Genomic DNA, 56726 nt, shown 5'->3' on the forward strand with positions numbered 1-56726 from the left:
CCCCGCGAAGGCGAAGACCGCAACCAGCAGTCCAACCGCCAGAAGTTCAACGCCCTGGTCCGCGTCACCTCCGTCAACGGCAAGACCGCCGAAGAACTCAAGGACCGCGTCGAGTTCGCCAAGCTGGTGCCGCTCTACCCGTCCGAGCGACTGCGCCTCGAGACCGACCCCAAGAAGATCGGTCCCCGCGTCATCGACCTCGTGGCCCCGATCGGTAAGGGCCAGCGCGGCCTGATCGTCTCCCCGCCCAAGGCCGGAAAGACGCTCATCCTGCAGTCCATCGCCAACGCCATCACCACCAACAACCCTGAGGTCCACCTCATGATGGTGCTCGTTGACGAACGTCCTGAAGAAGTGACGGATATGCAGCGCACCGTCAAGGGCGAGGTCATCGCCTCCACCTTCGACCGTCCCGCCGACGACCACACCACCGTGGCCGAACTCTCCATCGAACGCGCCAAGCGCCTCGTGGAAATGGGCATGGACGTGGTGGTCCTCCTGGACTCCATGACCCGCCTGGGCCGCGCCTACAACCTGGCAGCACCGGCCTCCGGCCGCATCCTGTCCGGTGGCGTCGACTCTGCCGCCCTCTACCCGCCCAAGCGCTTCTTCGGTGCCGCCCGCAACATCGAAAACGGCGGCTCGCTCACCATCCTGGCCACCGCGCTCGTCGAGACCGGCTCCAAGATGGACGAGGTCATCTTCGAAGAGTTCAAGGGCACCGGCAACATGGAACTGCGCCTGTCCCGCCAGTTGGCAGACAAGCGCATCTTCCCCGCCGTTGACGTGAACGCCTCCGGCACGCGGCGCGAGGAGAACCTGCTCTCGCCCGAAGAAGTCAAGATCATGTGGAAGCTGCGCCGCGTCCTCTCCGGACTCGAGACCCAGCAGAGCCTTGAACTGCTCACCAACAAGATCCGGGAAACCCAGAGCAACGTTGAGTTCCTCATGCAGGTCCAGAAGACGACGCTTGGTGCGAAGTCGGATAACGACAAGTAGCTGAGTTAGGGGCGGGTGCTGGTGCGTTCGTGCGGTGGTTGCCGCGCGGATGTTCCGCCCCCGCCCCTTCGCGTTGCAGTTGACGTACTGCGTACGTCAGCTACAACGCTCCGACAGCGGGCAGGGGCCTTCCCAACGCTCGCAAGCTCGCGTCGGGTCCCTCGGCCCGGCCCTTACGGGCCACTCCCGGGGCGGAAAACCCGCGCGTCGGGTGCACGGCTCACCATTTGCCCGGGCTGCTGTTGGGACCGGATCCCTGCACCTGATTAAACTGGGTCGCAGAACGAAAGGTTTTGAAATATGTTTGAGTCCGTACAGGGCCTGCTTGATGAGCATGACGCTATCCAGGCGCAGCTGGGGGATCCTGCTGTTTATGCTGACCAGCGGCTTGCCCGGAAGCTGGGGCGGCGGTCGGCTCAGCTTAATGGCATCGTGGAGGCCTACCACCGGTGGGAGGGGCTCAGGGACGATCTCGCCGCTGCCAAGGAAATGGCTGCCGAGGACCCCGAATTCGCTGCCGAGGTGCCGGAACTGGAAGCCTCGCTCGAGACCGCTGCCGCCAAGCTGCGGCGCCTCCTGATTCCGCGCGACCCCGACGACGCCCGCAACGTGATCCTTGAAGTCAAGGGCGGCGAAGGCGGCGATGAGGCCGCCCTGTTCGCCGGCGACCTGCTGCGCATGTACACCCGGTACGCCGAATCCCGCGGCTGGAAGACCGAAATCATCTCCGCCACGGAATCCGACCTTGGCGGCTACAAGGACGTCCAGGTAGCGGTCAAGGGGAACTCCAACGACCCCGCCGAAGGCGTCTACGCCCGGCTCAAATTCGAAGGCGGCGTACACCGCGTCCAACGCGTGCCCGTGACCGAATCCCAGGGCCGCATCCACACCTCCGCTGCCGGCGTCCTGGTCCTGCCTGAGGTCGATGAGCCCGAAGAGCTCGAGATCAACCAGAACGACCTCAAGATCGACGTCTACCGTTCCTCCGGTCCCGGCGGCCAGTCCGTCAACACCACGGACTCGGCCGTCCGCATTACGCACCTTCCCACCGGCATCGTGGTGGCCATGCAGAACGAGAAGTCCCAGCTGCAGAACCGCGAAGCCGGCATGCGCGTGCTCCGGGCGCGCATCCTGGCGCACCAGCAGGAGCAGATCGACGCCGAGAACTCGGCCCAGCGCAAGTCGCAGATCCGCACCATGGACCGCTCCGAGCGCATCCGCACCTACAACTACCCGGAAAACCGGATCGCGGACCACCGCACCGGCTACAAGGCGTACAACCTGGACCAGGTGATGAACGGCGACCTCGAACCGGTCATCCAGTCCGCCATCGAGATGGACGAGCAGGCGCGGCTGGACGCCATCGGCGACTGACCGGAAGCCAACCATGAGTGAGCCCACCGAGACGGCCCCTGCCCAGTCCCTGGCCGCAGCCGTACGAGAGGCCGCGGAACGCCTGGCCGAGGCCGGTGTCCCCAGCCCCCGGGCCGACGCGGAGTTGCTGGCGGACCACCTCCTCAATGTCGGGCTGGGACGCCTCCGCGCCCTGATGCTCGGCGATGCGGCTGCGCCCGCGGGCTATGCCGAGCTGGTGGCTGAACGCGTCCGCCGCATTCCGTTGCAGCACATCACCGGGGTGGCGCACTTCCGCTACCTTGAGCTGGCGGTCGGTCCCGGCGTGTTCATTCCCCGGCCGGAAACCGAATCCGTGGTCCAGCTGGCCATCGACCACGTCAAGGGCATGCAGGCGCCCCGGATCGTGGACCTGGGCACCGGCTCGGGCGCCATCGCCGGCTCCGTCGCGCACGAGGTGCCCGGTGCCGACGTGCACGCGGTAGAGTTCAGCCCGTTTGCGCACGCCTGGGCGGCGAAGAACCTGGCGCCCCTCGGCGTCAACCTCGTCCTGGGGGACCTGCGCAACGCGCTGCCGGAACTCAACGGAACAGTCGACGTCGTGATCTCCAACCCGCCATACATCCCGGCCGCCGCCACCCCCAATGAACCCGAAGTGGCCCTGCATGACCCGCCCGAGGCGTTGTACGGCGGGGGAGCGGACGGCATGGAACTCCCGACGGCGGCAGCGGCCTCGGCTGCCCGGCTCCTGCGTCCCGGGGGCTACTTCGTCATGGAACACGCTGAAGTCCAGGCAGGCTGGATTGCCGCCATGCTCGACCGGACCGGCGCCTGGACAAGCATCAATACGCACCTGGACCTCAACGGCAAGGAGCGCGCCACCAGCGCTGTGCTCGCGGACCAGGCCACACGGAATGAAAGAATGGGCCAGTGACCACAACCTACAACTGCACCATCGACGACGAGCGGGCACAGGGCCTGGAACACGCCCAGCGTGCCATCAGCGAAAAGAAGTGCGTGGTTCTGCCCACGGACACCGTCTACGGGATCGGCGCGGACGCATTCTCGCCGCATGCTGTCACCATGCTGCTGGTATCAAAGGGCCGGAGCAGGACCATGCCGCCGCCGGTCCTGATTCCGCGTATCAACGCACTGGACGGCCTGGCCACGGACGTGTCAGCTGACGCGCGCAAGCTCGCCGAAGCCTTTTGGCCCGGCGGCCTCACCCTGATCCTGCACGCCCAGCCCTCGCTCGACTGGGACCTCGGCGAGACCAAGGGAACCGTGGCGCTGCGCATGCCTGCTGACGAGGTAGCCCTGGAGCTGCTGACCCTGACGGGCCCGCTCGCCGTCTCCTCTGCCAACCGCACCGGCCAGGCACCGGCGCAAACGGCGGCAGCGGCGCGCGAACAGCTGGCCGACTCCGTCGAGGTGTACCTGGAAGGCGGCCCGCGTCCACTGGAAGGTGACGCCGGCGTCCCGTCAACCATCGTGGACGCCACCGGCCCCGTCCTCCGCGTGGTCCGCAACGGGGCGGTCAGCCTCGACCGGTTGCGCGAGCACGTCCCCGGTGTCCTGGGGCTCGGAGAAATCCCGATGGCAGAGGAAGAACCGCACGCCGACAACGCCGGTGCACCGGACGCCAGTGTTGCGGGCAACCCCGACGCCGCTCCGGAAGACTGACATGCAGCCCAAAGTCGCCGTAGCCGCCGTCACCTTCGACCGCCACGAGGAGCTGGCCCTGCTCCTGCAAGGCCTGGCCGCCCAAACCGCTCCCATCCATTCCATCGCCCTGGTGGACTCCGGTACCGTCCCGGCCACCGACGTCGTCAACGCCATGGGCGCTGACAACATCAACTACCTGCGCTCCGAAGCCAACCTCGGCGGCGCCGGCGGGTTCGCCTACGCCATCCTTGCCGCCATGGCCAGCGGCGCGGACTGGATCTGGATGATGGACGACGACGGCCACCCGGAGGACGCCAGCTGCCTTGCCGAACTGCTCCGCACCGCCGACGAGCACCAGCTGGACATCATCAGCCCGCTGGTTGCCGCGACCGCAGACCCCAACCGGCTCTCCTTCAATTTCCGCATCAATGGCCTGCTGACCAACGACAGGTCCCGGCTCGCTCCCATGGGCTACCTCCCGGACATGGTGCACTTCTTCAACGGCGCGCTGATCCGGACCGAGGTCTTCTACAAGATCGGCATACCCGACGTAAAGTTCTTCATCCGTGGGGATGAGGTGGACTTCCTGTCCCGGGTGAAGAAGGCAGGCCTGAAATACGGCACCTTGGCCACCGTCGCCGTGCAGCACCCCGCCACGTGGACCGAGATGAAGCCGGTGTTCGGCGGCTTCATCACCCCCGTCATCCCGGAGGGCGACTTCAAGCGCTACTGCTACTTCCGCAACCGCGGCTACCTGACCCGGAAATACCGCAACCTGCGCTGGTTCAGCGCCGACATCGTCGGTTTCCCGTACTACTTCCTGAAGACCGGTGACTTCAAGGGCCTCGCACACTGGTTCGGCGCTTACTCCACCGGCTTCCGCGGCAAGGGCTTCGGCTCGCCCGCGGAACTGATGTCCGCCAGGAGCTAGGCCGCCGTGGACAACCTGTACGCCGTCGTCGTCACGTTCAACCGTGCCGAGTTCCTGCGCAACCTGCTCCGCTCCTTCACCGGTCCAGGCAGCGCTCCCGCACAGGTCCTGGTGGTGGATAACGCGAGCACCGACCACACCGCCGACGTCGTGGCGCAGGCGATGTCTGCCGGTGGTCCGCCCATCCGGTATGAGAAGCTGGACCGGAACGTGGGCGGCGCCGGCGGATTTTTTCACGGCGTACAACTCGCGCTCGAGTCGGGTGCCGAGTGGCTGTGGCTGATGGACGACGACGTCGAGGTCCTTCCCGGCGCCGTGGACGCCCTGGAGAAATTCACGCCGGAGTATTCATGCATGATCGGCCGCCGGTACGACGCCAACGGCAATCCCTTCTTCTGGCAGCACCATTTCGTGGAATCGCTGGGCGTTTTCCTGCCGGTGTCCCGGGACGTGTTCAAGCATTCGGACGTGTTCCGCACCAACGTGGGGAATTTTGAGGGCATGTTGGTCAAGGCCTCCGTGGCCCGTGAGATTGGCCTTCCGGACCCGCGGTTCTTCATCACCTGGGACGACCTCATCTACGGCTGGCTCGCGGCACAGCGGACGCCGGTGGTGTACGTCAACGCCTTCGTCATCAAGAAGGTCCGTGCCCAGCGGCAGGTGGACTTGGGACTGCGCCACCTTAACGATTCCTCCGACCTTAGCCGGCGCTACGTGATGCGCAACCGGGGACACGTGGCGCACTACCTGAAGGCGTACGGCAAGTACAACAGGGCCGGTTTCGCTGCCGGGACGGCGCTGACTTTCCTCAAGGAAATAGCCCGCCTGGTCCTGGTGGAACGCACCCTCAAGGGCTCCGGCGCACTGTGGCGCGGATGGCGCGAATCACGCACGATCCTCTCGGACACCGGATGGAAACCCATGCCTCCACTGCCCGCGCATCCGGGAAGTGGAAGCCGAAGAGATTAGTATCGTTCTAGGTCCCGACGCCGTCCGACGGTTTTTGCGGCGGGGCATTGTGAAAAAGGCGCTGGCCGCCGTGGTAGTGGAAGTCGGTTGCATCTTCTGTTGAGTACAAAATCTGAAACGCGCGCATCCGCCGCCGTACGGGACGAGAAACCCGCCATCTGGATCTGGATCCAGATGTTCCTCGACTCCATGTCGTGGGTCGTGGCCATCGTCCTGGCGCTGCTGCTGCGCTATGAGATGGGTATCCGGGTGGAGCAGTTCGCCGGTGCCTTCGCCATCGCTGCCATCGCCGTCGTCGTCCAGATGCTGGCAGGATACTCCCTCGCCTTGTACCGGGGCCGCTATCCATTCGGCAGCTTCCAGGAAGCCCGGGCACTGGTGTTCGTCACGGTCATCGTGGCCGCCTCCATCACCGCCAGCCTGCTGGTCCTCTATGAGGCCATCAACATCGGCCGCAGCGTCGGCCTCATCGCTTTCCCTTTCGCTTGCCTGTTCATGGGCGCCGCCCGCTATGCCAAGCGTCTCTACGCCGAAAGCAAGACCAGGCCCGGGGACGGGGCCCAAAACACGCTGGTCTACGGCGCGGGGTTCCTCGGCAACTCCCTGGTAACCCGGATGCTGCAGGACCCGGACTCGCCCTACTTCCCGGTAGGCCTGGTGGATGACGATCCCGCCAAGAAGCACCTGCGCCTTTCCGGTGTCCAGGTCCAGGGCCGCGGGGACGACCTCCCCGCCATCATCCGGCGCACGCGGGCAACCGTCCTGGTGGTGGCCTTCGCCAACGTCGAAGCGGGACTGGTGCGCCGCATCTCCGACGCCGTGGCCGGGCTCAACGTCCGCGTCCTGGTCCTGCCGCCGCTGAGGGACATGCTTGGCAGCGGCGCGCCCGCGGGGTTCTCCGATTTCCGCGACGTGGCGGTCGAAGACCTGATCGGCCGGCGGCCCGTGGACATCAAGGTCGACGAGATTGCCGGCTACATCAAGGGCAAGCGGGTGCTGGTAACCGGCGCCGGCGGATCCATCGGCTCGGAACTCTGCCGCCAGATCGTGCAGTTCGACCCCGCGGAACTGATCATGCTGGACCACGACGAAACCGGGCTGCAGCAGACCCAGATTTCCATCACCGGCCGCGGCCTGCTGGCCGGCCGCGACACCGTCCTGGCCAACATCCGCGACGGCGAAGCCCTCCAGGAGATCTTCGCTGACCGGCAGCCCGAAGTGGTGTTCCACGCGGCAGCTCTCAAGCACGCTCCACTGCTCCAGCAGTACCCTGTGGAGGCCTGGAAGACGAACGTGTGCGGCACGTTGAACGTGCTGCGCGCCGCCCGCCGGGCAGGCGTTTCGAACTTCGTCAACATTTCCACCGACAAAGCCGCCAACCCCACCACCGCCCTCGGCCACTCCAAGCGGGTTGCCGAAAAGCTGACCGCCTGGATGGCAGGGCAGACGCAAAAGAAGTTCGTCTCCGTCCGCTTCGGCAACGTCATGGGCAGTCGCGGCTCCATGCTGCCGCTCTTCACCGAACAGATCCGCGTCGGCGGTCCGGTCACGGTCACCGACCCCGATGTCACGCGCTTCTTCATGACCATTCCCGAAGCCTGCCAGCTGGTGATCCAGGCCGGTGCGATCGGTGCCGGCGGCGACGTCCTCATCCTTGACATGGGCGAACCGGTCCGGATCCTCGACGTGGCGCAACGCATGATCGCCATGTCCGGCAAGGACGTGGAGATTATCTACACCGGACTGCGGCCGGGGGAGAAGCTGCACGAGGAACTGGTGGGCGCCGGGGAACTGGACAAACGCCCGCTGCACCCCAAGATTTCACACACCCGGGCCACCGAGCAGGATCCGGACAAGCTCGACCTCAACGTCTGGCTGGCCCGTTGTGAAGCGGAACAGGGCGTCAGCATCAGCGACATTCCCGACGATGAGGCCGATGACACGGGCGCCATCAGGGTTGCCTCATGATGCCGCTGCTGCTGGTGGCACTGGCAACCCTGCTGGCGAGCCTCCTCCTCCCGTTCGCAGTGAAGCCCTGGTTGGTCCGGATGGGGGTGGTGGACGTTCCCTCTGCCCGCTCGTCGCACGCCAAGGCAACCATCCGCGGCATGGGGGTCGCCGCCGCCCTCGCCACCGTCATCGGCTACGCGGCAGCCGTCCTCCTCGGCGTGGTCACCGTTGACCGGTCCGTGTCCGCCGTCGTCCTGGCGATCATTGTGGCCTGCGCCGTTGTCGGCTGGGTCGAGGACCTGCGCGGCCTGTCCATCCGCGGCCGTGCAGCTGCCCAGCTCGGCATCGGGGCCGCCGGGTCGGTGGTCCTGATCGTGCTGACCGGCCAGTCGTTCTGGTGGCTGCCCCTCGCGGCGCTGGCGATCGCGGCGTATGTCAACATTGCCAACTTCATGGACGGCGTCAATGGTATTTCCGGCCTGCACGGGGTCACTGCCGGCGGGGCCTACGCGCTGGCCGGAACGCTGGCCGAACAACCCTGGCTCACGGCTGGCGGAGCCGTGCTCGCGATGTCCTTCCTCGGGTTCCTGCCGTGGAACCTGGGCCGGGGTTCGGTCTTCCTGGGCGACGTCGGCAGTTACCTGCTCGGCGCATCCGTAGCCGCCCTCGCCGTCGCGGGCTTCCTTGGCGGTGTCTACGTGGAATACGTCCTCTCACCCATCCTGGTGTATGCCGCGGACACCGGCTACACACTGCTTCGGCGGATCAAGGCGGGGGAGCGCTGGTACGCATCGCACCGTGAGCACGTCTACCAGCGGCTCACGGATGTCGGCTTCTCGCACCTGCAGTCGGCTGCCGCCGTTACAGCCTGCACGGTCGCCGTGATCATCCTCGGCTTCGTCGCCGCCACCGCGTCGTTGCCGGTGGTGGCCCTGTGCGTGGCCGGCACCGTCCTGGTCCTCGTCGTGTACCTGGCCAGCCCGGACCTGATTGGACGCCGCCGCCGCAGGTCCAAAGTCACACGGCTGCCGGTGACCTAGCCATGTTCTATCTCGTGTAGAATTTAGGGGCAGCCCAAGCTGCTCCTCCACCCTTTACCTCCTGGCGCTGAGCCACGAGGTGCCGACGATTGGGATCGAATGACCTCCAACGCCGAGTCCGGACCTGTGTCCGGCCATGGACACGTTGGCTCTTCGGGTCCCACACGCTCGCTCTGGCTGAACCTGCTCAAGCGCAGTTCGATTGCCGCCACGGCCGGACTGGCGCTGTGCGCCATCCCTGCCGCGCTCCTCAATGGAGCAAGCGGGGCAGTTTCCAGTTTCCTCGGGGGCCTGCTGGTGATGCTGTTCTTCGGAATCAGCCTGCTGGTTGGCCACTTCGTGGGACGCCGGAATCCGTCCGGCGCGATTGGGGTGTTCGTAGCCACCTACTTCATCAAGGTGGTTGGCTTCGCGGTCGTCCTGTTCGTTGTCGGGGCTCCGGCGTGGCTGCACGGACGCTGGTTCGTCATAGGTGCCGTGGTCGCCGTCGTCCTCTGGCAGGCTGCGGAGATCCATGGGTTCAGCAAAGCCCGCCTCCAGATCTACAACGATCCGGAAGAGAAGGGACCCACCAATGCGTAACCCGAAGAAATCCGACGTTGCAGCGAAAGCCAAGCGCCGATCCAACGGCTCCGCACCCGGTGTTTCCGACGCGTCGAACGACGGCGGCTACAACGCTGGAATGGCGGTATTCAGCTACATCATTGGCGGAATCATCGTCTGGAGTTTGATAGGGTGGGGACTGGATTACGTGTGGGGAACGCGCTGGATCGTGCTCGCAGGCGCTCTGCTTGGAGCCGTCGGAGGTTTTTACCTTTCCCATATGCATGGCCTTACCAGTTCTCGCACAAACGCTGGTGATCGCCATGCTGCCAGCGGGCCGTCCCAGGACGGCAACACTAATGCCAAATAATTTCACAGGGGGAACAGCAGGCTGTCACGCTGCCGGACCCCGCCCAACGCCCAATGATGGACACTGCAGAGAGGAAACGCGTTGATCGCGCTTGCGCTCCCGGCCCAAGATTCAGGAGAGTTCACTCCTCCTGGAATTAACGAAATGCATTTGCCGGCAATCCTGCCGTGGGGTGCCGCAGAAGGATTCTCCAAGCAGATGCTGCTGGTCCTCCTCTCTGTCGTCTTTATCGCCGTCTTCTTCGTGCTCGCCGCACGCAAGCAGCAGCTGGTACCCGGCAAGCTCCAGTTCGCCGGCGAGGCTGCCTACGGCTTCGTCCGCAACGGAATCGCCAAGGACATCATCGGCGGCAGGGACTTCATCAAGTACGTCCCGCTGCTGTTCAGCCTGTTCTTCTTCATCCTGGTCAACAACATCTACGGCGCCATTCCGGTGTTCCAACTCCCTACGTTCTCGCACGTGGGTGGAGCGTATGTGCTGGCCGGCCTGGTCTACGTGACCTGGATCGCCATCGGCATCAAGAAGAACGGCCTGCGCTACTTCAAGCTGGCCACCGTACCCTCCGGCGTTCCGTGGTACATCCTCCCGATCGTCATCCCGATCGAGATCATCTCCAACTTCGTTGTCCGGCCCGTCACGCACAGCCTTCGTCTGTTCGCTACCATGCTCGCCGGCCACCTCATCGTGATGATCGCGGGCTCCGGCATCGAGTACCTGATCATGCAGGAGAACTTCCTGCTCAAGGGCACGTCGGTCCTGGTCCTGGCCGGTGCGATCGCCATGTACATGCTTGAAGCCCTGATCATGGTCCTGCAGGCCTACGTCTTCACGCTGCTGACCGCGATCTACATCGAAGGCGCACTGCACGCCGACAGCCACTAGGCACGCCGGCGGGGCGCCATGTCCCTCACGGCACACACAGAATTCCCCTCGCGGGGATGAAGCAACCCAAACAACCTGCCACACAAGTGGCATCTTGAAAGGAAAAAAAATGGAAGGCTCCATCAACGGCTCCCTCAACCTCATCGGCTATGGCCTCTCGGCTATCGGCGGTGGTATCGGTGTGGGTCTCGTGTTCGCTGCCTACATCAACGGCGTTGCGCGCCAGCCGGAAGCCCAGCGCGTCCTGCAGCCCATCGCATTCCTTGGCCTGGCGCTGACCGAAGCACTCGCCATCCTGGGCCTGGTCTTCGCTTTCGTTCTCAAGTAAACCCAGAGAACTTCAGCGAACATTCAGAACCGAGTAGATAAAGGACGGGTGAAATATGCATCAGCTGAACATCTCAGCCGCCGCTGAGGGCGACGTCAACCCCCTTGTTCCCAATGGCTGGGAAATGCTGGTTGTCTTCGTTGGCTTCGCCATCCTCTTTTTCATCGTGGTCAAGTACGTTGTCCCGATGTTCGAGAAGACCTTCGCCGAGCGTGCCGAGGCCATTGAAGGCGGCATCGCCAAGGCTGAAAAGGCCCAGGCTGAGGCGTCTGCTGCACTCGAAGAGTACAAGCAGCAGCTGACCGACGCCCGCACCGAAGCAAACCGCATCCGTGAGGAAGCCCGCGCCGAAGGTGCCCAGATCCTCGCGGATCTCAAGGAGAAGGCGGCAGCAGAGTCTGCCCGCATCACTGCGCAGGCCCACGCACAGATCGAATCAGAGCGCCAGGCGGCCGTTGTGTCCCTGCGTGCCGAGGTCGGCACCCTGGCCACCACCCTGGCAGGCCGCATCGTGGGCGAGTCCCTCGATGACGACGCCCGTGCAGCACGGGTCGTGGACCGTTTCCTGGCAGATCTGGAGTCCCAGAACGCAGGTGCAGCTAAATAATGGCAGGCGTATCGAGCGAATCGCTGGCAACAGCCCTGGCCGCCTTGGAAGCGAAGCTTCCGACCGCGTCGCTGCAGCTGGCAAAGGAACTCTTCGGAATTCTGGGAATGGTGGACAGCTCGGCTGGTTTGCGCCGTGCCCTGACTGACCCCTCCCGCAGCGGCGACGAGAAATCGGCGCTGGTCAGGCAGCTGGTTGGCGGAAAAGTCTCCGCTGATGCGGCTGAAATCGCGGGCGGTCTGGCCAGCTCACGCTGGGCATCGGCGCGCGACATCGGCGATGCACTCGAGACTCTTGCCGCAACGGTGGTCATTTCCGTTGCTGAAAACAAGTCGGCCGTTTCTGCCTCCGGAATCACTGGCCTGGAAGAGCTGGAAAACGACCTGTTTTCCTTCAACCAGGCTGTTGCCTCCAGCCACGAGGTACAACGTGCTCTGTCCGAACCGCAGGCCAGCGCGGCAGCCAAAGCCACCCTCGCGGAGCGGCTGGCGCCCGGCGCCAGCGAAGAAGCCCGGGTGCTTATCACCCAGGCCGTCACCCAGCCCCGCGGCATCAAGCCCACCCGGCTGGTGGAACGGTTTGCCGAACTGGCGGCCAAGCGGCAGCAGCGCTGGATTGCAACAGTCAGCGTGACCCGGCCGTTGTCGGAGACGCAGCTGGCACGCCTCCAGGCGGGCATGAACGCACTGTACGGGCGGGAATTGAAGGTCAACGTCATTGTTGACCCGTCGCTCATTGGCGGAATCCGCGTCCAGGTGGGCGACGAGGTACTCGATGCCTCGGTCCTTACCCGGCTGGGAGAACTGCAACGCCAGCTTGCCGGCTAGCCGGACGAGCACAACCAAACTGATAGAAACCCCGGTCACCGTTTGCGGTGATCACAAACAGGAGAGCAGGGACTGCAGATGGCCGAATTGACCATCAACGCCGACGACGTCCGTAATGCGCTGAACGAGTTCGCGGCGTCCTACGAACCCGGGAACGCAGAGCGCGTAGAGGTCGGCCGCGTAACCACCGCAAGTGACGGCATCGCCCGTGTTGAGGGCCTTCCCTCGGTCATGGCGAACGAGCTGCTGCGCTTCGAGGACGGCACCCTGGGCCTGGCCCAGAACCTTGACGTCCGCGAGATCGGCGTCATCATCCTCGGTGACTTCACCGGCATCGAAGAAGGCCAGGAAGTCCACCGGACCGGACAGGTTCTGTCCGTTCCCGTTGGCGACGCCTTCCTCGGCCGCGTTGTCGACCCGCTGGGCGTGCCCATCGACGACCTCGGCGAGATCAAGGCCGAGACCACCCGAGCGCTGGAGCTCCAGGCTCCCGGCGTGACCCAGCGTAAGTCGGTCCACGAACCGATGCAGACCGGCCTGAAGGCCATCGACGCGATGATCCCGATCGGCCGCGGCCAGCGCCAGCTGATCATTGGCGACCGCCAGACCGGCAAGTCCGCGATCGCGATCGACACCATCATCAACCAGAAGGCCAACTGGGCTTCCGGCGATGTCACCAAGCAGGTCCGCTGCATCTACGTCGCCATCGGCCAGAAGGCGTCCACGATTGCCGCCATCCGCCAGACCCTTGAGGACAACGGCGCGCTGGAGTACACCACCATCGTGGCTTCTCCCGCGTCCGACCCCGCAGGCTTCAAGTACCTGGCACCGTACGCCGGTTCGGCCATCGGCCAGCATTGGATGTACGGCGGCAAGCACGTCCTCATCGTGTTCGATGACCTGTCCAAGCAGGCTGAGGCCTACCGTGCAGTGTCCCTGTTGCTCCGCCGCCCGCCGGGACGCGAAGCCTACCCGGGTGACGTCTTCTACCTGCACTCCCGTCTGCTGGAGCGTTGTGCCAAGCTCTCCGACGAGCTCGGTGCCGGCTCCATGACGGGCCTGCCGCTGATCGAGACCAAGGCGAACGACGTCTCCGCCTACATCCCGACCAACGTCATCTCCATCACCGACGGCCAGATCTTCCTCCAGTCGGACCTCTTCAACGCCAACCAGCGGCCCGCTGTGGACGTTGGCGTCTCGGTGTCCCGCGTTGGCGGTGCCGCCCAGGTGAAGTCCATGAAGAAGGTTTCCGGTACTTTGAAGCTGGACCTGGCCCAGTACCGCGACATGCAGGCGTTCGCCATGTTCGCATCCGACCTGGATGCTGCGTCACGCCAGCAGCTCACCCGTGGCGCCCGCCTGATGGAACTGCTGAAGCAGGGCCAGTACTCACCGTTCCCGGTCGAGGACCAGGTTGTTTCCATCTGGGCCGGCACCAACGGCTACCTGGACGACGTTCCGGTCGAGGACATCAGCCGGTTCGAGGCTGAGTTCCTTGAGCACCTTCGCCACAAGTCCTCGATCCTGACCACGCTGGCACAGACCAACGTCCTGGACGATGACACCGTTGCAGCTCTGAAGTCCTCGATCGTGGACTTCAAGAAGGGCTTCTTCGGCGAGGGTGACAACCACCTGGTAGGCGCCGGCCACGAGGAGCACGACGCTATCTCCGAGGGCGAAGTCGACCAGGAAAAGATCGTCAAGCAGAAGCGCTAGTTCCGCACCGCCGGGTGTGCCGGGCCGCAAAGGCCCGGCACACCCGGCGACGGAATGTTAGGAAAGGATAAGTATGGGAGCCCAGATCCGGGTCTACCGCCAGAAGATCAGCTCGACCACGTCGATGCGCAAGATCTTCAAGGCGATGGAACTGATCGCTACCTCGCGCATCGGGAAGGCCCGTGCGCGCGTAGCAGCTTCACTGCCTTACGCGAACGCGATCACGCGCGCCGTTTCTGCTGTCGCCAGCCAAAGCGAAATCGACCACCCGCTGATCACTGAGCCGGAGCAGATCCGCCGCGCCGCAGTCCTGGTAATCACCTCGGACCGCGGCCTGGCAGGTTCATACTCGGCGAGCGTCCTCAAGCAGGCGGAAGGTCTCAACGAGCTGCTCCGCGCCGAAGGCAAGGAAGTCAAGACCTATGTCGTGGGCCGCAAGGCCCAGGCCTACTTCGATTTCCGGAACCGCGAGTATGCGCGGGTCTGGACCGGAGGAACCGACGCACCCGAGTTCGCTACTGCCCGTGAAGTCGGCGCAGCGTTGCTGGCAGAATTCGCGACCGACTTCGAAGACGGCGGCGTGGACGAGATCCACGTTGTCTACACCCGCTTCAAGTCCATGGTCACCCAGGAGCCGACGGTCATCCGCCTGCTCCCGCTTGAAGTAGTGGAAGAGCAGGCCCAATCCGAATCGGATCTCCTGCCGCTGTACGAGTTCGAACCGGAAGCGGAGCGTGTCCTTGACGCCCTGCTGCCGCGCTACATCGAATCCCGTATCTTCGCAGCCATGTTGCAGGCAGCAGCTTCCGAGCTCGCCGCCCGCCAGCGGGCGATGAAGTCCGCAGGCGACAACGCAACGGACCTGATCAAGAAGTACACGCGCCTGCGCAACACGGCCCGCCAGGCCGAGATTACGCAGGAACTCTCCGAGATTGTTGCCGGCGCGGACGCCCTCGCGTCCTAGCCTGCACCTCCCCGGTTCCGCGTAACCAGCACCACCACAGATAAACTTAACCCCACGCCATCTACTGAATGAAGTGAGAGAGATGACTGCCACTGCTACCGAACACGTAGCCGCAACGTCCGGTGCAACCGGCCGTATTGCGCGCGTAATCGGCCCGGTTGTCGACGTCGAATTCCCGGCTGACGCAATCCCGTCGATCTACAACGCCCTCACCACCGAGATCACTCTCAACGGTGAGACCAAGACCATCACGTTCGAGACCTCCCAGCACCTGGGCGACAACCTCGTGCGCGCCATCTCCCTGCAGGCAACCGACGGCCTGGTCCGCGGCACCTCCGTGGTGGACAGCGGTGCCCCGATCTCCGTGCCTGTCGGCGACGGAGTCAAGGGCCACATCTTCAACGTGCTGGGCCAGCCCCTGGACGTTGCCGAGTCGGAACTGGACATCAGCGAACGCTGGCCGATCCACCGCAAGGCCCCGAGCTTTGCTTCTCTCGAAGGCTCCACCGAGATGCTGGAGACCGGCATCAAGGTCATCGACCTCCTCACCCCGTACATCAAGGGTGGAAAGATCGGCCTCTTCGGCGGCGCCGGCGTGGGCAAGACCGTCCTGATCCAGGAAATGATCACCCGTGTTGCCCGCAACTTCGGTGGTACTTCCGTGTTCGCCGGTGTTGGCGAGCGTACCCGTGAGGGCAACGACCTCTGGGTGGAAATGGAAGAGGCAGGCGTCCTCAAGGACACCGCCCTTGTGTTCGGCCAGATGGATGAGCCGCCGGGAACGCGCCTGCGCGTAGCCCTGTCCGCCCTGACCATGGCGGAGTACTTCCGCGATGTCCAGAACCAGGACGTGCTGCTGTTCATCGACAACATCTTCCGGTTCACCCAGGCCGGTTCCGAGGTATCGACCCTGCTGGGCCGCATGCCCTCCGCCGTGGGCTACCAGCCCAACCTTGCCGACGAGATGGGCCTCCTGCAGGAGCGCATCACCTCCACCAAGGGCCACTCCATCACCTCGATGCAGGCCATCTACGTTCCCGCTGATGACTACACCGACCCGGCTCCGGCGACGACCTTCGCGCACCTGGATGCGACCACGGAACTTTCCCGTGAAATCGCATCCCGTGGCCTGTACCCGGCCGTTGATCCGCTGACGTCCACGTCCCGAATCCTGGATCCCCAGTACATCGGCAAGGACCACTACAACACGGCTGTCCGCGTGAAGCAGATCCTGCAGAAGAACAAGGAACTCCAGGACATCATCGCCATCCTCGGTGTCGATGAGCTCTCCGAAGAAGACAAGATCGTGGTGTCGCGTGCGCGCCGCATCCAGCAGTTCCTCTCGCAGAACACTTACACCGCCAAGCAGTTCACCGGTGTTGAGGGCTCCACGGTTTCCATCAAGGACACCGTTGAAGGCTTCTCGGCGATCTGCGACGGCGAACTCGACCACATCGCGGAGCAGGCGTTCTTCAACGTCGGTGGCCTCGATGACGTTGAGCGCCAGTGGGCCAAGATCCAGGAACAGACCAAGTAATATGGCTGAGCTTGAGGTTGAGATTGTCGCAGCGGACCACTTTGTGTGGTCCGGAGCGGCCAAGATGGTCAAGGCCCGCACCAGTGATGGTGAAATCGGAATCCTGCCCGGCCACTCGCCCCTGCTGGCGATCCTGGCCGAAGGTGAACTGGCCATCCAGCCAGTGTCAGGGGACCGGATCGCGGTAGATGTTGACGGCGGGTTCTTCTCCGTGGACAACAACCGCGTGGTCATCGTTGCTGACAACGCCCAGCTGGGCGGCTCGGCTACCGCTGGGATCCGCTAGCACGACCTTGATGGACGCACCGGGTATTTCGTTCATCGCACTGGCAATCGTGTTCGGATTGCTGATTTTTGCACTGTGCCTTTCGGGGGTGCGCCGTTTCAATTTGCGGCGCGCCCTCGGCACGGTGGACGCCTCCATTTGCGTTGCTGGTAACAGCTGGCAAATGGGGGTTTGTCGTTATCAGGACAATGACCTTGAGTGGTTCCGGTTGATCTCACTGAGCGTCCGCCCGAAATACACCTTCAAGCGCAGTTCGCTGGAGCTCCTGGGCAGGCGAAAGCCGACCGAGGCCGAGGCCGTCAAGGTCCAACCGGATGTGGTTATCGTCGAACTCCGCTACGAGGGACAGGACCTGCACCTGGCCATGAAGTTCGATGCGTACACGGGCCTTTCCTCATGGCTCGAAGCCGGCCCCGTCATCGGCGTAGGGACCTGGCGCTAGCCACGTGGACTGGCTTTCAGACATTCGGCTTACGGACGGGCCCCTGTTTGGGACTGTCCTGGTATTGGGATTAGGCGGGGCGGCCTACCTCCTGGTACCACCTTCGCGCGCCTGGGAAACAGCGGACCTACGGATCCGCGCCTGGGCAATCCGTGTCTTTGTTGCCATCGCCTCAGCCTTCGTCCTGGTGGCAACCGTCCACTGGATCATGATCAACGTCCTTACCGTCTTTCCGGAGGACATCCCGGAGCCCGTTCTGCTGTGGTTCGTGCCGGGTGTTTCGGCCGTCATCCTTGGCATCATGAGGCTGCCGCGGACCTCCTGGACCCATTACGGGAGCGGATTCCTCGCGGCGCTCCTGGTGGTGGCCCTCTCTACCCTCCAAATCAATGCCTACTTCGGACTGAACCGGACTGTCAGCGACTTGCTGGGAACCGCTTTGGCCCGGATACCCGCGCTGGAACAGGAGCTCATGCGCCACCCCGGTGAATCCGATGGCGTGTCCCTCCAGGGCTGGAAGCCTGCCGGCGACCTGCCTGCCGGCGGTGTCCTGCGTAAGGCAGCCATCCCGGGAACGCTGTCCGGGATGAGCAACCGCGATGCCTATCTCTACCTTCCGCCGGCCTACTTCGCTGCCAACCGTCCCGCCCTGCCGGTGCTTGTCCTGGTGGCGGGCCAGCCCGGCGGCCCCGCGGACTGGCTGACGGGCGGCGCCATCCGTGGCCACATGGATTCGTTTGCCGCGGCGCACGGGGGAGTGGCCCCGGTGGTGGTCATCCCCGATCCCAACGGATCACAGTCCGCCAACACCATGTGCATGGACAGCAAGATCGCGAAAGCGGACACCTACCTCTCGCAGGACGTGCCGCGATGGATCAGTTCCACCCTTGCCGTTGACACCAACCACAGCCACTGGGCCGTGGGTGGATTCTCTTTCGGCGGCACCTGTGCCATCCAAATGGGAACCAGGCACCCGGATGTCTTCGCGGACGTGCTCGGATTTTCCAGCGAAGCCGAGCCCGCCATCGCCAAGGAGCGGCAAAAGACCATTGACGCAGCCTTTCCGGGGAACCCGGACGAATTCATCAAGCAGACTCCACTGGAGATCATGAAACACCAACGGTTTGAGACCAGCGGCATGTACCTGACCGCAGGCCAGAACGATCCGGAGTTCGTGGGGAACCTCCACACGCTCGCGGCGGCGGCCAAGGACGCCGGCTTTACCGTGCAGGCCTACGAGGTGGAACACACCGGACATTCCTGGGACACGTCCTCAAAGCGCTTCGGTGACGCCTTGGCATTCCTCGGCAGCCAATGGGGGCTGAAGTGGTAAGCACCACGAAACCGGACCGCACGGTGGCGTTGATGTGGGCCACTGTGGGCCGTCCGGCAATGCACCAAACCCTTGAAACCCTCAAATCCATGCCGTTCACCTTGGGCGTCGTGGCTGTGTTCCTGGCGGCAGCCGCCGTGACGGGAAGCTTCCTGGACGGCCCGCCGGAACAACTCCTGGGACTTGCCTCGGTCAGCGGTCCCGGCCTTCGTGGCGGGCAATGGTGGTCCCTCTTCACCAGCATGTTCTTTGCCACCAACCCGCTGGCTTACCTCACGGCGTCGTTGATGATGATCCTGCTGCTGGGCCTGGCCGAACGCAAGCTGGGACGCCGCGCCGCCGTCGGCCTCTATTTCGGCGGCCAGTTCGCGGCAGTGACCGTCTTCCTCCTGGTCACCCAGGTGGCCGTATATGTTGGCGACGGCTGGCTGGACCAGATGGCGGACGATATCCTGATCGGCCCCTACGCCCCGATCCTGACCGCCGGGCTGGCGGCCAGTGCCCGGATCACTCTGCTGTGGCAGCGCCGGCTCCGGACCGCGGTGTTGTCCGTGTCGATCCTGCTGGTGCTCTACGTTGGCCACGCGGAGACGGTGATCGGCCTCATCGGGGCCCTCCTTGGCCTCCTGGCGGGCTGGTGGATCCAGGGCGACCAGGGGCGGCTCCACCGGCACCGTTCCACCGGCCGCGAAACCAGGAACCTCCTGGCCCTGACCGTCGCGGTCTTTGCCGTGGGGCCGATCCTGACCGGGATCACACGGGCTCCCACCGGCCCGCTGGCATTGCTGCGCGACGTCGTCCTCAGCCCGATGCCCACGCTCAGCCAGTTGGTGTTCAACTGCGGGGCAACGGTGGATGCCTCCTGCCTGGAAACCGGCAGGGCAGGGTTTGCCGGGCCGTTCGGCCTGGCGCTGGCGGTGGTGCCGGTCATCCTGCTGCTGATCTGCGCGGACGGCATGCGCCGCGGCCGCCGGCTGGCCCTCAACATTGCCCTTGCCATCCAGCTGGCCGTGACGGCCTTGGCAGCTGTCTACCTGGCCCTTTTCGCCCTGGTTCCGTCACGCCTTCAGGGCACCCACTCGACGCCCCTGTCATCAGCCTTTGCCCACGTGCTTCCCCTCGTCATCGTGCCGCTGCTGCTCGCAATCATCCTGTGGCTGAACCGCCGCCAGTTCCGCGTGCAGACGCGGCCCGGCGCCCGGCGGACGCTCGCTGCGGTGGTTTGCGGCACCTGGCTCGCCCTGGCAAGCTCCTACACCGTGGCGTGGTTCCTCTCGGGTGGCCTTGCCCGTGACGGGGGTTTGCTGGGACTCTTCGCCGAATTGGCGCGGCAGTACGTGCCGGTTCCCATTCCGCAGCATTTCCGCCGCGTTTTCGCGGAGCGCGACAGCGCCGAGACGCTGCTCTTCGCTTACTCCGGACCGGTGTTCTGGATTGTCGCCCTGGTGGCTGTGTGGTGGGTCCTCATTGGGCGGCACCACGGCCTCGGCTTTGGCCGGCAGGACCGGGACCGTGCCCGCGAGCTGCTTCACCAGGGCGGCGGACCCCTGTCCTGGATGGCCCTGTGGGAGCCCAACACATATTGGTTCAGTCCGGACGGCGCCGGCGCCATGGCCTTCCAGCAGCACGGGACCGTGGCATTGACCCTGGGCGGAGCCATCGGCGACCGCAGGGCCGAGCAAAGGGTGACCGAAGGGTTCCTGGATTACTGCCGCACCCAGGCGCTGATCCCTGCGCTCTATTCCTGTGACGACACCCTGTGGCCGGCGCTGCGGGAGCGGGGCTTCTCGAGGGTGGCAGTGGCGCAGGAAACGCGGCTGCGGCTCAATGAGCTCGAGTTCAAGGGCAAGGAGTGGCAGAACGTTCGGACCGCGCTCAACCGGGCCTCGAAGCTCGGCGTCCACGCCGTGTGGGGCTCCTACCATTCACTGCCTGCCGCACTGCGTTCGCGGCTCAATGAGGTGTCGGAAGAGTGGGCGGCCGGGAAATCCGTGCCGGAAATGGGCTTCACGCTGGGGGGAGTGGACGAGCTCGACGACGAGGAGGTCCTGTGCTGCCTGGCGGTGGACGGCAATGGTACCGTCCACGGCGTTACCAGTTGGCTTCCCGTGTACGACGACGGCCGCCTGGTCAGCAGGACGCTTGATGTCATGCGCCGCGGCAGCGAGGGCTTCCCGGGCGTGATGGAGTTCCTGATTGCATCCGCGGTCCTGGAGCTGAAGGATTCGGTGGACGTCATTTCCCTGTCCGGCTCGCCACTGGCCAGCCGGCCGGAGGAGCAGGGAAGGCAGGCCGATACCGGGGAGGACGCCGAAGCAGACGCCGGCGCCACCGATGAGGGGGCACAGAACCTGGTGCGCATCCTGGACCTGGTGGGCCACGCGCTGGAGCCGGTCTACGGGTTCCGGTCGCTGGCAGCGTTCAAGTCCCGGTTCAAGCCGGAGTACCGCGCGCTCTACTTGTATTACCAGGACCCCCTCCACCTGCCGGCCATTGGCAGGGCGCTGACCCGGGCCTACCTTCCCGGCCTCTCGCTGGCGCAGGGTGCACGCCTGGTCCGCAAACTGGTCACCTGAGCGCGAATACGGCGGGCGGGCGGCCGGGCACCTCGACGCTCCCCACGTACGCAAATGCAGATGATCCCCGGCATTCCTGCCGGGGATCATCTGCATTGCTGGACGGCCGCCATGCGGCCGCGCCGGGTGACTAGACGAGCGTTACGCCGGTAGCCTGGGGACCCTTGGCGCCCTGGCCGATCTCGAACTGAACGCGCTGGTTCTCGTCGAGGGTCTTGAAGCCGCCGGTCTGGATCTCGGAGTAGTGAACGAAGACATCGCCGTCGGAGTCATCCGGGGTGATGAAGCCGAAGCCCTTTTCAGCGTTGAACCACTTCACAGTTCCCTGTGCCATTTATTTCTCCTCATTGTGGAACTTTTTAAGAACGGCACACCTCGTGCCGACCTTGGTCACTCCGCGAGAAGAATCCTGGATTGCCTTGCCACAAAAGGTCCGGCGCTGCAGGAGCTTCGCGCTCGCAACATGTCTTGCGAGCATGAAAAACACCTACACAAAGACTGAGACCAGAATTTCATGCCCGTTCCCGCAGGTCAACGGCCCGAACACGAAAATGCATAAAATTTAGGTAAAAACCAGGTGACAATGATGCTCCGGGATTTCAGGCCGAGTATTAGGTGCCCAAAGCAACGGGCCGTCGGGTCAGAAAAGCCGGGATTCGCTGTCGTCCACCCCGCGCATGGCGTCATAGTCCAGCGTCACGCAGGCGATGCCGCGGTCATTGGCGAGCACCTTGGCCTGTGGCTTGATCTGCTGGGCCGCAAAGATGCCGCGGACCGGCGCCAGCAGGGGATCGCGGTTGAGCAGCTCCAGGTACCTCGTCAGCTGCTCCACACCGTCGATGTCGCCGCGCCGCTTCAGTTCCACGGCCACGGTGGCGCCATCGGCGTCCCGGGCCAGGATGTCCACCGGTCCGATCGCGGTGAAGTACTCGCGCCGGATCAGGGAATACCCCTCACCGAGCGTCTCTATCTGCTCGGCCAGGAGCCGCTGCAGGTCTGCTTCGACGCCGTCCTTGATCAGTCCCGGATCAACCCCGAGGTCGTGGGAGGACTCTGTGATCTTCTCGTGGATATTGATGATGAGCCGGTCGTCCGTCTTGGCCGACTGCACGGTCCATTGCTCCACCACGCCAAGTTCCAGGTCCACCTCATCGGGGGAGGAAACCCGCAGCGTGGCCGGCGGGCTCATCCAGTTCAGCGGCTTGTAGGAGCCGCCGTCCGAATGCACCAGCACCGAGCCGTCGGCCTTGACCAGCAGGAGCCTGGTGGCCAGGGGAAGGTGGGCTTTGAGCCGGCCAACGTAATCAACGGAGCAATGGGCTATGACGAGTCGCACGCCGTACAGACTACCGCGTGGAACCGTACGGGCCATGCCGACGACGGACGGCCGGGAGTGCGTGGAGGCGCGGGCCGGCGGGCGGCTGGGGCAGAATGGATGCATGCCGCGTTCGAACCGTCCCCGCCGTCCTGTATCCGGTAAGGGCGCTTCGGCCAGGGGAGCAGGGCGCAAGGGACAGGAGGTCCCGGAACTTGACCTGGAACGGGCCCGGGCCGGCATCGCACGCCGGGAGAGCGCCCCGGACGGCGAATGGATGGTCCGCACCATGACCGCCAAAAACGCGGAGAAAACCTACATTTGCCCGGAGTGCTCCACTGCCGTCCTGCCCGGCGTTGCGCACCTGGTGGTCTGGAAGGACGACCACCTCTTCGGGGCGGCGGCCGGCCTTGCCGAACGGCGGCACTGGCACACCAACTGCTGGATGTCCCGCAGCTACCGGTACCGCTGACCGCGCGGGCGGCGCCGCCTGCGCACCCCGCCGTCCGGGCTTCGGCCACCCGTTGGTCGCTAAGCTGGAAACCATGACTTTTGATCCGGCGTCGTTCCGCTTCACCCAAGCCCAGGGTCCCGCACCCATCCGTGCTTCCACGGTCCTGCCCGCCCGGCGGGAGAACATCGAGCTGCAGACCGCGGACGGCCACACCCTGGTGGGCGAACTGGCACTGCCCGAGAGCGGCCCGGTCATCGCCACGCTGATTACCCTCCACCCGCTGCCCACGCACGGCGGATTCATGGATTCCCACGTCTACCGCAAGGCCTCCTACCGCCTCCCGGCGCTGGCCGGCATCGCCGTCCTTCGGTTCAACACCCGCGGCACGGCCTCACCCCGCGGCACCAGCAGCGGCGGATTCGAGGAAGGCATCGGGGAACGGTACGACGTCGAGGCGGCCGTACGTTTCGCCGTCGACCGCGGGCTGCCCAACCGGTGGCTGGTGGGCTGGTCCTTTGGAACGGAACTGGCGCTGATGTACGGCGCCGTGGAGCCGGTGGCCAGCCAGATTGAAGGTGCGGTCCTGCTCTCGCCTCCGCTGCACCGGGCCACGGACAAGCACCTGCAGCAATGGGCCGAATCCGGCAAGCCCCTCACCGTCCTGGTGCCGGAGCACGATGACTTCCTCCAGCCGGCCGAGGCCGCCGGGCGCTTCAGCCTGGTGCCTCAGGCGGACGTCGTGGGCGTGGCCGGCGCCAAGCACCTGTGGGTGGGCGAGAAGTACGCCGCACGTGTCTTGAACGACATCGTCGCCCGGGTCAGTCCCGAGGGATCAGCAACGCCGCTTCCGCAGGAATGGGATGGCCCGACGGCGACCGCCGCGTCCTGAGGTCGCATCCAGGCGGTCCCGCCCCCGGATTGCGTCGGGGTCCGCTAGTGCTGGTCCTGGCGCGCGATGTAGATTTCGCGGAGCAGGAGCAGCACGGCGGCCGCCGTGGGGATCGCAATCAGGGCGCCCAGGACTCCCAGCAGGCTGCCGCCGGCGATGACCGAGATCACCGCCACGGCCCCCGGGACCGCCACTGCCTTCTGCATGATGCGCGGCGAGATGAAGTAGGCCTCGAACTGCAGGTAGGCGAAGTAGCAGATCGCATAGACCGCGGCTGTCTGCCAGCCCTGCGTGAGTGACACCAGGGTGACCACGATGCCCGCGATCATGCCGCCCACCAGTGGAATGAAGGCGAGCAGCACCACCACAAACGCCAGCAGCAAGGCGAACGGTACACCGACAATCGACATCACGATGAAGGCGAATGTGGCGTTGAGCAAGGCGACGCAGGCCTGGCCGATGACGTAGTTGCCCACCGAACGGGTGATTTCCTCCGACAGGGCGGCCACCCGCTTCCGGCGGGATCGCGGTGCCAGGCGGTAGCCCCACTTTTTCATGGCCGGCAGCGCCGCCAGGAAATACAGGCTCAGCACCAGCACGATGAGGGTGCCGAAAAGGCTGTTGGCAAGGGTCGAACCAAATCCGACGACGCCGCCGAAGATGCCACCCATGGCTGCCGGATCGTTCACGAATTTGTTCAGTTCCTCGGTGATGCGGTCCCTGACCCCGAACTGGTCATCGACGCTGCGGAAGAAATCCGAATCCATGAAGCTGCGCACCCAGTCCGGTGCTTGGCGCACGATTTCGGAGACCTGCTCAACGATCGTGGGGATCAGGGTGGCGAAAAACCCGACGACGGCGCCCATCAGCACGGCCACCGAAACGAGGATTCCGGCGGGCCGGGGAATCTTCCGGTTCTCAAGCCAACCCACCACCGGTTCCAGGCCCAGGGCGATGAACAGCGCGGCAACAATCCAGAGCAGCAGCTGCGTGGTGTGGGATCCGATCCAATACACCAGCAGGGCCAGGCCCACACCGACTGTTCCCATGAATCCCATGTACAGCGGATGCTGGGGAGACATCCGCGGCCCGGGATGCCCGAACTGCGGCTCGTCCTCGTCGTCGTACTCCCGCTCGGGAGCCTGGCCGCCGAACTCCGGCGGCATCTCGAACCGAAGCCGGGGCTGGGCGCCGGGCAGCGGCTGGCGGAGCCGGCGGACCACCTGGCCGAGGGCCGCTGCGGCGCCGCCCCGCCGTCGGGCCGCTGCCATGGCATGGGGAGCCGGGACAGCCCTGCCCGGATCCCCGGAATTTTCGGCTGCCGGGGAGGACGGGTCCGTCTTGTCAGTCACTGGTTTTTGGGGCCTGTTCCGTGTGTGGCGCCGTCTTCGCGGGCCGCTGTGATGATCATCGCAAACACTATCAGCAGGCTTGTCAGCACCAGCCGACGGCGCCGCCGGAGCACCTCCGGACTGCCCGCTTGAACCCAGGATTCGGGGTCCCTGGTAACAAAAAGGTTACTATTGAAGGTAAACCCCCGCTGATGATAGGTGTTTCCCTTGCGTTTAAAGACTGCAGCCGCACTTGTGCTGCTCGGCCTCCTGACACTTTTGGCCGGCATTGGCCAGAGAACCATCTGGGCTCCATCCGAGACTTTCACCGCGTCCCTGCCGGCCAACGCCGCCGCGGCCCCGCTGACTGTCATTGACCAGAAGCTGCGCACCTTGCACGGCGGAACCGTCAAGATCTCGGTCCAGGGCGACGGCAACTTCATGCTGGCAACGGGCCGGCCCGACGACGTCAGCGCGTGGGTCGGCAAGACCGCCCACAACACCATCAACGGGGTCTCCGAGGACGGAAAGTCCCTGCAGGTTGAGCATGCCGACGGCGACGCCACGGCGCCCAACCCGGCGGGCTCGGACCTCTGGGCGTCCACCGAGAATGCCAGCGGTCAACTGGACTACACCTGGACTCCGCCGGCTGACGGCGACTGGAGCCTCCTGCTTGCCTCCGACGGCACCAAGGCGGCCCCGGCATCGGTGTCCATGACCTTCCCGAACGACACATCCACCCCGTGGGCCGTTCCGCTGATGGTCATCGGCGGATTGCTGATGGTGGGCGGCATTGTGCTGGCTTTGGTGTCTGCGCGGACCAAGGACGGCGAAGGCCGCGACGGCGGCAGCGGCTACGCCCGGCGGGCCCGCGCCCGTTCGCAGGCGCAGTCCACCACCAAGGCCACCATGGTCGCCGCAGGTGTGGCAGCTGTGGTCCTGGCGGGATCCGGCACCGCCGCACAGGCGGCAAGCCCCAGCCCGCAGCCGTCGGGCAGTGCGTCGTCACCGGCGGCCAAGGACGGCACCGGCTCTCCGGTCCTCCTCGAAGCCCAGTTCCGGCGCATCCTGGAGCAGGTCTCGAGCGCGACCGACGCAGGGGACGCCGCCAAGGATGCGGCGAAGCTTGCCGACCGCGTGGCCGGACCCGAGCTGGAGATCCGGACCCAGAACTACAAGATCCGTTCCCAGGTGGGCTCCTACGAGCCCCGCATGCCTGTCCGCTCCACCAAGCTGCTGACCACCGTGATCACCAGCGACCGGGACTGGCCGCGGCAAGTGCTGGCCGTGACCCAGGGCGACGGCAACGTCGTGCCGCAAATCCTGACGCTGGTCCAGCAGTCCCCGCGGGAGAACTACAAGCTGATGGAGACCACCCCCCTCCAGCCGGGCACCACGTTCCCTAACATCAGCCGCGGAGGGACCGAGACGCTGGCCGCCTCGGACAAGACCGGACTGCTCTACAGCGGTGAGGAAGCCATGTCCGGCCTGGCGGACAGGCTCACGTCAGCGGACTCCCCGTTCAAGGACAAGCTGGTCGAGGGCCAGTCCTCGCCGTACATCGCCGACACCCTGTCCTACCAGGCAGAGGTGGTGAAGGCCGGCGAGAACGGCAACTTCTCCTTCACCCACAAGGTGGTGCCGGAAAGCACGGTGGTGTTCCGTACCTCCGACGGCGGGGCCCTCGTCCTGGGCCGCATCAACTTCGGCTTCGAGGGCACCCCCAAGGCTGCCGGTGACAAGCTCAGCATCGGCGACGATGCGGCAGCCCTGGCCGGCGGCAAGGAAACCAGTACCGGCATGGTCTTGAGCTTCGCCGAATCCATGGCCGTCTACGTGCCGCCGGCAGGATCCTCGGACCCGATGAAGCTCGTCGCCGCAACCCGCGGCCTGGTAGGCGCCAGCTTCAAGTAGGCCCTCGACCGTATTACCACCGGCAGCGGCCGGAGTGGCTAGAGTGGGAAACATGAGTTCGCCAGCTTCCCGCCCAGTCCCTCCTGCCGCTGCCAGCCTGCTTAACCTGCGCGGCGCCGTCGACCTTTCCTCGCTGAAGCGGCCCGCAGCTCCCGCGGCGCCGTCCGGCCCGGCAGCCGGCTCGGGCCCGGCGCCTGGCCAGGAGGCGCCCGCAGGCGGAGCGGAGCTCACGGTCAACGTCACCGAAGCGAACTTCCAGCAACTCGTTGAACTCTCCGCCCAGGTTCCGGTCGTATTTGCCCTGTGGGCTTCCTACTCACCGGAATCCGGCAGGATGCTGGAGACCCTCGAACGCGTGGTTGCCTCCTTCGGCGGCCGCCTGGTCCTGGGCGCCGCGGACATCGAAGCCTTCCCGCAGCTTGCCCAGGCCTTCCAAGTGCAGGCCGTCCCCACCGCTGTCGCCGTCCTCAAGGGGCAGCCGGTGCCGCTCTTCCAGGGCGCCGCTGACGAACAGCAGGTGCGCAGCCTGTTCGACGAGCTCCTCAAGGTGGCGGCCGCCAACGGTGTGACCGGAAGTCTCGACGGCGGTCCGGCGGGAGAGCAGGAGCCCGCGCCGCTTCCGCCGCTGCACCAAGCCGCTTTCGATGCCATCGAAGCCGGCGACTACGCCGCCGCCGCGGAGGCTTACCGCCAGGCCTTGCGGGAAATGCCCTCGGACCACGAGGCCAAAGCCGGGCTGGCACAGGTGGAACTGATGGACCGGCTGCAGCCGCTGTCCGCCCAGGACAGCGAGGCCCTCCGCGCCCGGGCGGCGAACGAGCCGGATAACCTTGATGCGCAGCTGGCGGTGGCGGACCTGGACGTGGCGGGCGGCCATGTGGACGATGCCCTGAACCGCCTCGTTGCGTTCATCGGCAGGAACTTCGGCCCGGAACGGGAAACAGTCCGCGTCCGGCTGCTGGAACTGTTCGACGTCGTGGGCGCCGGAGACGAGCGCGTCGCCAAGGCGCGCCAGGCGCTCGCACGAGTGCTGTTCTAGTGCCTGCCCTGTTCCAGCCCCTGGCCTTGAGGTCGCTCGAGCTGCAGCACCGGGGCTGGGTATCGCCCATGTGCCAGTACAGCTGCGATCCCGACGACGGCCCGGGGGTTCCGAACGACTGGCACCTGGTGCACCTGGGGGCTTTTGCGACGGGCGGCGCGGCGCTGATCCTCACCGAAGCGGCAGCCGTGAACGCCGAGGGCCGGATCAGCCCCCGCGACGCCGGGCTGTACAACGACGAGCAGGCCGGAGCCTGGCAGCGGATCACCTCGTTCGTCCACCGGAGCGGCGCCGCCGAGGCCAAGATCGGCGTCCAGTTGGCCCACGCCGGCCGGAAGGCGTCCACGTATTGGCCGTTCTCCGGCAAGCAGGGCAGTGTCCCGGCCTCGGATGGCGGCTGGCAGACCTTGGGCCCCTCCGAAACCGCCTTCGAAGGGTACGCCGCCCCTGCGGCCATGACCGTGGAGCACATCCGCGGTGTCATTTCCGACTTCGCCGCCGCGGCGGTCCGCGCCGTGGACGCTGGCTTTGACACCGTAGAGATCCACGCCGCGCACGGCTACCTCCTGCACCAGTTCCAGAGCCCGCTGATCAACAAACGCGACGACGAGTGGGGCGGTGACGAAGCCGGCCGGAACCGGCTGACCCTGGCGGTGATCGACTCCGTCCGTGCCGTCATTCCGGATTCCATGCCTTTGCTGCTCCGGATCTCGGCCACCGACTGGGCACCCGGCGGGGTGGACCTGGCCGCTTCGGTCCGGTTGGCCCGAGAGGCCGCGGCCCGTGGCGTGGACCTGGTGGACGTCTCCAGCGGCGGGGCGGTCGCGCACCAGCAGATCAAACCGGGCCTGGGCTACCAGACAGGATTCTCCGCAGCCATCCGGCAGGAGGCGCACGTGGCCACGGGGGCGGTGGGACTCCTGACCACCCCTGGCCAGGCCGAGCATGCCATTGCCACCGGGCAGGCAGACGGGGTCTTTATCGCCCGGGCGGCCCTCCGGGACCCGCACTGGTGGCTGCGCGCGGCCTTCGAACTCGGCTACGACATTACGTGGCCGCCGCAGTACGAGCGCGCCGTGCCGCGGCGTTCCTTCTGACGGCCGCCTGAGCCCATGGACAACCGGCAGCCGGACCACAGCCTGTCTTCCGCTGACCGCGCGCTTGAAGCCGGCATCCTTGAGCTGCTGGCGTCACGCGCCGCGACGTCCAGCATCTGCCCGTCCGACGCCGCCCGCGCAGTGGGCGGGGCCGACTGGCGGGGACTGATGGAGGCCGCGCGCCAGGCCGCGCGCCGGCTGGTGGAAGCGGGAGAGGTGGAGGTCACCCAAGGCGGTGCCGTCGTGGATCCGGCGTCAGCCAAGGGCCCTATCCGCATCCGCAGGGCCCGGTAAGCGCAACGCACCGGTACGGGGTCAGCCCAGCAGGTCATCCACATAGCACCAGCGCCACTGTTCGCCGGGTTCGATGCTCCGCATGACGGGGTGCCCGGTTTCCTTGAAGTGGCGGCTGGCGTGCCGTCCGGCGGACGAGTCGCAGCAGCCCACCTGGCCGCATGCCAGGCACATGCGCAGATGCACCGGTGTGGTCCCCTCCCGTTCACACCCCGCACAGGCAGGGTTGTCGGGGACCGGGGACAGCATGGCCGCCGTCAGGTGGTCGCAAACGCCCCCGGGTTGGGCCAATCCCTCACCGCCGCCGGCGTCAGTGGCGGAATCGAGCTCGTTGAGGGACGCGTCCAGCATGGACTCTTCGATATCCAGCCGTTCGAGGACCTCGCTGAGGACTTCGTGGGCGAAGTCCCCGCCGCGGCGCAGTTCCAGGACCTTGTCCCGTTCGGCTTCCAGCATGGCCATCCGCAGCTGGGCGTAGCGCTGGCTGGGCGTGGTGGACTCCGCCCCCGGCCGGCCCAGGCGTTCCCAGGCGGCCAGGCCCCGCTCCTGCGTCCGGCGCCGCAACATGTCCATGACCTCCGGGGGATCGCTCTCGCGCCGCAGCTGGTCCAGGCGTTCCATTCCCGCGGCGGTGGCCAGCTGCATCAGTGAGGCCTGGTTCAAGGCATCCTCCCGCCTGTCCGGTCCGGGCAGGCCCAGGGCCCGGACCAAGGCAGGCAGCGTGAATCCCTGCAGCACCAGGGTGCCGGCCACTACCACCATGGCGGCCAGGACCAGCACGTTGCGGTGCTCCAGGTCATCGGGCAGCGTCAGGACGGCGGCCAGCGTGACCACGCCGCGCATGCCCGCCCAGGACACGATGGCCGGAAATTGCCAGGGCGGTGCCGGGTCTGCCCGCCGTACGGAGGGGATCAGGCGCGGCAGGTAGGTGGCGGGGAAGACCCAGACCGGGCGCAGCACCAGGACGGCCAGCAGGATCATGGCGCAGCCGAGCCACACGCGGCCGGCGCCCAGGGAGTCGTCCTGGACGCTGTCGATAATGGTCCGGACCTGCAGCCCGATCAGCAGGAACACCGCGTTCTCCAGGAGGAACTGCACGGTGTCCCAGTTGCTCCGGGCACTTTGCCGGGCTGCACCGTTGGGCATCGAGGGTGCTTTGGTGCCCAAGATCAGGCCGGTGACGACGACGGCGAGCACCCCTGATGCGTGGATGGCTTCGGCGGGGAGGAACGCAACGAACGGAGCCATCAGCGACGCCGAGGTGTTGATGGCGACGTTGCTGATCCGTTTCCGGATTTCGGTGAGGACGTACGCGGCGGCGAGGCCCACCACCAGTCCGCCGCCGGCGGCCAGGACGAACCCTCCGGCCACGTCCAGGGCTGAGACGGAGCCGGCGATGGCCGCGACGGCGGCCCGGAGGCAGACCAGCGCGGTGGCGTCGTTGAGCAGCGATTCGCCTTCGAGGATGTTGACGATCCGCCGGGGCATGCCCACCTTCCGGGCGATGGCGGTGGCGGCCACCGCGTCCGGGGGTGCCACCACCGCGCCCAGCGCAATGGCGGCGGCCAACGGGATCTCCGGGAACAGCAACCACACCACCAGCCCGACGGCCAGGGTGCCGAAGATGACATACCCCACGGACAGGAGGCCAATGGACCGGCGGTTCGAGGTGAAGTCGAACAGTGATGTCCGGAACGCCGCCGCATACAGCAGTGGAGGCAGCAGGCCCACCAGCACCAGTTCGGGATTCAGCTCAACGGGGGGAATGAAAGGCAGAAATGAGCCCGCCACGCCGGCCAGGACCAGCAGCAGCGGCACGGGGATATTGAATCTGCGGCCGATGGCGCTGGCGGCGCACACCACAGCAACGATGACCAGCAGGCCCAGCGCAATGTCCATGACGATAGTCTCCCACCCCGCACAGCGCGCTTCCGCGGGCTAGGCTGGCACCATGACTGCTCCGCTCCTTGACCAGGCGTCGAATTCCGGGCCCATCCCGGCCCTGTCCATCCGCGGGCTGGCCAAGAGGTTCGGCGGAAAGATCGCGGTGGACGGCATCAGCCTGGAGGTTCCGGCCGGCTCGTTCTTTGGCATCGTGGGTCCCAACGGTGCGGGCAAAACCACAACCTTGTCCATGGCCACGGGGCTGTTGCGCCCTGACTTTGGCACCGCCGTGGTCCATGGGGTGGATGTCTGGCAGCATCCGCTGGAGGCAAAGCGCTTGATGGGAATCCTGCCCGACGGTGTCCGCCTCTTCGACCGGCTCACCGGCGAACAACTCATTACCTACGCCGGGTTGCTGCGCGGCATGGACAAGGCCGTGGTGGCGGCCCGGGTGGCGGATCTCCTCGCGGCAATGGACCTGGCCCAGGACGCCGGGACGTTGGTGGTGGACTATTCCGCCGGCATGACCAAGAAGATCGCCCTTGCCTCCGCCATGATCCATGCCCCGCGGCTCCTGGTCCTGGACGAACCATTCGAAGCAGTGGACCCGGTCTCCGCCGCTAACATCCGTTCCATCCTGGACCGGTACGTCGCTTCCGGGGGCACCGTCATCGTGTCCAGCCATGTGATGGACCTGGTGCAGCGCATGTGCGACCACGTGGCCGTCGTGGCCCGCGGCCGGGTCCTGGCCGCGGGGACGGTTGACGAGGTCCGGGCCGGTGCTTCCCTGGAGGACCGGTTCGTGCAGCTCGTGGGCGGCCACAGCCACACGGAAGGGCTCGAATGGTTGCGCACCTTCTGAGGCTCAAGCTCACGCTGCTGCGAAACGGACTGCGCCGCAGCCCCTGGCAGCTGGTGGGTATGGCCATCGCGGGGCTCTATGCGCTGGGCCTGGTGGCCATGCTCGTCATCGCCCTGGTCCTGCTGCGGAACGCCGGCACCGGAACCGCCTACACGGCCGTGGTGCTGGGCGGTTCTGCCGCCGTGCTCGGCTGGGGCGTCATCCCGGTGGTGGCCTCCGCCACGGACATGACCTTGGATCCGGCACGCTTCACGACCTTCGCCATTCCCATGAGGCAGCTGCTGGCAGGCCTTGCCCTTGGTGGCCTGATCGGTATTCCGGGCCTTGCCACCACCCTGGTCGCCCTGGCCACGGTAGCCACCTGGTCCCGCGGTGTCCTGCCCGCGGTCGCGGCCCTCGTGGGCGCGTGCCTGGGAGTCATGACGTGCGTCGTGCTGGCAAAGGTTGTCACCACCGCCACGGCGGGCCTCGCCGCGTCCCGGCGGTTCAAGGACATCAGCGCCATCGCCTTCATGGTTCCCCTGGTGCTGCTCGGTCCCATCGTGGCGGCCGTCGGCCGCGGGGTGTCGGCCTCCACGGGGTTCCTGCCGGATGTCGCCGGGACCCTGTCCTGGACCCCGCTGGGCGCGCCGTGGGCGCTCGGCGGTGACGTCGCTGCCGGCCGGCCGGCTGCGGCTGCCGTGAAACTGCTGGTGTCGGTGGCGGTCCTGGCCGGCCTGGCCTGGTGCTGGAAGCTGCTGCTGGAAAGGGCCCTCGTCACGCCGCCGTACACCGGTGCCGGCAAACGGAAAGGCGGCCGCCTTGGGCTGCTCGGGGTCCTTCCGCCCACCCCGGCAGGCGCCGTGATGGCGAGGTCACTGACCTACTGGCTCCGGGACCCGCGGTATTCCGGTTCGCTCGTGGTGATCCCTCTGCTTCCCGTGATCATGCTGTTCCAGGGTGCGCAGACAGGCCACTACGGGGGCGTGGCCTTCCTTGCCCCGGTCTCGGCGTTCATCCTTGCCTGGTCCATCTCCGCCGACGTGTCCTACGACAACACCGCGTTCGCCCTGCACGTGGCCACCGGGGTCCGCGGCGTGGCGGACCGGCTGGGCCGGTCCCTCGCGTGCCTTGCCTTCGCCCTGCCGGTGGTCCTGGTGTTCGCGGTGGGGGCTGCGGCGCTGACCCGCGACTGGGCTGCGTTGCCCGGCCAGCTGGGGCTTAGTTTGGGGATCCTGTTCAGCGGCCTTGGCTTGTCTTCGGTGGTGTCTGCCCGGTACACAGTCACGGTTCCGCTGCCCGGCGACAGCCCGTTCAAGAAGCCGCCCGGGAACGTCGGCCAGACCCTCGCCGTGCAGTTTGTGGGGATGCTGGTCCTGCTGGTCCTGGTACTCCCCGAGGCAGCCCTGCTGGTGGCACAGGCCGTGACGGGCAGCGCCTTGTTCGGGTGGATCAACCTGGCCGTCGGCCTCCTCCTGGGCCTGGTCCTTTTCGCGGCCGGTGTCCGCCTGGGCGGCAAATGGCTTGACGCCAGGGGCCCGGAACTCCTGGCACAGGTTTCCGTCAACCGCTGACAACCCCGGAGGGAAGAGCATGGAAGTCGTCATCCTCGGCAGCGGCAGGCAAGCCGGAAGGCTCGCGGCCGACGCCATCGAGAAACTGGTCCGGCGCAAACCCGATGCGGTACTTGGCCTCGCCACCGGTTCCTCACCGCTGCCGGTCTATGACGAACTCGCAGCCCGGCACCAGCAGGGCCTGGACTTCAGCAGGACTTCCGGGTTCGCGCTGGACGAATACGTGGGCCTGCCCGCCGGGCACGCTGAGTCCTACCGGGAGGTGATCCGCCGGGAATTCACCAACCGGGTGAACATCGCGCCGGAAAACGTCCACGGACCGGACGGAACCGCCGAGGATATCCCGGCAGCCTGCGCCGCGTATGAGCGAGCCATCGCCGCGGCCGGTGGTGTGGACCTGCAGCTGCTGGGCGTGGGCACCGACGGCCACATCGGTTTCAACGAACCGGGCTCGTCCTTTGCCTCACGGACCAGGATCAAAAGCCTGATCGAACAGACACGCCGGGACAACGCCAGGTTCTTCAACAGCCTCGCCGAGGTCCCGCACCACGTACTCACCCAGGGCCTGGGCACCATCATGGCAGCACGGCATGTGATCCTCCTCGCCACCGGCGCGCAAAAGGCCAAAGCCGTCCGCGACTTCGTGGAAGGCCCGGTGGCGGCCATCTGCCCGGCCTCGATCCTGCAGTTCCACCCCCATGCCACGGTCCTGCTGGACGAGGCCGCGGCATCCGCCCTGAAACTCGCGGATTTCTATCGCCACACCTATGAGAACAAGCCCGGCTGGCAAGGCTTGTAGGCGATGTACCGGCCGTCGCGTGCGTCCCTGAACGCGACGACGACGGCCCCTGCCGCACCCCGGCGCGGGCGTGCCGCCGTCGAACGCCCGGCCACCGGAAAGGCTAAGATGGATGCCATGACTAGCATGACGGACCCTCTCGAAAACGACCCGATGCGCGAGCTTTCCGGGGCTGGAACGTCCACGGCCACCATCGAGCGCGAGGAACTGCGCCAAGAGGTGGAACCGGGCGACCGGGAGCGCTTTGCCCACTATGTGCGCAAGGAAAAGATCATGGAGTCGGCTTTGACGGGCGAGCCCGTCATCGCGCTGTGCGGCAAAGTCTGGACGCCGGGCCGGGACCCGCAGAAATTCCCGGTGTGCCCCGAGTGCAAGGAAGTCTATGAGGGCCTCCGGCCGGGCAACGACGGCGGGAAGGGTCCGGGCGACTCGGGCAACAATAAGTAGTGACGGAGACGCTCTTTGGCGGCCCCACCCTGCCTCCGGCTTATCCGGAACGTGCAGCCTGGGGAACCGCGCCCAAACTCCGTGCCTGGCAGCAGGAAGCACTCGACCTCTACCTGGCGAAAAGTCCCCGCGACTTCCTTGCGGTGGCAACCCCCGGCGCCGGTAAGACCACCTTCGCGCTCCGGATAGCCTCGACGCTGATCGATTCCGGTGCCGTGAACCGGGTGACCATCGTGGCGCCCACCGACCACCTGAAGCGGCAGTGGGCTGACGCCGCCGCCAAGGTGGGCATCGCCATCGATCCCAACTTCAAGAACTCCGACGGCCAGCACGGCCGCGGATTCATCGGTGTTGCGGTTACGTATGCGCAGGTGGCCAGCAAGCCCTTGCTGCACCGCGCCAAGACCGAGGCCGCCCGGACGCTGGTGATCCTCGACGAGATCCACCACGGCGGCGAAGCCCTGTCCTGGGGCGATGGCCTCCGCGAGGCCTTCGATCCGGCGGTGCGGCGGCTGTCCCTGACCGGAACCCCGTTCCGTTCGGACACCTCGCCCATCCCGTTCGTGGAGTATGCGGAGGACCGGGAAGGCATCCGTCGCTCCAAGGCGGACTACACCTACGGTTACGGCAACGCCCTGCGCGACCACGTGGTCCGGCCGGTGATGTTCATGGCCTACTCCGGCCAGATGCGCTGGCGCACCAGCGCGGGCGAAGAGATGGCCGCCTCGCTCGGGGAGGCGGCCGTCACCAAGGACATCACCAGCCACGCCTGGCGAACCGCGCTGAATCCGGCGGGGGAGTGGATCCCCGCTGTCCTGGCCGGCGCGGACAAGCGGCTCAGCGAAGTCCGGCGCACCGTACCGGACGCCGGCGGCCTGGTCATCGCCACGGACCATGAAGATGCGCGTGCCTACGCGGGGCAGCTGAAGAAGATCACCGGTGAATCGCCCACCGTCATCCTGTCGGACGATGCCAAGGCCTCCAGCAAGATCGAGGAATTCTCCGCCGGCGAGAAGCGCTGGATGGTTGCGGTCCGCATGGTGTCCGAAGGCGTGGACGTGCCCCGGCTCTCCGTGGGCGTCTACGCAACGTCCACCTCCACCCCGTTGTTCTTCGCCCAGGCCGTGGGACGTTTCGTGCGTGCCCGCAAGAGGGGCGAAACGGCGTCAGTCTTCCTGCCGTCCGTGCCGCAGCTGATGGCGCTGGCCAACTCCATGGAAATGGAACGCGACCACGCGCTGGACCGGCCGGAAAAAGAGGACGGCGACGGACTCTTCAACCCCGAAGACTCGCTGATCGAGGAGGCCAACCGGGAAGAAAAGGCCTCCGACAGCCTCACCAAGGGCAAGTTCGAGGCACTCGACTCGCAGGCCTCCTTCGACCGGGTCCTCTTTGACGGCGGCGAGTTCGGCACCGGCGGCGAGGTAGGGTCCGACGACGAAATGGACTTCCTGGGAATTCCGGGCCTGCTGGACGCAGAGCAGGTGGGGACGCTCCTGCGCCAGCGCCAGCACGAACAACTGAACCGGAAGAACCGGAAGGCCCCAACCGCCGAAAGCCAGATTCCCGCCGTCCCTGACCACCGGATGCTGATGGACCTGCGCAACGAGCTGGCCAAGAACGTGGCGGCGTGGGCCGCCCGGACGGGCACCCCGCACGGCGTGGTCCATACCAAGCTGCGCACCGTGTGCGGCGGCCCCCCGGTGGCACAGGCCAACGAGGAACAGCTGCAGTCCAGGCTCCGGAAGCTCCAGGACTGGTTCATCGGCCGTAAATAGGCCTCAGGCGATATCCACGCCGCCGAGTTCCATTTCGGCTACGGCGTCTTCGAGGTCGGCGGCAATCCCTGCCGTCAGGGACCGCACCACGGTGACGCCGTAGCCCGCCTGGACCGCGTCCAGCGAGGTGGCCTTCACGCAGTAGTCGGTGGCGATGCCCACCACCACCACGTCCTCGACGTCATGGCTCTGCAGCCAGTCATCGAGCCCGATCGCGTCCTCGTCCACTCCCGACGCGTCCAGGGACCCGGCCAATGCGCCGGCCTGGCGCTCCCCGGTGGGAACGGCGTCCTCGGGAGCCAACAGGCCCTCGAACCCTGAATACGCGGCCGCGAACTGGCCCTTCCGGAAGTACGCGTCGATGTACTCGGTGTCCAGGTCCGGGTGCAGTTCGGCGCCACGGGTTCCGGCCACGCAGTGCCGGGGCCAGCTGTCAACAAAATCGGGCGTGTCGGAGAAATGGCTGCCCGGATCGATGTGCCAGTCCTGGGTGGCCACCACGAAGTCGAATTCGTTGTGGTGGGCGTCCAGGTACTCGCTGATGGCGCCGGCCACGGCCGCACCACCGTCCACGGCGAGCGAGCCGCCCTCGCAGAAATCGTTCTGGACATCGACGATGATCAGTGCGCGGGACATCCGTCCTCCTCAGTGGTCTTCATAGAACGTGGGAATGGCGGGCTCGCCCCGCTGAAGGCGGTTCACCACCGGGGGGAGCTCCGCCATGGAATCGGCGTGCCGCTGCCGTGCGCGGACCACGCCTTCGTGCCCGGTCCATCCCGGTAGCAGTTCGCCGTTCTTCATGAACTGCTGCAGCAGCGGCCGGTCGTTGCCGTCATCCTCCGGCCGGTGGCCCACCCCCACAACCTCGGCCGTGGCGGTGCCGCGCCCGTCCAGTTTCCGCAACGCATACTTCCGGCCGCCCACGCTGGCCTTGTTCTTGGCCGCCTTGGCCACGGAGACGAAGTTTCCGGCGTCGTCCGTCCTGCTGACCAGCTTGTAGACCATGCTGGCCGTGGGAGCCCCGGAGCCGGTGACCAGTGAGGTCCCCACGCCGTAGGAATCAACGGGAGCGGACTGCAGCGCAGCGATGGCGTACTCATCAAGGTCCGACGTGACCACGATCTTCGTATGCTCGTTACCGAGGTCGTCGAGCAGCCGGCGTACCCACTGTGCCTGGGCGACGAGGTCGCCGGAGTCCAGCCGGACCGCGCCCAGCCGTGGCCCTGCCAGGTCCACTGCCGTGCGGACTGCCTTCTCGACGTCGTATGTGTCCACCAACAGGGACGTGCCTTCGCCCAGCGACGCGATCTGGGCCTCGAAAGCCGCCCGCTCGGTATCGTGCAGCAGCGTGAACGAGTGCGCGGCCGTACCCACCGTGCGGATGCCGTAGCGTGCGCCCGCTTCCAGGTTGGAGGTGCTGTCAAAGCCGGCGATCACGGCAGCCCGCGCGGCAGACGCCGCAGCCTCCTCGTGCGTCCGGCGCGAACCCATTTCGATGCACGGCCGGCCGCCGGCCGCGCTGACCATCCGGGACGCTGCGGAGGCAATGGCGCTGTCGTGGTTCAGGACGGAGAGCAGGTATGTCTCGAGCATGCACGCCTCGGCGAAGGAGGCCTCGACGATCAGGATGGGGGAGTTCGGGAAGTAGGCTTCGCCCTCCGCGTAGCCCCAGATGTCCCCGGAGAACCTGTAGTTGGCCAGGTACTCCAGGGTTTCCCGGTTGACCACCCGGGTACGTTCCAGGAAGTCCAGCTCATCCTCGCCGAACCGGAAGCTTGCGATGCCCTCCAGCAGGCGGCCGGTACCCGCCACAATTCCGTAGCGCCGGCCGTCCGGCAGCCGCCGGGCGAAGGCCTCGAACACCGATTTGCGGTGCGCCGCCCCCGAATGGAGGGACGCCTGCAGCATGGTCAGCTCGTAATGGTCGGTGTAAAAGGACGTGCGGGGATGGTCCCAGCCGGCGGAGGTGCTCACGAAAGTCACTCTAGTCCCCACCGGCTCCCTCGTCTCGCTTCGCTTCGCCGTGGGGCCCTCGCCGGTGTGGGCCCACCCATAGAATGGACAGATGACCATAAGCGTTGCGCCCGGCCCCGATACACGGGAGGGCGTCCGGACCGGCACAGCGGAGTCCACCGACTCCCTCACCGCTCCGGACATCCCCTGGAACCTGGTGATCTGGAACGATCCCGTCAATCTCATGAGCTACGTAAGCTACGTCTTCCAAAGCTACTTCGGCTACTCCGAGACCAAAGCCAACAAGCTCATGATGGAGGTCCACAAGAAGGGCCGCTCGATCGTGGCCGCAGGCAGCAAGGAACAGGTGGAACGCCACGCGGTGGCGATGCACGGGTTCGGGTTGTGGGCCACGGTGGAAAAGGCCAGCGGCGGCCACGGCGGCAAAACCGGGAAGTCCGGCGGTCCGGGCCAGGGTAAGGGGAAGCGTGGCTAAGGCATTCAAATACGGCCTCAAGGGCATCACCGGGTTCCTGGAACCTGCCGAACGGGACCTGCTGCGCAGCCTGATCGATGACGTCATCTCCATGCTCCAGCCGGAGGAACGCGACGGACAGGACCCGCTGGCTGCCCTCATTGGCCTGGACATGGACGTTGCCGAACCTACGGACCGCGCGGTCAAGCGGCTCCTTCCCAACATCTCGAAGAACGACGACGCCGCGTCCCTGGAGTTCCGCCAGCTCACCGAGCGCTCGCTGCGGGAAACAAAAATCGGGGCGCTCCGTGCGGCGGCGCTGGACCTGGACAAGGATGAGATCGTCCTGACGCCGGAGGGGGCAAAGTACTGGTCCATGGCGCTCAATGACGTCCGGCTCGTCCTGGCAGAGCGGCTGGACATCCGCGACGAGGCCGACGCCGAACACGTCCACCGCATGCAGGACTGGTCCCAGGCCGAGGATGTGGAAAGCTACCTGGCCCTGGTTTACAACTTCACCACGTGGCTTCAAGAGTCCGTGGTCCAGGCCATGCTGCAGTCCCTGGAAACCCGCCGGTGAGCTGCGGCGGCCAGGGGGAGGCCGTTGGTTGTGACACATTCGACATGAGTCGCTGGACACAAGATGATGGCTGAGCCTTCCGGGAAGACCTATCCTCGAATAATCATGACAACAGCCTCGAGCACGGACCCGACGTTGGATGCGCAGCCTGCCGGCGACGGCGACCTCCCGGCCGCCGCACCGGAAACCCGGCCCATCGGCGTCTTCGACTCCGGTGTTGGCGGGCTCACCGTGGCCCGCTCCATCATTGACCAGCTGCCCAACGAATCGATCCTCTACGTCGGCGATACCGCCCACGGACCGTACGGCCCGCTGCCCATCGCCGAGGTGCGCGCCAACGCCCTGGGCGTGATGGACGAACTGGTGGACTCCGGTGTCAAGCTGCTCACCATCGCCTGCAACTCGGCGTCGGCCGCGGTCCTTCGGGATGCCCGCGAGCGGTACACCGCCAAATACGGCATCCCCGTCATCGAGGTCATCCAGCCCGCCGTGCGCCGTGCCGTCGCCGCCACCCGCAGCGGGAAAATCGGCGTGATCGGCACCTCCGCCACGGTGGGCTCGCGCGCGTACGAGGACACTTTCGCCGCCGCGCCGGACCTGGACATCACGTCCGTGGCATGCCCCGAATTCGTCAGCTATGTCGAGGCCGGCATCACCACCGGGCCGGCGCTCTTGGCCGTCGCAGAGGAATACCTGGCGCCCCTCAAGGCCGCCGGGGTGGACACGGTGGTCCTGGGCTGCACGCACTACCCGCTGCTGACCGGCGTCATCTCCTACGTGATGGGCGCGGACGTCACCTTGGTTTCCAGCGCCGAGGAGACAGCCAAAGACGTCTACCGCGCGCTGGCCACCCACAACCTGCAACGCCCGTCCGACACCCCGCCCGAGCACCACTTCGTGGCCACCGGCGACGCCGGCCAGTTCGAGGCGCTCGCCCGGAGGTTCCTGGGCCCCGAGGTCCTCTCCGTCCGGCACGTGGACCACGTCGCCGCGCAATACCCCACCGGCAGCCTCGCCCGCATCACGCCGGAAATGATTGCCGCCGCCCAGGCCGCGCGCGGACGCCCCCGGATCTCCAATTTCGTGGGCGGCGGACTCGCCGACGCCGGCCGAGCCGGAGGACCCCGCCCGTGAAGCTGACCATCGTGGGGTGCACTGGCTCCTTCCCCGGGCCCGGCTCCCCGGCGTCGTCCTACCTGCTGACCGCCACCGACGGCGAGCGGACCTGGAAGGTGGTGATGGACCTCGGCAGCGGTGCGCTGGGCGCCATCCAGCGGTACACCGACCTGGAGGACATCGACGCCATCTTCCTCACCCACCTGCACCCGGACCACTGCATGGACCTGTGCGGCCTGCACGTCGCCATCCGCTGGAAGCCCGGCGGCTGGGGCCGCGGCCGCATCCCGGTGTGGGGCCCTGCCGCGACGGCCAACCGGATGGCCACCGCCTACGGCCTGGACCCGGATCCCGGCATGCACGAGGAATTCGATTTCAGCAACTGGACCGAACGTGAACCCGTGACCGTGGGGCCGTTTACCGTCACGCCCTTCGCCGTCAACCACCCCATCGAGGAGGCCTACGCCCTGCGGGTGGAGGTGGTGGAACCCGGCAAGGACGGCGTCCCCGTCACCCGGACGCTCACGTACTCCGGCGACACCGACTCCTGCGCCGGGCTTGAGGAAGCCGCCAAGGACGCGGACCTGTTCCTGTGCGAGGCAGCCTTCGAAGAGGGCCGTGACGACGGCATCAAGGACGTGCACCTGACCGGAAAGCGGGCGGGGGAGACCGCAGCCGTGGCCGGGGCCCGCCGGCTCCTGCTGACCCACATTCCGGTGTGGACATCGCCCACCACCGTCATGGCCGAGGCCCGGCCGGTATTTCCCGGCGACGTGGCCGTGGCAGTGGCCGGTGTCCACTACGCGATCTAGCGGCGGGCCGCACTCGATAAGCTAAAGGCATGACATCTGAAGCAACTGCAGTGCCCATCGTGCGCGCCGACGGCCGTGCCCCCGACCAGCTCAGGCCCATCAGCATCACCCGCGGATGGTCCAACCAGGCTGAGGGATCGGCACTGATCGAGTTCGGCAACACCCGGGTGCTGTGCACGGCCTCCCTGACTGCCGGCGTTCCCCGCTGGCTCAAAGGCGAAGGCCGCGGCTGGGTCACCGCCGAGTATGCCATGCTGCCCCGTGCCACCAATACGCGCTCGGACCGGGAATCGGTCAAGGGCAAGATTGGCGGCCGCACCCACGAGATCTCGCGCCTGATCGGGCGTTCGCTGCGCTCCATCATCGACACCAAGGCGCTGGGCGAAAACACCATCGTGCTGGACTGCGACGTGCTGCAGGCCGACGGCGGCACACGCACCGCCGCTATCACCGGGGCCTATGTGGCGCTGGCGGACGCCATCCGGTTCGCCCGCGACACCAAGCTCATCGCCAAGAACGCCCAGCCACTCCTCGACACCATTGCCGCCGTCTCGGTCGGTATCATCGACGGCGTTCCCATGCTGGACCTGCCGTACGTGGAGGACGTCCGGGCCGAAACAGACATGAATGTCGTGGTCACCGGCTCCGGCAAATTCGTCGAGGTCCAGGGCACCGCGGAAGGCGCCCCGTTTGACCGGGAGGAGCTGAACCAGCTCCTGGACCTGGCCCTGCTGGGCACCACGCAGCTGGCCGCCATCCAGCGCGAAACCTTGGCGGACGCCCTGTGAGTGCACCCTCACCCAAGCTCGTGCTCGCCACGCACAACGCCGGGAAACTGCGCGAACTCCGTGAACTGCTGCGCGGGCAGGTGCCCGGGCTCGACGTCGACACCCAGGTGGTGGACGCTGCGGCGGCAGGTGCGCCGGACGTCGTCGAAACCGGGGTGACCTTTGCCGAGAATTCGCTGCTGAAGGCCCGGGCGGTGGCCGGGGCCACCGGCCTGGTGGCCATCGCCGACGACTCCGGGCTTGCCGTGGATGTCATGGGCGGGGCGCCGGGCATCTTCTCCGCCCGCTGGGCGGGACGGCACGGTGACGACGCCGCCAATCTTGAACTGCTGCTGAACCAGCTGTCGGACGTTCCCGATGAGCATCGCGGCGCGGCGTTCGTCTGCGCGGCTGCCCTGGCAGTGCCCGCCGGCACCGCAGGGCCGGGCCGCGAGGTGGTGGAGTACGGCCAGCTGGAGGGCGTCCTCCTGCGCGAACCACGGGGTGCCGGCGGCTTCGGCTACGATCCGGTGCTGCAGCCGGCCGGCGAGAACCGCAGCTGCGCCGAGCTCTCCGCCGACGAGAAGAACGCCATCAGCCACCGCGGCAAGGCCTTCCGTGCCCTGCTGCCCGCCATCGTGGCAGCCCTGGAAGCAGCGGGCTGAAGGCAGCGGCACGCCGCACAACAGAAAAGGTGCGCATCCCGCCGGGGTGCGCACCTTTTTCCGGATGTGGGGCCGGACTATTCCTGCCGGCCGCCGGGGAGCTTGCGCGGAGTCTTCTGCTCCGCTTCGGGTCCGTGCTCCTCGATAAATTCGTCGACGGCGTCGGTGCCGTAGGCCTGCGCCTGGCGCCTGGCTGACATGCCGCGCAGGAGTTCAATGCCGATGGGCACGACGGAGACCAGCACGATGGCGATGAAGATGATGTCCAGGTTGTCCCGGACCCACGGAACGGTGTCGCCCAGCAGGAACCCGAGCAGTGTCACGCCGCCACCCCAGAGCACCGCACCGATGACGTTGTAGATGAAGAATTTGCGCTTGCTCATCTGCGCCACGCCGACGATCACGGGGACAAAGGTCCGGATGATGGGAACGAAACGGGCCAGGATAAGCGCCTTGCCGCCATGCTTTTCAAAGAACGCGTGCGCGCTCTCGACGTTCTCGCGCTTGAAGAGTTTGGAGTCGGGCTTGTTGAAGAGGGCAGGGCCCGCTTTGGAACCGATCAGGTATCCCGCCTGGTTGCCGATGATGGCGGAGACCACGATCAGCAGGGCCAGGAGCCAGATGTTGAACTTGATGGTGCCCGTGGCAACCAGCAGGCCGGCAGTGAACAGCATGGAGTCGCCGGGAAGGAAGAATCCCACCAGCAGGCCGGTCTCGGCGAAGACGATGCCGCATACCAGCAGGACCACCCACGGGGCGAGCGCCGGATCGGCCAGGAAGACCTGGGGGTTCAGCCAGTCGGGCAGGAAGGAGGCCATTGGCGGCTGCACCGGACCCGCGCCGCCCAGCATGGACACAGCGAGGTGGTTCATCACAGGAAAGTTCACCCCTCAAGCGTACTTGACCGGCCTGCGCCTCCCGGGCCTGTCCCTCCCGACCCGGGGCCGCCGTCGGCGGTAAGGTGGGGGCCGTGGGTTTGGACTTTACGGCGATCGACTTCGAAACAGCCAACGGCTTCCGGGGCTCCCCCTGCTCGGTGGGCCTGACAAAGGTACGGGGCGGCAAGATTGTCGACGAGGCCTCCTGGCTGATGCGGCCGCCGGCCGGCTACGACCACTTTGACCACCACAATGTCCGGATCCACGGAATCACCCCTGCCGACGTTGCGGTGCAGCCGCGGTTCGGGGAGCTGTTCCCTGAAATCGGGGCGTTCATCGGCGAGGACGTACTGGCCGCGCACAACGCAGCCTTCGACCTGGGCGTCATCCGCTCTGCGCTGGAAGTGTCAGGGCTGCCGGGCCCGGCCTACGACTACGTCTGCACGGTCATGTTGTCGCGCCGTTGCTATTCGCTGGTCTCCAATTCGCTTCCCTTTGCCGCAGAGGAAGCGGGCGTGCCGCTGGTGAACCACCACGATGCTGCGGAGGATGCCCGGGCCTGCGCCGGCATCCTGATCGACATTGCAGCCCGCAACGGTGCCAACAGCATCGCCGAACTGTACCTGTCCCTGGGTTTGGCCATGCCGCGCCAGCAGGCGTTTGATCCCGCCACCGGCGAAGTGTCGAAGCCCAGCCTGGCGGCCATGTCCGGCGCCTCAGGCAACGGCGCGGCGCTGGTGCGGCGGTTCCAGTACGGTTGGCCCGAAGAAGGGCTCAATCCCGAACCAAACGCCGACGCCGAGCCCGGCCACCCGCTGTACGGCCAGACCGTCGTATTCACCGGGCAGCTTTCCATCGGCCGCCCGGACGCCAAACTCCGCTCGGCCCACCACGGTGCCCGAACCGAGAGCCGGGTGACCGGCCGCACCACCGTCCTGGTGGTGGGGGATGGGTTTGTGGCCTCGGACCTTCGCTCCGGACGGTTGACCGGGAAGGCACGGCGTGTCCTGGAGCTCCATGACCGCGGGCAGGCCATCGAGGTGTTGTCCGAGGGCGAGTTCCTGCAGATGGTGGGCAGTGCAGCCGTCCCCGGGGCCCGCTTGAACGCCCGCACCGAACCCGCTGGAGCGGATGCCTTCGCGCCGGCCCTCAACGCCTGAGGGGGCCTCGCGGTATCCTCCGGGGTTCATCGGGCGCAACAAATCTTGGCCGCCGGGCGCTACCCTCCTAGCCTGGCGTGATGAGCTCCTTGTTCGCTTTCCCCAACCCGGTCAACGAGTACGCGGCCCGCACCACGGCCGCCCTGGTGGTACTGCTCTCGGTGGTCACGGCAGTGACTGGTTCCGTGTGGGGCCTGCTGGCCATCGCCGTCGGGTTCTGGCTGCGGCTGCTCTTCGGCCCGCGGATCTCACCGTTGGCCGTCCTCTCCGTGAAGGTCATCACCCCGCGGCTGGGAAAGGTGAAGCTCGTTCCCGGGCCGCCAAAGCGCTTTGCCCAGGGCATCGGCGCGGCCGTCTCCACGGCCGCCCTGCTGCTCTTCGCGTCCGGCCTGGGCCTGGCAGCGTGGTTGCTGCTGGGGATCCTGGTAGTCGCGGCATCGCTTGAAGCGTTTGCCGGATTCTGCCTGGGTTGCACGATTTTCGGCTTCCTGCAGCGCCGCGGAGTGATCCCCGAGGATGTCTGCGAGGCCTGCAGCAACATCAGCCTTCGCCGGTCGTAACCCGCACCAGCTGATCCGCCATCCCACGGACCACCTCCGGGCCTTCCAAGGCGCCGAGCCATGGGGCGGGCAGGCAGTCCTCGCCGTACCAGGCGCCCAGGATGTTGCCCGCCAGGGAGCCGGCGGTGTCGCTGCCGCCGCTGTGGTTCACCGCCACGGCCATGGCGTCCCGGAAGTGCTGTTCCGGCAGCACCGGGGCGCCCCCGGGCGGAAGCGTGGCGAGGACGGCGTAGAGTGCGACGGCGAGAGCCTCCTCCGCGAACCAGCCCTCGCCCAGTGCCTGGATCAGTTCCTCGGGCGGAAGAACTGCCGTGTCTGCGAGCCGCAGGGCCGTTTCAAGCCGGTGGGGCAGCTCCGGTGCCACGTGCGGGATGGTGGCCGCGTGCGCGGTCACGGCGGCGGCGGCTTCCCGGAGCTCCTCTCCGGCGACCAGGCGGTGGATCAGGAGGCTGAAGACACCGGAACTTTGGCGTGCTGCCGGGTGGCCGTGGGTCAGTGACGCGGCATCGGAACTCAACTTATAGGCCGCCTCGGGCGAGATGTGCGGGATCAACCCGAACGGCGCCGAGCGCATCACCGTGCCGGCACCTTTCGAGTCCGGATTAACGGGCCGCACCGACGTTCCCATCTCACCGGTGGCCAGGCCGCTGATGCAGTCCTGCTCCGGGTGGCGCTGCTGCCGCAGCACGTCGTTGCCGTCGATCCAGCGCGGCTGGGGAGCCGGTGCGGACGGCCCGGCGTCTATGCCCTGAGTGGCCAGCCAGCGCAGGTAGGCCAGCCAGACGCACGCATTCACGTCCGCGCCCACACCGGAGTTGGCCCACTCCAGCGCCTCCACCAGGCCGTCCACGGTGTAGAGGGTCAATTGCGTGTCGTCGGAGAAATGGCAGGGGCCGGAGAGGTCTTCAAAGTCTGTCAGGCCGTGGGCGCCGAACCGCCGGCGGATCTCGTCGATGGAATCGAACTCCACGGCGTAGCCCAGCGCGTCGCCCAGGGCCCCGCCCAAGAGGGAGCCGTGGATCCGGGACTGGGGATTGGGCGTGCCGTGGTCGATGCTCATGGAGACAAATTTACCGTCCGGACGCACTCCGAACGGTTGGGGGCGCGTCCGGCGGTGGGGAACCGGGAAGCGGGTGTGGACAGCAGGTGTCCAGCAAACGCCCAGACTCGGCTGGAATACTGCTCGGGTTGCCTGCGCTGCCCGCCGCCCCTGCCGGCCGGGGCGGCTCCGCAACCCCAGAAAGCACCCGACGAGCAAAGGTCCAGCCATGAGCACCCCTGTCCCAGCCCGCGACGCACTGCAGCCCGGCGGCACGGATCCCGCCAGCCGGGCACTGCTGCCCCGCCTGGCAGCCGAGGCTTTCGGCAGCCTCTTCCTGGCGGTGGCCGGGCTGGGCGTACCGCTGTTCAGCATTCCGCAGTCCAGCCCGGTACCCGCGGCCCTGGCTGCCGGCCTCGCCATCACGGCCGCCATGCTCGCTTTCGGGCATATCTCCGGTGGCCACTTCAACCCGGCCATCACCTTGGGCCATCTCCTGGCCGGCCGGATCCGGGCCGGGGCGGCCGCAGCGTACGCCGCCGCCCAGCTCGTGGGCGCCCTGGTGGGTGCCCTTGCCTTGTTCGGCATCCTGCGTACCCTGCCCGGCATTCCCGACAGCCGGACCGCCTTCGATACGGTGGCCGCCGGCTTCGGCGACCATTCCATCATCCAGGCACCCCTTGCCGCGGTTGTGCTGCTGGAATTGCTGGGAGCCGCAATCATCGTGGCAATCTTCCTGGGCGCTGCCGGCCGGGACAACGGCGGCCTGCGCGATAACGCCGGCGTGGAGGGCAGCAGCCGGACGGTTGCCGCCGTTGCCGTCGGCCTGTCCTTCGCGGCGCTGCTCCAGGTGGGCCAGTCCGTCGGCAACCTGCCTTTCAACCCCGCCCGGGCCCTCGCCTCTGCCGTTTTCAGCTCCGGTGCGGCGCTGGGCCAGGTGTGGGTATTCCTGGTGGCCCCGCTGGCCGGCGCCGCCATCGCAGGCCTGGTGTTCCGGATTTCAGGCACGGCTGACGCCCCGCACAGCGCCGCAGCGGCGGACGCTGCCGACCACGACGACGACGCGAGTGTGGAAGCAGGTGGCGGGGACGCCGGGGCCGGGTCTTCGCCGGTCCAGTCCCGGATCGACGATGACGCCGACGCTCCGGGTGCGGAGCCGAACCCTTCGGCGGCACGCACTGCCGCACCGGAGGGGCAGGCACGCAACGTCAGCGAGGCCCAGGAGTTCTTCGAGGGCAAGCGATCCTGATCAGTCCGGGCCGCGGCGGTTTCCGCCACTGTCAGTGGCTGCCGATAGCGTAGTTATATGCGGTTACTTCATACCTCGGACTGGCACCTGGGCCGGTCCTTCCACGGCGTTGGCATGCTGGACGCCCAGCGGGCCTTCATCGACCAGATGGTGGCAACGGTGGAACGGGAGCGCATCGACGTCGTCCTGATTGCCGGCGATGTCTACGACCGGGCACTGCCAGGGGTGGACGTGGTCCACTTGCTCGATGACGCCTTGGTTAGGCTCACCTCCGCCGGAGCCAAGGTGGTGATCACCAGTGGCAACCACGACTCCGCAATCCGGCTGGGTTTCGCCTCACGGCTGCTGGAACGCGGGGGAGTCCACCTGCGCACCAAGGTGGCTGAGCTTGACCATCCACTGCTGCTGCCGCTCGGGCAGGACGCCGCGGGCCGGGACGCCGTCCTGGCCCTGTACGGCATTCCCTGGCTTGAACCCCGGCTCGTTGCCGACCAGCTGGGCGTGGAAACGGCAAGCCACTTCGACGTGACCCGGGCGGCCACCGCCCTTATCCGGGCCGACATCGCACGGCGTACAACCGCCGCCACCGTCCATTCGGTGGTCCTGGCCCACACCTTCGCCAGCGGCGGCATCAGCTCGGACAGCGAGCGGGACCTCAGCATCGGCGGCGTGGGTGCCGTTCCCCTGGACCTGTTCGACGGATTCAGCTACACCGCACTCGGCCATCTCCACGGACGCCAGGCGCTGTCTGAGCGCGTGCGCTATTCGGGCTCCCCGCTGGCCTATTCCTTTTCCGAGTCCACGCAGCGGAAAGGTGCCTGGCTCGTGGACCTGGAGCCGGATGGAGTCACCTCGGTGCAGGAGATGCAGTGGGATGCCCCGCGAACCCTTGCCGTGCTGCGCGGCACCCTGGCCGAGCTCCTTGAGGAGCCCGGGCATGCCTGGGCCGAGACCGCCTACTGCCAGGTCACCCTCACTGATGCCCAGCGTCCCGTGCGGGCGATGGAGCGGCTCCGTGCGCGGTTCCCTGAGACCCTGGTCCTGGCTTTCGACCCGCAAGGCGGGAACGACCCGGACCAGGCAAGCTACAGCAGCAGGCTTGCCCATGCCCCGGACGACCTCGCCGTGTGCTGCGGCTTCCTGGACCACGTGCGCGGGCGCAGCGCGGACCAGGATGAACAAGAGGCGCTCGCCGCCGCGTTGGAGAACGTCCGCCTGCTGGAAGGCCTCGCGGTGAGGATCCACCATCTGCGCATCTCAGGCTTCGGCCCGTTCGCCGGAACAGAAGACGTCGATTTCGACCGGCTCAGCGCCCACGGCCTGTTCCTGCTGAACGGGCCTACCGGTGCGGGCAAGACCAGCGTCCTCGACGCCATCTGTTTTGCCCTGTACGGATCCGTTCCGGGTGCCCGGCAGGACGGCAAGCGGCTCCGCAGCGACCATGCGGAGCCCGGCCAGGAGCCGGCCGTAACCTGCGAATTCTCCGCCCAGGGGCGCCGCTTCGAGGTCACCCGCTCGCCCGCATGGGACAAGCCCAGTGCACGGGGCAGGAACGGTTTCACCACCCAGCAGGCCAAAACCCTGCTCCGTGAACGCGTCGGCGGAACCTGGGTGGAAAAATCTGCCCGCAATGACGAGGCCGGAGCAGAGATCATGGCTTTGCTGGGCATGGACCGTGAACAGTTCACCCGGGTCATCATGCTGCCGCAGGGGGAATTCGCCGCGTTCCTCAGGTCCAAAGCTGCGGACCGCCTTGACCTGCTGCAGAAACTCTTCGGGACGCAGCGGTTTGAAGCCCTGGAACAGGAACTGTCCCGCCAGGCCGCCGCGGCCAGGGATGACGTTGCCGCCCTGGTCGGCCAGCTGGGTATGCTGGCGGCCCGTGCCGAAGCCGAGGCCGCGCCGCTCCAGCTCCCGCAGGACGAGGCACCGGCGCCAGAGGATACCGCCGGCAGGCTTGGCTGGTTGCAGGCCGCTGTTGCTGCGCGACTGGCAGAGCTCACGGAGCACGCAGCGGGCGCGACATCCCTCAGCCAGGAACGCCGCAGTGACGTGGAACGGGAAACCGCACGGCACGAGCGGGCCCGCAAACTCCAAGCGGCCACCGTGCGGCAGCAGGCCGTGAAGGACGGGGCAGCACGGCAGGAAGAACTCGCTGCCCGGCTGGGCCGGCACCGCGAGGCGGTAGTCCTCCAGGGACAGCTGCGCGCGGTGGATGCGGCGGCCGGCAAAGTGCAAAGCGCCGGGGGCGCCGCTGAGGCCGCCATGACCCTCCTCAGGATGGCTGCCGCGGACAATACCGAACTCGCCCAGCTCAACTTGGGCGCGGATGAAGCCGCCGTGCCGCCGGTGCAAACCCACAAGGGCTCCGCAGGCCACAATACGGCGGAAATCGTGCCGGGGGCCGCCCAGGAGCTGGCCCGGCTTCGGTCGCTGCTGGCCGTCGTCGAAGCACGGCTGCCGGATGAGCAGAGGCTGCAGGAGCTGTACGGGCGCCACCGCAGCCTGGCCGGCAGGCAGGACGAACTCAGGCTGGACGTGGAGACGCTGGGAAGCCGGGTTGCGCAGTTGCTGGCGGACCGGGAGCTGCTGGCCGGAACCATGGGCCAGCTGGGGCCCCGTGCCGCCGACGCCGCGCTCCGCCGCAAGGAGGCGGCCGCTGCCACGGAACTTCTCGACGTCGTCCGGCGGTACGGGACGGCCATGAAGGGCCGGGACCTCGTGAACGCCCGATACGACGACTCACGGGAAAGCCTGCTGGAGGCGAAAGGCCGGTGGCTGGACCTGCGGGAGGTCCGGCTCGCCAACGCCGCATCCGAGCTTGCCGCCAAACTGGTGGCCGGTGAGCCCTGCCCGGTCTGTGGAAGCGGAGAACATCCGGCGCCGGCGGGATCCGGCACGGAAGGACCGTCGCTGGCCCAGGCCGAGGAAGAGGCCCATGCCGCCTATGAAGCGGCCGAGGCAGCCCACAGCGCTGTCAGCGCCGAACGCGCCGAAGCCGAGCAAACGGTGGCCGTCCTCGCCGGACAAGGCGGGACCATCCCCGTGGCCGAGGCCCGCACAGGGGCCGAGGAGGCGTTGGCTGCGGCAGAGGCCGCCGAACAGGCCGCGGAAGAGCTCCAGGAACAGCGGCAACGGCTGGAGGCACTCGATGCAGGTATCGAACAGGCCCGCTCCGCGCTGTCAGACGCGGAGGCTGAGCTGTCCCACACCGCTGTCCTGCTCGCCGACCTGGCCGAACAGGCTGCCGCACTGGACGGGGCCCTTGCCGGCCTGCGCGGAAACCACCGCACCTTGAACCGGCGGCTGCGGGTCCTTGAAGACGCCGTGGCGGTCCTGGACAAAGCTGTTGAAGCGCAATCACGGCTGGACACCGCCAGGGCGCAGGCCGCCGAAGCGGAGGGGAACCTCGAGCTTGCCCTGCCGGGGGCGGGTTTCGCCTCTGCCGCCGAGGTTCGCAGCCAACTGCTGGGAGCTGCGGAAGTGGCAGCACTCGAAGCTGAGGTCCGCACGGCCGGGGAAGAAGCTGCCCGGGTAGCCGGGCTGTTCGAGTCGGAGGACCTGGTGCTGGCCATGGCCGAAGCAGGAGACGGCTTCCTACCCGACGATGAACGGCTCGAGGTACTCCGCAGCCAGGCTGCTGCCGCTCACCATGACGCCCGGGAGGCTGATCTCGCCGCAGGACTGGCCCGCCGGTGCCTGGCGGCCCTTACCTCGATAGCGGCGGAATATGAGGACCTGGCGTCCTCGTCCCGGGAACCGGCCGAGCGGGCACAGATGCTCGCCGGGCTGGCCGAAGCGGCCGCGGGCAGGGGGGAGAACACCTACCGGATGAGCCTGAACAGCTACGTCCTGGCCGCGCGGCTGGAACAGGTCGCCCATGCCGCATCGGAGCGCCTGGTGGCCATGAGCGATGGCCGCTACCTGTTGCAGCACACCGATGCCAAGGCGGCCCGCGGTGCCAAATCGGGATTGGGCCTTGAAGTGGTGGACCAGTGGACGGGCTTCCGCCGCGACACGTCCACACTGTCCGGCGGCGAATCCTTTATGGCGTCGCTGTCGCTGGCCCTGGGCCTGGCGGATGTGGTCCAGCAGGAGTCAGGCGGCGTTGAAATTGAGACCCTGTTCGTTGACGAAGGCTTCGGCAGCCTGGATGAACAGTCCCTTGAACAAGTCATGGACGCCCTCGAAGGCCTCCGCGACGGCGGCCGCGTGGTGGGGCTGGTCAGCCATGTGGCCGAGATGAAACAGCGGATTGGCACCCAACTGCAGGTGCTCAAGAGCCGGAACGGCTCCACGCTGCGGATATCTGAAAGCGTGGACGCACTTTCCTGACCCCGGCGGATATACTGGACCGCGTTACCGGGTTGCGCGCATCGGGAGGAGGGACGATGCGCATGGATTGAACGAGCCCGGAATTGACACTTCATACCACCCCTTCAACCACCCGCGACGCTCCGGCCCGAAGCACGGGCCCTTCCGCCAGGGACGACTCTGACCGGGATTCCGGTGGAACGGCAGCAGGCCGCTTCGCGCGCCTCCCCGAACTTGCCGGCAAGACTTTTCTTCCGCTGGGACTTTTCGCGCGGCTGCCGCTGGCCATGCTGACCGTCGGCACCCTGACCTTGGTGACCTCCGTCAGCGGCTCCTTTGCCGTCGGAGGGACGGCCGCCGGTGCAGTAGGCATTGGCTCGGCACTGGGCGCTCCCTTCCTTGGGGCACTGGCCGACAGGCGTGGACAACGCCCCGTGCTGCTGGTATCGGCAGTGCTCAACACAGTGGCCGTGCTGGTGCTGGTCCTGGCCGCCCTTGCCGCCGGAAAAACCGGCGGATTCCCGCTGGGAGTCCTGGCAGCGGCCTTTGCGGCCGGAGCAACGTGCCCGCAGGTGGGTCCGCTGGCCAGGGTCCGGTGGATGTCACTGACAAGTGCCGCGGCCGGTGCCGGCGCCGACGTCCGCGGCCAACGCGACCTGGACACCGCGCTCTCCTACGAAAGTACTGCTGACGAAGTGACTTTTGTCCTGGGGCCCGCGCTCGTGGGGGCGCTTGCCAGCCTGGTGGCGCCCTGGCTGCCGCTGGCCCTGGCCGCTGCCCTGACCATCACGCTTGTCCCGGCGTTTGCCGTTCACCCCACCCATCGGGCCGTGCCGGTCACCCGGCACGCCCGGGGCAGGAAAGGCGCGGGCGCTGAGACATCCCGAAAGCTGCCCTTGGCCGTGGCACTGCCCGTGGTGGCGATGGTCTGCATGGGCACGTTCTTTGGGTCCACCCAAGCGGCCCTCAGTGCTTTCTCCGCCGGCCTGGCGGGTGCGGAGATCGCGGGATTGCTGTACGCGGTCATGGGCCTAAGCTCTGCGGCCGCTGCGCTCTCGGTCGCCTACTGGCCGCGCAAGGCAGGCCTGGCCCTGCGCTGGGTGGTGTGCGCAGTCATCATGGCCGCGCTTGCCGTCCTCCTGCTGTTGCCATCGTCCCTGCCCATGATGGCGGCAGTCCTGCTGGTCCTTGGGCTTCCGGTCGGGCCGGTCATGGTCACGGTGTTTGCCGTCGGCGGCACTTTGGCTCCCGCCGGCCGCCTGGGCACCGTGATGACCGGCCTGGCCAGCGGCATTGTCGCCGGTACGGCGGTGGGCTCAGCCATTGGCGGGCAGCTGGCCCAGATCCATGGGGCCGGCGCGGCGTTCCTGGTCCCGGTGTGCGCGGCCGCAGCGTTGGCGCTGCTTGGTGCGGGGACCGCCGTCGCACTCCGCCGGCGGCGCTGACGGCCGAACCCGTGGCCGGCGGTCCACCGGCTCAGGCCAGCTGGCTCTCGATCCGTGCCGCGCTCTCGGCAATGGCGGTACCCACGGCCTCGGGGTCGTGGGCCGACCGGATGTAGACGACGGCGAGGGCGGCCGGCCGGCCGCCGGGCACCCGGACAGGCGCCGCCAGGGAGGAAACTCCGGCGATGACCTCGTCATGGCTGGCGGAGTATCCCTTCCGGCGCGCCTCGGTGGCCTCCGGACGGTAGGGAATCCCGGTCCCCAGCCTGTTCCACTCGGCCTCCGTCAGGGCGGACTGGATGGCGATCCCGGGTGCCCCGGCGTTGATGGGATGCCGGGTTCCCGGGTGCTGGGCCACAGTGGCTCCGGAGTGCCGCGGTTCCACCGTGACCAGGGTGATGCAGTCATGGTGGTCCCACACGGCCACGAAGGCCGTCATGTTCAGCGAGTTTGCCAGCTGGGTCAGCTCAGGAAGCGCGGCGCTCTGCAGGTTGCGGGAGACGCCGCGGGCCAGGACCGCGAGGCCCGGGCCGGGCTGCACCCGGCCCGCATCGTCGCGCACCAGGAGCGAATGGTCCTCCAGGGTACGCAGGATCCGGTAGGCGACCGAGCGGTGGACACCCATGGCGTCCGCAAGCTCGGCGATGGTCAACGGTCCCGGAGCGGCCGCCAGGATCTCGAGGGCACGGATACCGCGCGACAGGGTCTGGGACGGGGAAGCCTGCGGCAGGGCCGCTCCGGCCTGCGCTGCGGCGGGAGGAGTCATGTGTCCATCCTAGGTTGCCGAAACTGCGGGCACAGGACCCTTGTCCTCGCCGCGTCGTGACTGTATTGTCCTCTATACGAACAGTGAGTTCCATTATCGAACACGCAGTTGGTGGCGGGCCCCACCCAGGCCGGTCCTTCCGTGTCCCGCATCACGTTTTCGTAGTACCCTGCTAACTAACTGACCGTTCTGTCGGTAATCCTGAGGCGTCCGGGCGGCACCGCTGCCCAATAAAAACAATGGAGTTTAAATGACCACACCTTCCAAGGTGGACACACCCGCCGGCCCCAGCAGCCGGACTGAAGAGCGCAAAGTCCTCGCGGGCACCCTCGTAGGCACCACCATCGAGTGGTACGACTTCTTCATTTTTGCCCAGCTGACCGCGACGCTGCTGTCGCCGCTGTTCCTTGCACCGCTGAACGAGTCCAACCCGGGCTTGGCGCAGATCCTGTCCTTCGCCCTCATCGGCATCAGCTTCCTGTTCCGACCCCTGGGCGCCGTCATTGCCGGGCACCTCGGCGACCGCCTGGGACGCAAGGCCATGCTGGTCTTCACCCTGGTGATGATGGGTGCGGCCACCGCACTGATCGGCGTGCTCCCCACCTACGCGCAGATCGGGGCTTGGGCCCCAGTCCTGTTGATCGTGCTGCGGATCATCCAGGGCTTCTCGGCAGGCGGTGAATGGGGCGGGGCCGCGCTGATGGCCGTTGAGCACGCACCATTGAACCGCCGCGGCCTGTTCGGCGCCTACCCGCAGATCGGTGTCCCGGTGGGCATGATCCTGGCCACCGGCCTCTTGTTCTTCCTGAACACCGGCATGTCCAAGGAAGACTTCGCAGCCTGGGGCTGGCGGGTGCCGTTCCTGCTGTCCATCGTGCTGATCGTGGTGGGCTACCTGATCCGCCGCGCCGTGGCCGAGAGCCCGGTCTTCCAGGAAATGGCACTGCGGAAGAAGGAAAGCAAGGCGCCCCTGGGTGAACTGGTCCGCAACCACAAGAAGCCCGTCCTCTACTCGACCATGATCTTCATCGGCAACAACGCAGCCGGCTACCTGCTCATCGCCTTCTTCATCTCCTACGCCACCAAGACCCTGAAGATGCCGACCCCGCAGATCCTGCTCGCCACCACCCTGGCGTCCTTCGGTTGGCTGATCTTCACGCTGGTGGGCGGCTGGTTGTCCGACCGGATCGGCCGCGTCAAGACGTTCCTGATCGGCTACGCCATCGTGTTCGCCTGGATGATCCCCATGTTCGCGCTGATCGACACCAAGGACATTGTCCTGTACGGGGTGGCCCTGTTCGTCCTGACCGTTGGCCTGGGCCTTTCCTACGGCCCCATGTCCGCCATGTACGCCGAGATGTTCCCGGCCGAAGTGCGGTACTCCGGCATCTCCATTGGATACGCCTTTGGCGCCATCCTGGGCGGGGCCTTTGCCGCCACCATCGCCGAGTCCCTGCTGCAGTCCACCAAGTGGGCCGGTTCGATCGGCATCTACATCATGGTCCTGTGCGTCATCTCCGCCCTCGGCGTGGTGCTGGCCAAGGAAACCAAGGGGCGGCCGCTGGGCGTCAGCAGCCACCACTAACACTGTTGCGTGGCCGGCTCGCCGGTCCTCAGCTCCGCAGGCCCGGACTTTGCTCCGGGCCTGCGGCGTGCGGCAGCGGCGGTCCCTGTCGCAGCGCGGTGATGGCGTCGTCGTCGGTCAGCTGCCCGAAGTGCCGGTAGAAGCTGCCCACGGCCCGGAACTTTCCCGGCAGGTGCAGGCATATGACGGCGTCGCACACGCGCTCCAGCGAGGCCTCGGCGTCAACGGAGCCCACCGGAGCTGCGGCCACCACGGTTGCCGCACCGCCGGCGCGCACGGCCTCGACGGCGGCCCGCATGGTGGCGCCGGTGGCCAGGCCGTCATCCACGAGCAGGACGGCCTTGCCGGCCAGGTCCATGCCGGTTCCCGGATACAGGGCGGCCCGGCG

Annotated in this window: 54 protein-coding genes and 1 pseudogene (2 of these 55 cut by a window edge); 45 read left to right on the forward strand and 10 right to left on the reverse strand. The window is 66.9% G+C overall.

Annotated elements, in window-relative coordinates:
* From rho to AC4EEO_RS06720, 21 genes are all read left to right on the forward strand, one after another.
* Positions 1-999, forward strand: the end of a protein-coding gene (gene rho / locus AC4EEO_RS06620; protein WP_491340133.1) for a transcription termination factor Rho. Its footprint begins 1122 nt before the window's first position; 999 of the gene's 2121 nt are visible here — the last part of the coding sequence; its start codon lies beyond the left edge, outside the window; the stop codon is at positions 997-999.
* A 300-nt stretch (positions 1000-1299) separates the two neighbouring features.
* Positions 1300-2373 (forward strand): peptide chain release factor 1, encoded by a 1074-nt coding sequence (gene prfA / locus AC4EEO_RS06625; protein WP_018760131.1) that lies wholly within the window; start codon positions 1300-1302, stop codon positions 2371-2373.
* Between the two features lie 13 nt (positions 2374-2386).
* Positions 2387-3286, forward strand: coding sequence for a peptide chain release factor N(5)-glutamine methyltransferase (gene prmC, locus AC4EEO_RS06630; protein WP_491340134.1), 900 nt, complete (start codon positions 2387-2389; stop codon positions 3284-3286).
* On the forward strand, positions 3283-4035 hold the full coding sequence (locus tag AC4EEO_RS06635) for an L-threonylcarbamoyladenylate synthase (RefSeq protein WP_018760129.1): 753 nt from the start codon (positions 3283-3285) through the stop codon (positions 4033-4035). Before prmC ends, AC4EEO_RS06635 begins: the two co-directional genes overlap by 4 nt.
* Before the next feature lies 1 nt (position 4036).
* A complete protein-coding gene (locus AC4EEO_RS06640; protein WP_491330145.1) occupies positions 4037-4948 on the forward strand; it encodes a glycosyltransferase in 912 nt (303 codons plus the stop codon).
* A 6-nt stretch (positions 4949-4954) separates the two neighbouring features.
* A complete protein-coding gene (locus AC4EEO_RS06645; RefSeq protein WP_491340135.1) occupies positions 4955-5917 on the forward strand; it encodes a glycosyltransferase in 963 nt (320 codons plus the stop codon).
* Positions 5918-6016: 99 nt separating this feature from the next.
* Positions 6017-7885, forward strand: a complete 1869-nt coding sequence (locus AC4EEO_RS06650) for a polysaccharide biosynthesis protein (RefSeq protein WP_018760126.1) — start codon at positions 6017-6019, stop codon at positions 7883-7885.
* On the forward strand, positions 7882-8907 hold the full coding sequence (locus AC4EEO_RS06655; RefSeq protein ID WP_018760125.1) for an MraY family glycosyltransferase: 1026 nt from the start codon (positions 7882-7884) through the stop codon (positions 8905-8907). The genes AC4EEO_RS06650 and AC4EEO_RS06655 overlap by 4 nt, the downstream gene beginning before the upstream one ends.
* Before the next feature lie 99 nt (positions 8908-9006).
* Entirely contained in the window at positions 9007-9489 is a 483-nt protein-coding gene (locus AC4EEO_RS06660; protein WP_109045057.1) for a Cg1360 family ATP-synthase-associated protein, read from the forward strand.
* Positions 9482-9820 carry an AtpZ/AtpI family protein gene (locus tag AC4EEO_RS06665; protein ID WP_081624092.1) on the forward strand — a complete coding sequence of 113 codons (339 nt, stop codon included), beginning with the start codon at positions 9482-9484 and terminating at the stop codon, positions 9818-9820. Before AC4EEO_RS06660 ends, AC4EEO_RS06665 begins: the two co-directional genes overlap by 8 nt.
* Positions 9821-9901: 81 nt before the next feature.
* Positions 9902-10702: a F0F1 ATP synthase subunit A gene (gene atpB / locus AC4EEO_RS06670; protein ID WP_026264239.1), complete on the forward strand. Its 801-nt coding sequence runs from the start codon at positions 9902-9904 to the stop codon at positions 10700-10702.
* Positions 10703-10811: 109 nt separating this feature from the next.
* Positions 10812-11030: an ATP synthase F0 subunit C gene (gene atpE / locus AC4EEO_RS06675; RefSeq protein WP_003804776.1), complete on the forward strand. Its 219-nt coding sequence runs from the start codon at positions 10812-10814 to the stop codon at positions 11028-11030.
* A 55-nt stretch (positions 11031-11085) separates the two neighbouring features.
* The gene (locus AC4EEO_RS06680; RefSeq protein ID WP_018760122.1) at positions 11086-11637 is read left to right on the forward strand and encodes a F0F1 ATP synthase subunit B; all 552 of its coding nucleotides are present in this window, start codon (positions 11086-11088) and stop codon (positions 11635-11637) included.
* Entirely contained in the window at positions 11637-12464 is an 828-nt protein-coding gene (locus AC4EEO_RS06685) for a F0F1 ATP synthase subunit delta (protein ID WP_018760121.1), read from the forward strand. Before AC4EEO_RS06680 ends, AC4EEO_RS06685 begins: the two co-directional genes overlap by 1 nt.
* A 78-nt stretch (positions 12465-12542) precedes the next feature.
* Positions 12543-14180, forward strand: a complete 1638-nt coding sequence (gene atpA, locus AC4EEO_RS06690; protein WP_018760120.1) for a F0F1 ATP synthase subunit alpha — start codon at positions 12543-12545, stop codon at positions 14178-14180.
* A 73-nt stretch (positions 14181-14253) separates the two neighbouring features.
* Positions 14254-15144, forward strand: coding sequence for a F0F1 ATP synthase subunit gamma (locus AC4EEO_RS06695; protein WP_018760119.1), 891 nt, complete (start codon positions 14254-14256; stop codon positions 15142-15144).
* 82 nt (positions 15145-15226) lie between these two features.
* A complete protein-coding gene (gene atpD / locus AC4EEO_RS06700; protein ID WP_018760118.1) occupies positions 15227-16681 on the forward strand; it encodes a F0F1 ATP synthase subunit beta in 1455 nt (484 codons plus the stop codon).
* Between the two features lies 1 nt (position 16682).
* Entirely contained in the window at positions 16683-16967 is a 285-nt protein-coding gene (locus tag AC4EEO_RS06705) for a F0F1 ATP synthase subunit epsilon (RefSeq protein ID WP_018760117.1), read from the forward strand.
* A gap of 10 nt (positions 16968-16977) precedes the next feature.
* On the forward strand, positions 16978-17409 hold the full coding sequence (locus AC4EEO_RS06710; protein ID WP_109045054.1) for a DUF2550 domain-containing protein: 432 nt from the start codon (positions 16978-16980) through the stop codon (positions 17407-17409).
* 4 nt (positions 17410-17413) lie between these two features.
* Positions 17414-18742 (forward strand): alpha/beta hydrolase, encoded by a 1329-nt coding sequence (locus AC4EEO_RS06715; RefSeq protein ID WP_109045053.1) that lies wholly within the window; start codon positions 17414-17416, stop codon positions 18740-18742.
* Positions 18724-21318 (forward strand): phosphatidylglycerol lysyltransferase domain-containing protein, encoded by a 2595-nt coding sequence (locus AC4EEO_RS06720; RefSeq protein WP_491340136.1) that lies wholly within the window; start codon positions 18724-18726, stop codon positions 21316-21318. Before AC4EEO_RS06715 ends, AC4EEO_RS06720 begins: the two co-directional genes overlap by 19 nt.
* A 130-nt stretch (positions 21319-21448) precedes the next feature.
* On the opposite strand, the gene AC4EEO_RS06725 is transcribed toward AC4EEO_RS06720, so the two are convergent.
* Positions 21449-21652, reverse strand: coding sequence for a cold-shock protein (locus tag AC4EEO_RS06725; protein ID WP_011692441.1), 204 nt, complete (start codon positions 21650-21652; stop codon positions 21449-21451).
* A 306-nt stretch (positions 21653-21958) separates the two neighbouring features.
* A complete protein-coding gene (gene nucS / locus AC4EEO_RS06730; RefSeq protein ID WP_026264238.1) occupies positions 21959-22654 on the reverse strand; it encodes an endonuclease NucS in 696 nt (231 codons plus the stop codon).
* 103 nt (positions 22655-22757) lie between these two features.
* Here nucS and AC4EEO_RS06735 point away from each other — a divergent pair, with 103 nt between their 5' ends.
* Both AC4EEO_RS06735 and AC4EEO_RS06740 read left to right on the forward strand, forming a co-directional pair.
* On the forward strand, positions 22758-23105 hold the full coding sequence (locus AC4EEO_RS06735; RefSeq protein ID WP_018760111.1) for an Rv1322 family protein: 348 nt from the start codon (positions 22758-22760) through the stop codon (positions 23103-23105).
* Between the two features lie 73 nt (positions 23106-23178).
* On the forward strand, positions 23179-23976 hold the full coding sequence (locus AC4EEO_RS06740; protein ID WP_018760110.1) for an alpha/beta hydrolase: 798 nt from the start codon (positions 23179-23181) through the stop codon (positions 23974-23976).
* Between the two features lie 44 nt (positions 23977-24020).
* Here the strand turns inward: AC4EEO_RS06740 and AC4EEO_RS06745 are convergent, their stop codons facing one another.
* A complete protein-coding gene (locus tag AC4EEO_RS06745; protein ID WP_018760109.1) occupies positions 24021-25328 on the reverse strand; it encodes an AI-2E family transporter in 1308 nt (435 codons plus the stop codon).
* Between the two features lie 234 nt (positions 25329-25562).
* On the opposite strand from AC4EEO_RS06745, the gene AC4EEO_RS06750 reads away from it, so the two are divergent.
* From AC4EEO_RS06750 to AC4EEO_RS06765, 4 genes are read left to right on the forward strand one after another with little or no spacing between them, the layout of a single operon-like run.
* Entirely contained in the window at positions 25563-27221 is a 1659-nt protein-coding gene (locus AC4EEO_RS06750) for a DUF8094 domain-containing protein (RefSeq protein WP_018760108.1), read from the forward strand.
* Positions 27222-27273: 52 nt separating this feature from the next.
* Positions 27274-28260: a tetratricopeptide repeat protein gene (locus AC4EEO_RS06755; protein WP_026264236.1), complete on the forward strand. Its 987-nt coding sequence runs from the start codon at positions 27274-27276 to the stop codon at positions 28258-28260.
* Positions 28260-29357, forward strand: coding sequence for an NADH:flavin oxidoreductase/NADH oxidase (locus AC4EEO_RS06760; RefSeq protein ID WP_491340137.1), 1098 nt, complete (start codon positions 28260-28262; stop codon positions 29355-29357). The genes AC4EEO_RS06755 and AC4EEO_RS06760 overlap by 1 nt, the downstream gene beginning before the upstream one ends.
* A 15-nt stretch (positions 29358-29372) precedes the next feature.
* Positions 29373-29651 carry a DUF3253 domain-containing protein gene (locus tag AC4EEO_RS06765; protein WP_018760105.1) on the forward strand — a complete coding sequence of 93 codons (279 nt, stop codon included), beginning with the start codon at positions 29373-29375 and terminating at the stop codon, positions 29649-29651.
* 21 nt (positions 29652-29672) lie between these two features.
* On the opposite strand, the gene AC4EEO_RS06770 is transcribed toward AC4EEO_RS06765, so the two are convergent.
* Entirely contained in the window at positions 29673-31550 is a 1878-nt protein-coding gene (locus AC4EEO_RS06770; protein WP_491340138.1) for a Na+/H+ antiporter, read from the reverse strand.
* Between the two features lie 52 nt (positions 31551-31602).
* Between AC4EEO_RS06770 and AC4EEO_RS06775 the strand changes: the two genes are divergently transcribed.
* The 5 genes from AC4EEO_RS06775 to AC4EEO_RS06795 all read left to right on the forward strand — a co-directional run bounded on the left by AC4EEO_RS06775 (position 31603) and on the right by AC4EEO_RS06795 (position 36974).
* The gene (locus AC4EEO_RS06775; RefSeq protein WP_491340139.1) at positions 31603-32397 is read left to right on the forward strand and encodes an ABC transporter ATP-binding protein; all 795 of its coding nucleotides are present in this window, start codon (positions 31603-31605) and stop codon (positions 32395-32397) included.
* A complete protein-coding gene (locus tag AC4EEO_RS06780; protein WP_491340140.1) occupies positions 32379-33950 on the forward strand; it encodes a transporter in 1572 nt (523 codons plus the stop codon). Before AC4EEO_RS06775 ends, AC4EEO_RS06780 begins: the two co-directional genes overlap by 19 nt.
* A gap of 19 nt (positions 33951-33969) precedes the next feature.
* Entirely contained in the window at positions 33970-34749 is a 780-nt protein-coding gene (nagB, locus tag AC4EEO_RS06785; RefSeq protein ID WP_109045047.1) for a glucosamine-6-phosphate deaminase, read from the forward strand.
* A 108-nt stretch (positions 34750-34857) separates the two neighbouring features.
* Positions 34858-35196 carry a DUF3039 domain-containing protein gene (locus tag AC4EEO_RS06790; protein ID WP_018760100.1) on the forward strand — a complete coding sequence of 113 codons (339 nt, stop codon included), beginning with the start codon at positions 34858-34860 and terminating at the stop codon, positions 35194-35196.
* A complete protein-coding gene (locus tag AC4EEO_RS06795) occupies positions 35196-36974 on the forward strand; it encodes a DEAD/DEAH box helicase (RefSeq protein ID WP_491340141.1) in 1779 nt (592 codons plus the stop codon). The genes AC4EEO_RS06790 and AC4EEO_RS06795 overlap by 1 nt, the downstream gene beginning before the upstream one ends.
* Positions 36975-36977: 3 nt before the next feature.
* On the opposite strand, the gene AC4EEO_RS06800 is transcribed toward AC4EEO_RS06795, so the two are convergent.
* Together AC4EEO_RS06800 and AC4EEO_RS06805 are read right to left on the reverse strand one after the other, a co-directional pair.
* Complete coding sequence (locus tag AC4EEO_RS06800; RefSeq protein ID WP_491340142.1) at positions 36978-37610, reverse strand: isochorismatase family protein; 633 nt, start codon at positions 37608-37610, stop codon at positions 36978-36980.
* 9 nt (positions 37611-37619) lie between these two features.
* Positions 37620-38948 (reverse strand): nicotinate phosphoribosyltransferase, encoded by a 1329-nt coding sequence (locus tag AC4EEO_RS06805; RefSeq protein WP_491340143.1) that lies wholly within the window; start codon positions 38946-38948, stop codon positions 37620-37622.
* A 91-nt stretch (positions 38949-39039) separates the two neighbouring features.
* On the opposite strand from AC4EEO_RS06805, the gene clpS reads away from it, so the two are divergent.
* The 6 genes from clpS (at position 39040) to rdgB (ending at position 43342) form a co-directional block, all read left to right on the forward strand.
* Positions 39040-39423, forward strand: coding sequence for an ATP-dependent Clp protease adapter ClpS (gene clpS, locus AC4EEO_RS06810; RefSeq protein ID WP_018760096.1), 384 nt, complete (start codon positions 39040-39042; stop codon positions 39421-39423).
* Positions 39416-39982, forward strand: a complete 567-nt coding sequence (locus tag AC4EEO_RS06815; RefSeq protein WP_285243917.1) for a DUF2017 domain-containing protein — start codon at positions 39416-39418, stop codon at positions 39980-39982. The genes clpS and AC4EEO_RS06815 overlap by 8 nt, the downstream gene beginning before the upstream one ends.
* A gap of 105 nt (positions 39983-40087) precedes the next feature.
* Positions 40088-41116 carry a glutamate racemase gene (gene murI, locus AC4EEO_RS06820; RefSeq protein WP_285319911.1) on the forward strand — a complete coding sequence of 343 codons (1029 nt, stop codon included), beginning with the start codon at positions 40088-40090 and terminating at the stop codon, positions 41114-41116.
* The gene (locus AC4EEO_RS06825) at positions 41113-41910 is read left to right on the forward strand and encodes an MBL fold metallo-hydrolase (protein WP_491340144.1); all 798 of its coding nucleotides are present in this window, start codon (positions 41113-41115) and stop codon (positions 41908-41910) included. The genes murI and AC4EEO_RS06825 overlap by 4 nt, the downstream gene beginning before the upstream one ends.
* A gap of 29 nt (positions 41911-41939) precedes the next feature.
* Positions 41940-42698 (forward strand): ribonuclease PH, encoded by a 759-nt coding sequence (gene rph / locus AC4EEO_RS06830; RefSeq protein ID WP_026264233.1) that lies wholly within the window; start codon positions 41940-41942, stop codon positions 42696-42698.
* Positions 42695-43342, forward strand: coding sequence for an RdgB/HAM1 family non-canonical purine NTP pyrophosphatase (gene rdgB / locus AC4EEO_RS06835; RefSeq protein ID WP_491340145.1), 648 nt, complete (start codon positions 42695-42697; stop codon positions 43340-43342). The genes rph and rdgB overlap by 4 nt, the downstream gene beginning before the upstream one ends.
* A 77-nt stretch (positions 43343-43419) precedes the next feature.
* Here rdgB and AC4EEO_RS06840 read toward each other — a convergent pair whose 3' ends face one another.
* A complete protein-coding gene (locus AC4EEO_RS06840) occupies positions 43420-44214 on the reverse strand; it encodes a DedA family protein (protein WP_285320037.1) in 795 nt (264 codons plus the stop codon).
* Positions 44215-44312: 98 nt separating this feature from the next.
* On the opposite strand from AC4EEO_RS06840, the gene AC4EEO_RS06845 reads away from it, so the two are divergent.
* Positions 44313-45380, forward strand: a complete 1068-nt coding sequence (locus tag AC4EEO_RS06845; RefSeq protein ID WP_133830889.1) for a 3'-5' exonuclease — start codon at positions 44313-44315, stop codon at positions 45378-45380.
* A gap of 80 nt (positions 45381-45460) precedes the next feature.
* On the forward strand, positions 45461-45940 hold the full coding sequence (locus AC4EEO_RS06850; protein ID WP_026264232.1) for a DUF4395 domain-containing protein: 480 nt from the start codon (positions 45461-45463) through the stop codon (positions 45938-45940).
* On the opposite strand, the gene AC4EEO_RS06855 is transcribed toward AC4EEO_RS06850, so the two are convergent.
* Positions 45921-47000: an ADP-ribosylglycohydrolase family protein gene (locus AC4EEO_RS06855; RefSeq protein WP_491340146.1), complete on the reverse strand. Its 1080-nt coding sequence runs from the start codon at positions 46998-47000 to the stop codon at positions 45921-45923. The two genes, AC4EEO_RS06850 and AC4EEO_RS06855, sit on opposite strands and share 20 nt — an antisense overlap.
* Positions 47001-47208: 208 nt before the next feature.
* On the opposite strand from AC4EEO_RS06855, the gene AC4EEO_RS06860 reads away from it, so the two are divergent.
* The 4 genes and pseudogenes from AC4EEO_RS06860 to AC4EEO_RS06875 all read left to right on the forward strand — a co-directional run bounded on the left by AC4EEO_RS06860 (position 47209) and on the right by AC4EEO_RS06875 (position 53987).
* Positions 47209-48228, forward strand: a complete 1020-nt coding sequence (locus AC4EEO_RS06860) for an MIP/aquaporin family protein (protein WP_491340147.1) — start codon at positions 47209-47211, stop codon at positions 48226-48228.
* 57 nt (positions 48229-48285) lie between these two features.
* Positions 48286-49452 (forward strand): annotated as a pseudogene (locus AC4EEO_RS06865) (exonuclease SbcCD subunit D); the annotation flags it as partial.
* 9 nt (positions 49453-49461) lie between these two features.
* Complete coding sequence (locus tag AC4EEO_RS06870) at positions 49462-52563, forward strand: AAA family ATPase (protein WP_491340403.1); 3102 nt, start codon at positions 49462-49464, stop codon at positions 52561-52563.
* A gap of 83 nt (positions 52564-52646) precedes the next feature.
* Positions 52647-53987: an MFS transporter gene (locus tag AC4EEO_RS06875; protein WP_491340148.1), complete on the forward strand. Its 1341-nt coding sequence runs from the start codon at positions 52647-52649 to the stop codon at positions 53985-53987.
* 31 nt (positions 53988-54018) lie between these two features.
* Here the strand turns inward: AC4EEO_RS06875 and AC4EEO_RS06880 are convergent, their stop codons facing one another.
* Positions 54019-54753, reverse strand: a complete 735-nt coding sequence (locus AC4EEO_RS06880) for an IclR family transcriptional regulator (protein WP_018760082.1) — start codon at positions 54751-54753, stop codon at positions 54019-54021.
* Between the two features lie 250 nt (positions 54754-55003).
* Here AC4EEO_RS06880 and AC4EEO_RS06885 point away from each other — a divergent pair, with 250 nt between their 5' ends.
* Entirely contained in the window at positions 55004-56338 is a 1335-nt protein-coding gene (locus AC4EEO_RS06885; protein ID WP_018760081.1) for an MFS transporter, read from the forward strand.
* Between the two features lie 28 nt (positions 56339-56366).
* Here AC4EEO_RS06885 and AC4EEO_RS06890 read toward each other — a convergent pair whose 3' ends face one another.
* On the reverse strand, positions 56367-56726 hold the 3' portion of the coding sequence (locus AC4EEO_RS06890) for a phosphoribosyltransferase (RefSeq protein ID WP_491340149.1). The gene runs 342 nt beyond the window's last position; the window shows 360 of its 702 coding nt (coding positions 343-702); its start codon lies off the right edge, out of view; the stop codon is at positions 56367-56369.

Source organism: Pseudarthrobacter sp. MOO13 (assembly GCF_058267655.1).

Coding starts and splice junctions, on each gene's coding strand:
- prfA (WP_018760131.1), top strand. CDS start 1,300: ATGTTTGAGTCCGTACAGGGCCTGCTTGATGAGCATGACGCTATCCAG.
- prmC (WP_491340134.1), top strand. CDS start 2,387: ATGAGTGAGCCCACCGAGACGGCCCCTGCCCAGTCCCTGGCCGCAGCC.
- AC4EEO_RS06640 (WP_491330145.1), top strand. CDS start 4,037: ATGCAGCCCAAAGTCGCCGTAGCCGCCGTCACCTTCGACCGCCACGAG.
- AC4EEO_RS06655 (WP_018760125.1), top strand. CDS start 7,882: ATGATGCCGCTGCTGCTGGTGGCACTGGCAACCCTGCTGGCGAGCCTC.
- AC4EEO_RS06660 (WP_109045057.1), top strand. CDS start 9,007: ATGACCTCCAACGCCGAGTCCGGACCTGTGTCCGGCCATGGACACGTT.
- AC4EEO_RS06665 (WP_081624092.1), top strand. CDS start 9,482: ATGCGTAACCCGAAGAAATCCGACGTTGCAGCGAAAGCCAAGCGCCGA.
- atpE (WP_003804776.1), top strand. CDS start 10,812: ATGGAAGGCTCCATCAACGGCTCCCTCAACCTCATCGGCTATGGCCTC.
- AC4EEO_RS06680 (WP_018760122.1), top strand. CDS start 11,086: ATGCATCAGCTGAACATCTCAGCCGCCGCTGAGGGCGACGTCAACCCC.
- AC4EEO_RS06685 (WP_018760121.1), top strand. CDS start 11,637: ATGGCAGGCGTATCGAGCGAATCGCTGGCAACAGCCCTGGCCGCCTTG.
- atpA (WP_018760120.1), top strand. CDS start 12,543: ATGGCCGAATTGACCATCAACGCCGACGACGTCCGTAATGCGCTGAAC.
- AC4EEO_RS06695 (WP_018760119.1), top strand. CDS start 14,254: ATGGGAGCCCAGATCCGGGTCTACCGCCAGAAGATCAGCTCGACCACG.
- atpD (WP_018760118.1), top strand. CDS start 15,227: ATGACTGCCACTGCTACCGAACACGTAGCCGCAACGTCCGGTGCAACC.
- AC4EEO_RS06705 (WP_018760117.1), top strand. CDS start 16,683: ATGGCTGAGCTTGAGGTTGAGATTGTCGCAGCGGACCACTTTGTGTGG.
- AC4EEO_RS06710 (WP_109045054.1), top strand. CDS start 16,978: ATGGACGCACCGGGTATTTCGTTCATCGCACTGGCAATCGTGTTCGGA.
- AC4EEO_RS06720 (WP_491340136.1), top strand. CDS start 18,724: ATGGGGGCTGAAGTGGTAAGCACCACGAAACCGGACCGCACGGTGGCG.
- AC4EEO_RS06725 (WP_011692441.1), bottom strand. CDS start 21,652: ATGGCACAGGGAACTGTGAAGTGGTTCAACGCTGAAAAGGGCTTCGGC.
- AC4EEO_RS06735 (WP_018760111.1), top strand. CDS start 22,758: ATGCCGCGTTCGAACCGTCCCCGCCGTCCTGTATCCGGTAAGGGCGCT.
- AC4EEO_RS06740 (WP_018760110.1), top strand. CDS start 23,179: ATGACTTTTGATCCGGCGTCGTTCCGCTTCACCCAAGCCCAGGGTCCC.
- AC4EEO_RS06755 (WP_026264236.1), top strand. CDS start 27,274: ATGAGTTCGCCAGCTTCCCGCCCAGTCCCTCCTGCCGCTGCCAGCCTG.
- AC4EEO_RS06765 (WP_018760105.1), top strand. CDS start 29,373: ATGGACAACCGGCAGCCGGACCACAGCCTGTCTTCCGCTGACCGCGCG.
- AC4EEO_RS06770 (WP_491340138.1), bottom strand. CDS start 31,550: ATGGACATTGCGCTGGGCCTGCTGGTCATCGTTGCTGTGGTGTGCGCC.
- AC4EEO_RS06775 (WP_491340139.1), top strand. CDS start 31,603: ATGACTGCTCCGCTCCTTGACCAGGCGTCGAATTCCGGGCCCATCCCG.
- AC4EEO_RS06780 (WP_491340140.1), top strand. CDS start 32,379: ATGGTTGCGCACCTTCTGAGGCTCAAGCTCACGCTGCTGCGAAACGGA.
- nagB (WP_109045047.1), top strand. CDS start 33,970: ATGGAAGTCGTCATCCTCGGCAGCGGCAGGCAAGCCGGAAGGCTCGCG.
- AC4EEO_RS06790 (WP_018760100.1), top strand. CDS start 34,858: ATGGATGCCATGACTAGCATGACGGACCCTCTCGAAAACGACCCGATG.
- AC4EEO_RS06800 (WP_491340142.1), bottom strand. CDS start 37,610: ATGTCCCGCGCACTGATCATCGTCGATGTCCAGAACGATTTCTGCGAG.
- clpS (WP_018760096.1), top strand. CDS start 39,040: ATGACCATAAGCGTTGCGCCCGGCCCCGATACACGGGAGGGCGTCCGG.
- murI (WP_285319911.1), top strand. CDS start 40,088: ATGACAACAGCCTCGAGCACGGACCCGACGTTGGATGCGCAGCCTGCC.
- rph (WP_026264233.1), top strand. CDS start 41,940: ATGACATCTGAAGCAACTGCAGTGCCCATCGTGCGCGCCGACGGCCGT.
- AC4EEO_RS06840 (WP_285320037.1), bottom strand. CDS start 44,214: ATGAACCACCTCGCTGTGTCCATGCTGGGCGGCGCGGGTCCGGTGCAG.
- AC4EEO_RS06850 (WP_026264232.1), top strand. CDS start 45,461: ATGAGCTCCTTGTTCGCTTTCCCCAACCCGGTCAACGAGTACGCGGCC.
- AC4EEO_RS06855 (WP_491340146.1), bottom strand. CDS start 47,000: ATGAGCATCGACCACGGCACGCCCAATCCCCAGTCCCGGATCCACGGC.
- AC4EEO_RS06860 (WP_491340147.1), top strand. CDS start 47,209: ATGAGCACCCCTGTCCCAGCCCGCGACGCACTGCAGCCCGGCGGCACG.
- AC4EEO_RS06880 (WP_018760082.1), bottom strand. CDS start 54,753: ATGACTCCTCCCGCCGCAGCGCAGGCCGGAGCGGCCCTGCCGCAGGCT.
- AC4EEO_RS06885 (WP_018760081.1), top strand. CDS start 55,004: ATGACCACACCTTCCAAGGTGGACACACCCGCCGGCCCCAGCAGCCGG.